The sequence below is a fragment of the Streptomyces brasiliensis genome, from assembly GCF_014647875.1.
Lineage (GTDB): Bacteria > Actinomycetota > Actinomycetes > Streptomycetales > Streptomycetaceae > Streptomyces > Streptomyces brasiliensis.
Genome location: NZ_BMQA01000005.1, coordinates 114627 through 172087, shown reverse-complemented (window position 1 = coordinate 172087; position 57461 = coordinate 114627). Strand labels below are relative to the sequence as shown.

The 57461-nt window shown below is 70.1% G+C and carries 50 protein-coding genes and 2 pseudogenes (2 of these 52 cut by a window edge); 18 read left to right on the top strand and 34 right to left on the bottom strand.

Annotated features, from left to right (window positions below):
• Positions 1–75: the 3' end of a 2-cyclohexenylcarbonyl CoA isomerase gene (gene chcB, locus IEZ19_RS10190; protein ID WP_189310794.1), read on the top strand. The gene continues 729 nt to the left of window position 1, outside the view; only the last 75 of its 804 coding nucleotides appear in the window; its start codon lies off the left edge, out of view; its stop codon occupies positions 73–75.
• Positions 76–142: 67 nt separating this feature from the next.
• Here the strand turns inward: chcB and IEZ19_RS10185 are convergent, their stop codons facing one another.
• Both IEZ19_RS10185 and IEZ19_RS10180 read right to left on the bottom strand, forming a co-directional pair.
• The gene (locus IEZ19_RS10185; protein WP_189310793.1) at positions 143–739 is read right to left on the bottom strand and encodes a DNA-3-methyladenine glycosylase I; all 597 of its coding nucleotides are present in this window, start codon (positions 737–739) and stop codon (positions 143–145) included.
• Positions 736–1113, bottom strand: coding sequence for a DivIVA domain-containing protein (locus IEZ19_RS10180; protein WP_189310792.1), 378 nt, complete (start codon positions 1111–1113; stop codon positions 736–738). Before IEZ19_RS10180 ends, IEZ19_RS10185 begins: the two co-directional genes overlap by 4 nt.
• A gap of 176 nt (positions 1114–1289) precedes the next feature.
• Here IEZ19_RS10180 and folP point away from each other — a divergent pair, with 176 nt between their 5' ends.
• Positions 1290–2150, top strand: coding sequence for a dihydropteroate synthase (gene folP, locus IEZ19_RS10175; RefSeq protein WP_189310791.1), 861 nt, complete (start codon positions 1290–1292; stop codon positions 2148–2150).
• A gap of 193 nt (positions 2151–2343) precedes the next feature.
• Here folP and IEZ19_RS10170 read toward each other — a convergent pair whose 3' ends face one another.
• Complete coding sequence (locus tag IEZ19_RS10170; RefSeq protein ID WP_189310790.1) at positions 2344–3102, bottom strand: LOG family protein; 759 nt, start codon at positions 3100–3102, stop codon at positions 2344–2346.
• Positions 3103–3233: 131 nt separating this feature from the next.
• Positions 3234–4313 carry a succinyl-diaminopimelate desuccinylase gene (gene dapE / locus IEZ19_RS10165; RefSeq protein ID WP_189310789.1) on the bottom strand — a complete coding sequence of 360 codons (1080 nt, stop codon included), beginning with the start codon at positions 4311–4313 and terminating at the stop codon, positions 3234–3236.
• A 94-nt stretch (positions 4314–4407) separates the two neighbouring features.
• On the opposite strand from dapE, the gene IEZ19_RS10160 reads away from it, so the two are divergent.
• Both IEZ19_RS10160 and IEZ19_RS10155 read left to right on the top strand, forming a co-directional pair.
• Positions 4408–5424, top strand: coding sequence for a VldE C-terminal domain-containing protein (locus IEZ19_RS10160; RefSeq protein ID WP_189310788.1), 1017 nt, complete (start codon positions 4408–4410; stop codon positions 5422–5424).
• Between the two features lie 335 nt (positions 5425–5759).
• On the top strand, positions 5760–6137 hold the full coding sequence (locus tag IEZ19_RS10155; protein WP_189310787.1) for an ATP-binding protein: 378 nt from the start codon (positions 5760–5762) through the stop codon (positions 6135–6137).
• Between the two features lie 217 nt (positions 6138–6354).
• Here IEZ19_RS10155 and IEZ19_RS10150 read toward each other — a convergent pair whose 3' ends face one another.
• Positions 6355–7494, bottom strand: a complete 1140-nt coding sequence (locus tag IEZ19_RS10150; protein WP_189310786.1) for a bifunctional succinyldiaminopimelate transaminase/glutamate-prephenate aminotransferase — start codon at positions 7492–7494, stop codon at positions 6355–6357.
• Positions 7495–7610: 116 nt separating this feature from the next.
• A complete protein-coding gene (fdxA, locus tag IEZ19_RS10145; RefSeq protein ID WP_189310785.1) occupies positions 7611–7931 on the bottom strand; it encodes a ferredoxin in 321 nt (106 codons plus the stop codon).
• 140 nt (positions 7932–8071) lie between these two features.
• Between fdxA and IEZ19_RS10140 the strand changes: the two are divergent.
• A pseudogene (locus tag IEZ19_RS10140) lies at positions 8072–9073 on the top strand (GNAT family N-acetyltransferase); the annotation flags it as partial.
• 197 nt (positions 9074–9270) lie between these two features.
• Entirely contained in the window at positions 9271–10122 is an 852-nt protein-coding gene (locus IEZ19_RS10135) for a transglutaminase family protein (RefSeq protein ID WP_189310784.1), read from the top strand.
• A gap of 86 nt (positions 10123–10208) precedes the next feature.
• On the opposite strand, the gene IEZ19_RS10130 is transcribed toward IEZ19_RS10135, so the two are convergent.
• The 8 genes from IEZ19_RS10130 to IEZ19_RS10095 form a co-directional block, all read right to left on the bottom strand.
• Positions 10209–10823, bottom strand: a complete 615-nt coding sequence (locus IEZ19_RS10130; protein WP_189310783.1) for a response regulator transcription factor — start codon at positions 10821–10823, stop codon at positions 10209–10211.
• A complete protein-coding gene (locus IEZ19_RS10125) occupies positions 10820–12013 on the bottom strand; it encodes a sensor histidine kinase (RefSeq protein WP_189310951.1) in 1194 nt (397 codons plus the stop codon). The genes IEZ19_RS10130 and IEZ19_RS10125 overlap by 4 nt, the downstream gene beginning before the upstream one ends.
• A 5-nt stretch (positions 12014–12018) precedes the next feature.
• A complete protein-coding gene (locus tag IEZ19_RS10120; RefSeq protein ID WP_189310782.1) occupies positions 12019–12759 on the bottom strand; it encodes an ABC transporter permease in 741 nt (246 codons plus the stop codon).
• Entirely contained in the window at positions 12756–13691 is a 936-nt protein-coding gene (locus IEZ19_RS10115) for an ABC transporter ATP-binding protein (RefSeq protein ID WP_189310781.1), read from the bottom strand. Before IEZ19_RS10115 ends, IEZ19_RS10120 begins: the two co-directional genes overlap by 4 nt.
• Positions 13692–13840: 149 nt before the next feature.
• Positions 13841–16054: a hypothetical protein gene (locus IEZ19_RS10110; protein ID WP_189310780.1), complete on the bottom strand. Its 2214-nt coding sequence runs from the start codon at positions 16052–16054 to the stop codon at positions 13841–13843.
• A gap of 156 nt (positions 16055–16210) precedes the next feature.
• On the bottom strand, positions 16211–16627 hold the full coding sequence (locus tag IEZ19_RS10105; protein WP_189310779.1) for a DUF6113 family protein: 417 nt from the start codon (positions 16625–16627) through the stop codon (positions 16211–16213).
• Positions 16624–17487 carry an N-acetyl-1-D-myo-inositol-2-amino-2-deoxy-alpha-D-glucopyranoside deacetylase gene (gene mshB / locus IEZ19_RS10100; RefSeq protein WP_189310778.1) on the bottom strand — a complete coding sequence of 288 codons (864 nt, stop codon included), beginning with the start codon at positions 17485–17487 and terminating at the stop codon, positions 16624–16626. The genes IEZ19_RS10105 and mshB overlap by 4 nt, the downstream gene beginning before the upstream one ends.
• Before the next feature lie 228 nt (positions 17488–17715).
• Positions 17716–17910 (bottom strand): hypothetical protein, encoded by a 195-nt coding sequence (locus IEZ19_RS10095; protein WP_189310777.1) that lies wholly within the window; start codon positions 17908–17910, stop codon positions 17716–17718.
• A gap of 190 nt (positions 17911–18100) precedes the next feature.
• Here IEZ19_RS10095 and IEZ19_RS10090 point away from each other — a divergent pair, with 190 nt between their 5' ends.
• The gene (locus IEZ19_RS10090) at positions 18101–20230 is read left to right on the top strand and encodes a S9 family peptidase (protein WP_189310776.1); all 2130 of its coding nucleotides are present in this window, start codon (positions 18101–18103) and stop codon (positions 20228–20230) included.
• A 110-nt stretch (positions 20231–20340) separates the two neighbouring features.
• Here IEZ19_RS10090 and IEZ19_RS10085 read toward each other — a convergent pair whose 3' ends face one another.
• From IEZ19_RS10085 to IEZ19_RS10065, 5 genes are read right to left on the bottom strand one after another with little or no spacing between them, the layout of a single operon-like run.
• Positions 20341–21399 (bottom strand): ABC transporter ATP-binding protein, encoded by a 1059-nt coding sequence (locus IEZ19_RS10085; RefSeq protein ID WP_189310775.1) that lies wholly within the window; start codon positions 21397–21399, stop codon positions 20341–20343.
• Positions 21383–22366, bottom strand: coding sequence for an ABC transporter ATP-binding protein (locus IEZ19_RS10080; protein ID WP_189310774.1), 984 nt, complete (start codon positions 22364–22366; stop codon positions 21383–21385). The genes IEZ19_RS10085 and IEZ19_RS10080 overlap by 17 nt, the downstream gene beginning before the upstream one ends.
• A gap of 9 nt (positions 22367–22375) precedes the next feature.
• Entirely contained in the window at positions 22376–23347 is a 972-nt protein-coding gene (locus IEZ19_RS10075) for an ABC transporter permease (protein WP_189310773.1), read from the bottom strand.
• The gene (locus IEZ19_RS10070; RefSeq protein WP_189310772.1) at positions 23340–24263 is read right to left on the bottom strand and encodes an ABC transporter permease; all 924 of its coding nucleotides are present in this window, start codon (positions 24261–24263) and stop codon (positions 23340–23342) included. Before IEZ19_RS10070 ends, IEZ19_RS10075 begins: the two co-directional genes overlap by 8 nt.
• A gap of 6 nt (positions 24264–24269) precedes the next feature.
• Positions 24270–25895 (bottom strand): peptide ABC transporter substrate-binding protein, encoded by a 1626-nt coding sequence (locus IEZ19_RS10065; protein WP_189310771.1) that lies wholly within the window; start codon positions 25893–25895, stop codon positions 24270–24272.
• Between the two features lie 498 nt (positions 25896–26393).
• Here IEZ19_RS10065 and IEZ19_RS10060 point away from each other — a divergent pair, with 498 nt between their 5' ends.
• The 5 genes from IEZ19_RS10060 (at position 26394) to IEZ19_RS10040 (ending at position 32504) form a co-directional block, all read left to right on the top strand.
• The gene (locus IEZ19_RS10060; protein WP_189310770.1) at positions 26394–27422 is read left to right on the top strand and encodes an ABC transporter permease; all 1029 of its coding nucleotides are present in this window, start codon (positions 26394–26396) and stop codon (positions 27420–27422) included.
• Positions 27423–27506: 84 nt separating this feature from the next.
• A complete protein-coding gene (locus tag IEZ19_RS10055) occupies positions 27507–29267 on the top strand; it encodes an ABC transporter substrate-binding protein (RefSeq protein ID WP_189310769.1) in 1761 nt (586 codons plus the stop codon).
• 96 nt (positions 29268–29363) lie between these two features.
• Positions 29364–30344 carry an ABC transporter permease gene (locus IEZ19_RS10050; protein WP_189310768.1) on the top strand — a complete coding sequence of 327 codons (981 nt, stop codon included), beginning with the start codon at positions 29364–29366 and terminating at the stop codon, positions 30342–30344.
• Between the two features lie 46 nt (positions 30345–30390).
• Complete coding sequence (locus tag IEZ19_RS10045; protein ID WP_189310767.1) at positions 30391–31428, top strand: ABC transporter ATP-binding protein; 1038 nt, start codon at positions 30391–30393, stop codon at positions 31426–31428.
• Positions 31429–31454: 26 nt separating this feature from the next.
• The gene (locus IEZ19_RS10040) at positions 31455–32504 is read left to right on the top strand and encodes an ABC transporter ATP-binding protein (protein WP_189310766.1); all 1050 of its coding nucleotides are present in this window, start codon (positions 31455–31457) and stop codon (positions 32502–32504) included.
• Positions 32505–32644: 140 nt separating this feature from the next.
• Here the strand turns inward: IEZ19_RS10040 and IEZ19_RS10035 are convergent, their stop codons facing one another.
• A complete protein-coding gene (locus IEZ19_RS10035) occupies positions 32645–33046 on the bottom strand; it encodes a VOC family protein (RefSeq protein ID WP_189310765.1) in 402 nt (133 codons plus the stop codon).
• Positions 33047–33134: 88 nt separating this feature from the next.
• Between IEZ19_RS10035 and IEZ19_RS10030 the strand changes: the two genes are divergently transcribed.
• Entirely contained in the window at positions 33135–33887 is a 753-nt protein-coding gene (locus IEZ19_RS10030; protein WP_189310764.1) for a class I SAM-dependent methyltransferase, read from the top strand.
• An 82-nt stretch (positions 33888–33969) separates the two neighbouring features.
• Here the strand turns inward: IEZ19_RS10030 and IEZ19_RS10025 are convergent, their stop codons facing one another.
• The 7 genes from IEZ19_RS10025 to IEZ19_RS09995 form a co-directional block, all read right to left on the bottom strand.
• Positions 33970–35088: an ABC transporter ATP-binding protein gene (locus IEZ19_RS10025; RefSeq protein WP_189310763.1), complete on the bottom strand. Its 1119-nt coding sequence runs from the start codon at positions 35086–35088 to the stop codon at positions 33970–33972.
• An 11-nt stretch (positions 35089–35099) separates the two neighbouring features.
• The gene (locus IEZ19_RS10020) at positions 35100–36164 is read right to left on the bottom strand and encodes an ABC transporter ATP-binding protein (protein ID WP_189310762.1); all 1065 of its coding nucleotides are present in this window, start codon (positions 36162–36164) and stop codon (positions 35100–35102) included.
• Positions 36165–36172: 8 nt separating this feature from the next.
• Positions 36173–37153, bottom strand: coding sequence for an ABC transporter permease (locus IEZ19_RS10015; protein ID WP_189310761.1), 981 nt, complete (start codon positions 37151–37153; stop codon positions 36173–36175).
• 90 nt (positions 37154–37243) lie between these two features.
• Positions 37244–39052 (bottom strand): ABC transporter substrate-binding protein, encoded by a 1809-nt coding sequence (locus IEZ19_RS10010; RefSeq protein ID WP_189310760.1) that lies wholly within the window; start codon positions 39050–39052, stop codon positions 37244–37246.
• 98 nt (positions 39053–39150) lie between these two features.
• A complete protein-coding gene (locus IEZ19_RS10005; protein ID WP_189310759.1) occupies positions 39151–40185 on the bottom strand; it encodes an ABC transporter permease in 1035 nt (344 codons plus the stop codon).
• Between the two features lie 607 nt (positions 40186–40792).
• The gene (gene typA / locus IEZ19_RS10000; RefSeq protein WP_189310758.1) at positions 40793–42709 is read right to left on the bottom strand and encodes a translational GTPase TypA; all 1917 of its coding nucleotides are present in this window, start codon (positions 42707–42709) and stop codon (positions 40793–40795) included.
• A 141-nt stretch (positions 42710–42850) separates the two neighbouring features.
• A complete protein-coding gene (locus IEZ19_RS09995; protein WP_189310757.1) occupies positions 42851–45049 on the bottom strand; it encodes an ABC transporter family substrate-binding protein in 2199 nt (732 codons plus the stop codon).
• 329 nt (positions 45050–45378) lie between these two features.
• On the opposite strand from IEZ19_RS09995, the gene IEZ19_RS09990 reads away from it, so the two are divergent.
• From IEZ19_RS09990 to IEZ19_RS09975, 4 genes are read left to right on the top strand one after another with little or no spacing between them, the layout of a single operon-like run.
• Complete coding sequence (locus IEZ19_RS09990) at positions 45379–45669, top strand: Rv0250c family protein (protein ID WP_189310756.1); 291 nt, start codon at positions 45379–45381, stop codon at positions 45667–45669.
• A gap of 18 nt (positions 45670–45687) precedes the next feature.
• Positions 45688–46509, top strand: a complete 822-nt coding sequence (gene sdhC, locus IEZ19_RS09985; protein WP_189310755.1) for a succinate dehydrogenase subunit SdhC — start codon at positions 45688–45690, stop codon at positions 46507–46509.
• A gap of 17 nt (positions 46510–46526) precedes the next feature.
• Complete coding sequence (locus IEZ19_RS09980; protein ID WP_189310754.1) at positions 46527–48497, top strand: fumarate reductase/succinate dehydrogenase flavoprotein subunit; 1971 nt, start codon at positions 46527–46529, stop codon at positions 48495–48497.
• On the top strand, positions 48494–49261 hold the full coding sequence (locus IEZ19_RS09975) for a succinate dehydrogenase/fumarate reductase iron-sulfur subunit (protein ID WP_189310753.1): 768 nt from the start codon (positions 48494–48496) through the stop codon (positions 49259–49261). The genes IEZ19_RS09980 and IEZ19_RS09975 overlap by 4 nt, the downstream gene beginning before the upstream one ends.
• A gap of 46 nt (positions 49262–49307) precedes the next feature.
• On the opposite strand, the pseudogene IEZ19_RS09970 reads toward IEZ19_RS09975, so the two are convergent.
• A pseudogene (locus IEZ19_RS09970) lies at positions 49308–50393 on the bottom strand (glycoside hydrolase family 18 protein).
• Between the two features lie 91 nt (positions 50394–50484).
• Here IEZ19_RS09970 and IEZ19_RS09965 point away from each other — a divergent pair.
• Positions 50485–52062 carry a hypothetical protein gene (locus IEZ19_RS09965; RefSeq protein WP_229840150.1) on the top strand — a complete coding sequence of 526 codons (1578 nt, stop codon included), beginning with the start codon at positions 50485–50487 and terminating at the stop codon, positions 52060–52062.
• Positions 52063–52075: 13 nt separating this feature from the next.
• On the opposite strand, the gene IEZ19_RS09960 is transcribed toward IEZ19_RS09965, so the two are convergent.
• The 6 genes from IEZ19_RS09960 to IEZ19_RS09935 all read right to left on the bottom strand — a co-directional run.
• A complete protein-coding gene (locus tag IEZ19_RS09960; protein WP_189310752.1) occupies positions 52076–54664 on the bottom strand; it encodes a SpoIIE family protein phosphatase in 2589 nt (862 codons plus the stop codon).
• Between the two features lie 343 nt (positions 54665–55007).
• Complete coding sequence (locus IEZ19_RS09955; RefSeq protein ID WP_189310751.1) at positions 55008–55436, bottom strand: ATP-binding protein; 429 nt, start codon at positions 55434–55436, stop codon at positions 55008–55010.
• 140 nt (positions 55437–55576) lie between these two features.
• Positions 55577–55990, bottom strand: coding sequence for a (deoxy)nucleoside triphosphate pyrophosphohydrolase (locus IEZ19_RS09950; protein ID WP_189310750.1), 414 nt, complete (start codon positions 55988–55990; stop codon positions 55577–55579).
• Positions 55991–56020: 30 nt separating this feature from the next.
• On the bottom strand, positions 56021–56212 hold the full coding sequence (locus IEZ19_RS09945; RefSeq protein ID WP_189310749.1) for an SPOR domain-containing protein: 192 nt from the start codon (positions 56210–56212) through the stop codon (positions 56021–56023).
• Positions 56213–56502: 290 nt separating this feature from the next.
• Positions 56503–57255, bottom strand: coding sequence for a GntR family transcriptional regulator (locus IEZ19_RS09940; RefSeq protein ID WP_189310748.1), 753 nt, complete (start codon positions 57253–57255; stop codon positions 56503–56505).
• Between the two features lie 147 nt (positions 57256–57402).
• On the bottom strand, positions 57403–57461 hold the final stretch of the coding sequence (locus tag IEZ19_RS09935) for a DUF4190 domain-containing protein (protein ID WP_189310747.1). 1180 nt of this gene lie beyond the right edge of the window; only the last 59 of its 1239 coding nucleotides appear in the window; its start codon lies off the right edge, out of view; its stop codon occupies positions 57403–57405.

Sequence of the window (57461 nt, the reverse complement as noted above, 5' to 3'; positions counted from 1 at the left end):
GGACGGTCCGAGGACCACACGATCGCGGTCCAGGCGTTCGTGAACAAGGAGAAGCCGAAGTACCTGGGCCGCTAGTGCTGTGACCGGAAAGGTTCACCGGCTCGCGACCCCCGGCAAACCTTCCCGGCCACAGCACTAGGCGTCAGCTCGCGGTTTTTCTGTTCCGGCTCGCGCAGTCGGCCAGGTGGTCGTCGACCAGACCGCACGCCTGCATCAGCGCGTACGCCGTCGTCGGGCCGACGAAGCGCAGGCCTCGCTTCTTCAGGGCCTTCGACAGGGCCGTCGACTCCGGGGTGACCGCGGGGACGTCGGAGGTGGACTCGGGGGCCGGACGTGTCGCAGGGGCCGGGGCGTGGGACCAGATCAGCTCGTCCAGCTCGCCGGCGGCCCAGCCGGCGAGCACGCGCGCGTTGGCGAGCGTGGCGTCGATCTTCGCGCGGTTGCGGATGATGCCGGGATCGGCGAGGAGGCGGTCGCGGTCGTCGTCGGTGAAGGCCGCCACCTTCTCGATCCGGAAGTCCGCGAAGGCCGTACGGAAGCCCGGGCGGCGGCGCAGGATCGTGATCCACGACAGGCCCGACTGGAACGCCTCCAGGCTGAGCCGCTCGAAGAGGGCGTCGTCGCCGTGGACGGGGCGTCCCCACTCCTCGTCGTGGTACGTCACGTAGTCCTCGGTCGACAGCGCCCACGGGCAGCGCAGCACGCCGTCCGGCCCGGCGATCGCGGCGCCGTCGCTCACTGGTGGTCCTCGGGGTGCGCGGGCTTGTCGAAGCGGTGGCGGGGCGCGGAATGCGGGGTGTGCGCGGCGGCGGCCCGGGCTCCGGCCAGGGCCGACTCCAGGTCGGCGATACGGGCGTCCCGCTCGGCGAGTTCCGCGCCCAGGCGGCCGAGGACGTCGTCCACGTCCGCCATGCGGTAGCCGCGGGCGGCGAGCGGGAAACGCAGGCTCTCCACGTCCGCCTGGCCGAGCGGGCGGTCCGGGGGCAGCTGGTCCCACAGGCGCTCCGGTGCCGCCTCCGGGAGGGGCGCGCTCTCGCCCCCGCCCACCACGGCGAGGGTCACCGCGGCGACCACGACGGCCAGCGCGAGGACCAGGAACAAGAACATGACCATCGCTGGGTGCCCCCTTGTCGGCATTCTTTTCCGGCTCTCGCCTGCAGCGCCTGTGGGGCACCTCGAGCCGGTGTGCTCGCTGTCGAATGTGTATGGGTCCGATCGTGCCATGCGACGCTGACAGTTAGGGTCGCAGGCGGTCGTAAGCCGGAACGCACGAGAAGAGGTCACAGGGGATGCTCAGGCTGGGCAGGCGGGAATTCGGGCCGCACGAGCCGGTGATCATGGCGATCGTGAACCGGACCCCCGACTCCTTCTACGACCAGGGAGCCACGTTCCGTGACGAGCCGGCGCTCGCGCGCGTGGAGCAGGCGGTGGCCGAGGGGGCCGCGATCATCGACATCGGCGGGGTCAAGGCCGGGCCGGGGGACGAGGTCAGCGCGGAGGAGGAGGTGCGGCGGACGGTCGGGTTCGTGGCCGAGGTACGGCGGCGGTTTCCCGACGTGGTGATCAGCGTGGACACGTGGCGAGCCTCGGTCGGCGAGGCCGTGTGCGAGGCCGGGGCGGACCTGCTGAACGACGCGTGGGGCGGGGTGGACCCCGGGCTCGCGGAGGTCGCGGCGCGGTACGGGGTGGGGCTGGTGTGTACGCACGCGGGCGGGGCTCAGCCGCGGACTCGGCCGCATCGGGTGACGTACGACGACGTCATGGCCGACATTCTCCGGGTGACCGTGGGGCTGGCCGAGCGTGCGGTGGCCCTCGGGGTGCCGCGGGAGTCGGTGCTGATCGATCCCGGGCACGACTTCGGGAAGAACACGCGGCACAGTCTGGAGGCGACGCGACGGCTGGACGAGATGGTGGCTACGGGGTGGCCCGTGCTGGTGTCCCTGTCCAACAAGGACTTCGTCGGGGAGACGCTGGACCGGCCGGTGAAGGAGCGTGTGGTGGGGACGCTGGCCACGACCGCGGTGTCGGCGTGGTTGGGGGCGCGGGTGTACCGGGTGCACGAGGTTGCGGAGACCCGGCAGGTGCTGGAGATGGTGGGGGCGATCGCGGGGTGGCGTGAGCCCAGGGTCGCGCGGCGGGGCTTGGCATAGGCCCGGCCCCTGCCCTCGCCCGGCCGACTCGGTGGGCTGGAAGGGTTCCCCGGAGAATCCAGCCCGTCCGGCGCTCGAGGACGAGGCCGTTCAGGCCGACGCGGAGGCTGGGGGCGGCAGCCCCCGGGCGGTGACAACAGTGCCGGGGGCGTCGAAAAGAGGGGCCACAGGGAACCTCGGCCGAAGTCCCGCGCTAGCGGCCCGCCTCCTTGGAGACCAGGGCCACCGCCTCCTCCACGTCGTCCGACACGTGGAAGAGCAGGAGGTCCTTCTCCGCTGCCTTGCCCTGGGCCACCAGGGTGTTCTTGAGCCAGGACACCAGGCCGCCCCAGTACTCGCTGCCGAAGAGGACGATCGGGAAGCGGGTGACCTTCTGGGTCTGGACCAGGGTCAGGGCCTCGAAGAGCTCGTCGAGGGTGCCCAGCCCGCCGGGGAGGACCACGAAGCCCTGGGCGTACTTCACGAACATCATCTTGCGGACGAAGAAGTAGCGGAAGTTCAGGCCGATGTCGACGTAGGGGTTGAGGCCCTGCTCGAAGGGGAGCTCGATGCCCAGGCCGACCGAGACGCCGCCCGCCTCGAGGGCGCCCTTGTTCGCCGCCTCCATGGCGCCGGGGCCACCGCCTGTGATGACCGCCCAGCCGGCCTCGACCAGCCCGCGGCCCAGGCGCACGCCGGCGTCGTACTCCGACGAGTCCACGGGTGTGCGCGCCGAGCCGAACACGCTGATCGCGGGCGGGAGTTCGGCGAGCGTGCCGAAGCCCTCGATGAACTCCGACTGGATGCGCAGCACGCGCCAGGGGTCCGTGTGGACCCAGTCCGACGGGCCGCCCGCGTCCAGCAGCCGCTGGTCCGTCGTGCTCGCCGTCACCTGGCCGCGCCTGCGGAGGACAGGGCCCAGCCGCTGCTCCTCCGGAGGCTGCTTCTTGCCCTCGGGGTTGCCAGTAGGCATGTGCGCTCCCTCCACTTGCAGGACCTTCCGGGTCAGGGTAGATCGACGCCGGTTACGGGCGGGGGACCTGGACATGTCCGCCGTGAAGCGCCCTGTCCCGGCCCCTCGGTCCCGTCAGTTCGTCCAGTCGGTCAGTTCGTCAGCCAAGCGACCAGGCGTTCCTCCGCCGCCAGGATCTTTCGCGTGTCCACCCGCTCGTCCCGCTTGTGCGCCAAGTGCGGGTTTCCGGGGCCGTAGTTGACCGCCGGGATGCCCAGGGACGAGAAGCGGGAGACGTCCGTCCAGCCGTACTTCGGCTGCGGGGTGCCCTCTACCGCCTCGATGAAGGCCGCGGCGGCCGGGTGGGACAGGCCGGGCAGTGCGCCGCCACTGTGGTCGTCGACCACGAAGTCCGTCACACCGCAGTCCGCGAAGACCTCCCTGACGTGGGCGATCGCCTCCTCCTCGGTGCGGTCGGGCGCGTAGCGGAAGTTGACCGTGACCACGCACTCGTCGGGGATGACGTTGCCCGCGACCCCGCCCGAGATGCCGACCGCGTTCAGGCCCTCGCGGTACTCCAGGCCGTCGATCACCGGGTAGCGCGGCTCGTACGCGGCGAGGCGGGCCAGGACGGGGGACGCCGCGTGGATGGCGTTGGAACCCATCCAGCTGCGTGCCGAGTGGGCCCGTTCGCCCTCCGTCTTCAGCAGGACGCGCAGGGTGCCCTGACAGCCGCCCTCGACCTCACCGTCCGAGGGCTCGAGGAGCACCGCGAAGTCGCCCTCCAGCCACTCCGGGTGGGCCTCGGCCACGTGCTTGAGGCCGTTCAGCTCGGCGGCGACCTCCTCGTTGTCGTAGAAGACGAAGGTCAGGTCGCGGGCCGGGGCGGGGACCGTTGCCGCGACGCGCAGTTGGACCGCGACGCCCGACTTCATGTCGCACGTGCCACAGCCCCACAGGACACCGTCGTCGTCCAGGCGCGAGGGGACGTTGTCGGCGATGGGGACGGTGTCGATGTGGCCGGCCAGGATCACCCGCTCCGCACGGCCCAGGTTCGTCCGGGCGATCACGTTGTTGCCGTACCGGTCGACCGTGAGGTGCGGCAGGGCGCGCAGGGCCGTCTCGATGGCGTCCGCGAGCGGCTTCTCGGTGCCGCTCTCCGAGGGGAAGTCGACGAGCTGCGCGGTGAGCGCCGCGGCATCCTGCGTGAGGTCAAGTGTGGTGTCGGCCATGGTCCCGACCCTAACGCGCCACCCGCCCGCACAGGGCCGCAAAAGGCGCCACACCCGCCACTGACGCCCCGGGGGTCTCCAGTACCTTGTACGCGTGCCAGAGCCGTCCCTCACCTCTCCCAAGCGTCGTCGAGGCCGCCTCTTGCGTTTCGGCGCGGCCCTCATGGTCCTGTTCGCCCTCGCGGGCTATCTCGTGGTGCAGTACGTCACCGGAGGTACGGGTGCTCCGGGCTGCAAGGTGGTCTCGGGCAGAGCCGACGGCAAGGCGTACGAGTTCACGCCCGAGCAGGCGGTGAACGCGGCCACGATCGCCGCCGTCGGCACCGGGCGCGGCATGCCGCAGCGGGCCGTGGCCATCGCGCTGGCGACAGCGCTGCAGGAGTCCGGGCTGCGCAACATCGAGCACGGCGACCGGGACTCACTGGGCCTGTTCCAGCAGCGGCCCTCGCAGGGCTGGGGCACCGAGAAGCAGATCATGGACCCGTCGTACGCGGCCGGCATGTTCTACGAGCACCTGGCCAAGGTGCCCGACTACCAGGACCTTCCGCTGACCGTGGCCGCGCAGCGCGTGCAGCGCAGCGGCTACCCGGAGGCGTACGCCAAGCACGAGCCGGACGCCGCCCTGCTGGCCGCCGCGCTGACCGGGCGGACGGCCGCCTCGCTGACCTGCGAGGGGCGTCAGAGGACCGGCACCGGTACGAGCGCCGAGGCCGCGGCCACGGCCACGGGGCCGGACGCCGTACGGGCCGCGCTGGTACGGGACTTCGGCCGCGACGCGCTCCAGGAGGCCGGGGCGGAGGTGGGCTCCGCACGAAGCACGCCGACGCCCACGCCGAGCGTGGCCGCGGAGGCCCAGGGCCGGACGGTGACCGTCCCGGTGCCGGACGGCGCGCAGACGGACGCGGCCGGACGCAGCGAGCGGGAGCGCGGCTGGCAGCTGGCCCACTGGGCGGTGGCCAACTCCACGGCGCTGCACATCCGTCAGGTGGTGTACGCCGGTCGCGAGTGGACCGCCGGGAGCACGGACAGCCGGTGGCGCGGCAGCCGGACGGGAGGCGCGGCCGGTGCGGAGAGGTCGGTCGGGTCCGTCCAGATCGTGACCGGGCAGTAGTACGAGGGATCACTCCGACGGGTTGCGGCGGGTACGCCGGGGTGTCGTGCGTGCAGGTTTTCGCGACGTCACTCCCGTGATCGTGAAAGCCCTTGGAAACACGGGGACGTAAGGGTCCTGCAACTCCTCGGTGCGGCGCTCTTTGTCCGTTTTTATCCACACCCGATAATGCGACGCGTTATCAATTCTTTGCCTTTGGGCTCCGCAACCTTCGGCGGCTTCGAGCGGTAGTCACTGCGTCCGAGCCCGGACGATCAGCGCGTGGGGATCAACCACCGGGCGCGTCAGGACAGTTCAGCAGGACCGTTCATCGTTCTCCCGTCGAATGGAGCATCATGTCCCTCCCCCTGACCCGCCGGATCGCCCGTACCGCGCTGCTCGTCGCAGCGGGAGCGGCTGCCGGGGTCGGCGCGGCCGGCTCCGCCGGCGCGGCGCCGAGCCTCCCGGCCACCCCGAACCTCGGCGGGCTGACCGCCCTGGACACGGCGAGCGTCGGCAACACCGTCGACGGTGCGGCGCAGCACGTCACCGGGGTCGCCGGTACCACCGGTGGCCAGGCGGTCCAGAAGGCGGTGCCGGCGGTCGGCAAGGCCGTGAAGAAGGCGGCGCCCACTGCGCGGCAGGCGGCCGGGTCCGCGGGGGACATCCTCGGGGCCACGGCCGGTTCGGTGACGAAGGGTGGGCTGCCGACGTCGTCCCTGCCGCTCGGCTAGCGCCTGGCTTCGGCCGGTCGCTGCGGGGTCCGGGGGTTTCCTGGACCCCGTCTGCTTGTGTGCTCGCCGTCGGCAGGGCGCCGGGGGCGTTGTCCGGCGCCCGGTGCCGCAGGCCGTGCCCACCCTCCCTGGCGCCCTGCAGAACGACTCGGCACGGCGGGGCGGCCAGGAGGGCAGGAAGCCAGGTAGGTGCTGCTGGTGCTGTGACCGGAAAGGTTCACCGGCTCGCGACGCCCGGCAAACCTTCCCGGCCACAGCACTGGCTCGCCAGGCGCTTGACCGCCGATGCCACCCTCTCGTCCGTTGCCGTCAGCGCCACCCGGACGAAGTTTTCGCCGGCCTTGCCGTAGAAGTCGCCCGGGGCCACCAGGATGCCGTGATCGGCCAGGTGGGCGACCGTCGTCCAGCAGGACTCGTCGCGGGTCGCCCAGAGGTAGAGGCCGGCCTCGCTGTGTTCGATGCGGAAGCCGTGGGCGAGCAGGGCGTCACGCAGGGCCGTGCGGCGGCCCGCGTAGCGCTCGCGCTGTTCGCGCACGTGGGTGTCGTCGGACAGCGCCGCGACGACCGCCGCCTGCGTGGGCGCCGGCGTCATCATGCCGCCGTGCTTGCGGATCTCCAGGAGGGGACCCAGGACCACCGGGTCGCCGGCGAGGAAGGCCGCGCGGTAGCCCGCGAGGTTGGAGCGCTTGGAGAGCGAGTGGACCGCGACGATGCCGTCGTACGAGCCGCCGTTCACGTCCGGGTGGAGGACCGAGACCGGGTCGGCCTCCCAGCCCAGTTCGAGGTAGCACTCGTCGGAGAAGAGCAGGACGTCGTGTTCGCGGGCCCACGCGACCGTCCGCTTCAGCTTCTCCTTGCTCAGCACCTCGCCCGTCGGGTTCGACGGGGAGTTGAGCCAGAGCAGCTTCAGGTTCGTCGGGTCGAGGTCCGTGGGTTCGTCGTAGACCTCGTGGTCCGCGCGGGCCAGGCGGGCGCCGACCTCGTACGTCGGGTAGGCCAGACGCGGGTAGGCGACCCTGTCGCCGGGGCCGAGGCCGAGCTGGGTGGGGAGCCAGGCGACGAGTTCCTTGGAGCCGACGATCGGCAGGACGTGGCGGTGGGTGACCCCGCGGGCGCCGAGGCGGCGCTCGACCCAGCCGGTGATCGCGTCGCGCAGCGCAGGCGTGCCCCAGACCGTCGGATAGCCTGGCGAGTCGGCCGCGTCGATCAGGGCCTTCTGGATCAGGTCGGGGACCGGGTCCACCGGCGTGCCGACGGAGAGGTCGACCATGCCGTCCGGGTGCGCCTGGGCGGTCTCCTTGTACGGTTCCAGTTTGTCCCAGGGAAAGGCGGGCAGGCGGTCGGTGACTGCGGACACGGGAATCTGGCTCACTTTCGTCGGTAACGGCGAACGCCTCGGTCCCGTACGGCGGTGATCGGGGCGATCAGGCCGTACGGGACCGAGGCGGCACGAGTGCGGGTCGCCGGTAGGGGTTACTCGGCCTGCGGCGGCAGCGCGGAGATGACCGGGTGGTCACGCTCGATCAGCCCGAGCTTGCTCGCGCCACCGGGAGAGCCGAGTTCGTCGAAGAACTCGACGTTCGCCTTGTAGTAGTCCTTCCACTCCTCCGGCACGTCGTCCTCGTAGAAGATCGCCTCGACCGGGCAGACCGGCTCACAGGCACCACAGTCGACGCATTCGTCCGGGTGGATGTACAAGGACCGCTGGCCCTCGTAGATGCAGTCGACCGGGCACTCCTCGATGCACGCCTTGTCCTTGACGTCGACACAAGGCTGCGCGATGACGTAGGTCACGCTGTCGTTCCTCCTCGATAGGGCGCTGGCGGGCCTCCGCAGGCTCCGCCGCCTGGCGCGCGGGAGCGCGGCGTCGTCGATGCCCGCCCCTAGTATCTCCGTTCTTGGGCATGATCCGAACAGGAGGGGTGAACAGACCCGTGGAAATCTCTGCGACCGGGCGACTCGAGGTCCGTATCACCGCTGCTGACGTGGGTAAACGAGTCTCTGTACGGTGCTTGAGCCAACCGGGAGCGTCGGTCGAAAAGTTCACCGACACGGTGGGTGTTCTCACATCCTGGGACGACGGTGTGCTGCTGATCACACGGAAGGACGGGAAGACCGTCCGGATTGCGGAGTCCTCGCTGGTGGCGGGCAAGGTTGTACCGGCTGCTCCGGCCCGTCGGCGCGGTCCAGCGGCGACGTACGAGGAACTGGCGCGCGTCACCTCTCGGGGGTGGCGGCCGGTGGAGAGCGAGTGGCTCGGCGAGTGGGAGCTGCGGGCCGCCGACGGGTTCACGCGGCGGGCCAACAGCGTGCTGCCGCTCGGCGACCCGGGGCTTCCGCTCGACGCGGCCCTGGAGGCCGTACGACGCTGGTACGGCGGGCGCGGACTGCCCGCGTACATCCAGACCGCGACCGGCGCGGAGGGCACGCAGGAGCTGCTCTGCGCGGAGCTGGAGCGGCGCGGCTGGGTGCGCGAGGTGACCGCCGAGCTGTGGACGGGCGCCCTGGCGCCGGTCGCGGACCGGGCCGAGGGCAGCGGGGTGGTCCTGTCCCGCACGGCGGACGAGGCATGGTTGGCCAGGTATCAGCGCAAGGGGGTGAGCGAGGTGGCCCTGCGGGTGCTGGGGAGCGGGCCTTCGGTGTGGTTCGCGAGCGTGCCCGGCGCGGACGGGGATGCCCCCGCCGCGATCGGGCGGTGTGTCGTGGACGGACGGTGGGCCGGGTTCGGCGCCGTCGAGGTGGACCCGGCCGTGCGGCGCCGGGGCCTGGCCACGGAGGTGATGGCGGCGCTGGCCCGACGGGCACTGGAGGAGGGCGCCTCGGCGGCGTGGCTCCAGGTCGAGACGGACAACGCGGGGGCGCGGGCGCTGTACGACAGGCTGGGCTTCGCTGCGCATCACGCGTACCACCACTACCGGGAGCCGGATGCCGTCGGGCACCTCGGCGGGGCGGATGCCGCCGGGCACCACCGCAAGCCGCGCACCGTCGGTCACGACGAGCCGGATGCGGCCGGCCACGCCGAGCGCCACCCCATGGGCGACGACAAGCCCGGCGTCCCCGGCCCGTCTCCCGAGCCGGCCCCCCTCGGCGCGACCCGGCCGCACGGAACGTCGTGAAAGGGCACCGGTCCGCCATGCCTCCGCCCTATCCCCCGCCCCCGGACCGTTCCGCCGAACTGCGGCTGCGGTTCGGTGACGAGGCGCGGGCCGAGCGACCCGATCTCGCGACGCTCTGTCTGCTGATCGGCGCCGAGGCGGACGGGGCGCTCGACGAGGCCGGGATGGATGCCGCTCAGCTGGAGCTGGACCGGCTGGCGGGACAGTTGCCGTACCGGCCCGGTGGGCCCCTCGCCTGGGCCGACGCCACGCATCAGCTGCTCGGGGTGCGCTGCGAGTTCGGTGGGGTGCCGGCGGACTACCAGCGGCTGGAGTCGTCCCTGCTGCACGAGGTGCTGCGGCGGCGGCGTGGGCTGCCGATCCTGCTGTCGGTCGTGTGGATGGAGGTGGCCAGGCGGGCCGGGGCCCCGGTGTACGGGGTGGCGCTGCCGGGGCACTTCGTGGTCGGGTTCGGGCCGGCGCAGGAGCAGGTCCTGGCCGATCCGTTCGCCGGGGGGCGGGTGCTCACCGGTACCGATGCCGAGCTGCTGGTCGCAGGGGCCACCGGCGCGCCGCTGCACGCGTCGATGCTCGTGCCCGCGACGCCCGTGGACGTCGTACGGCGCATCCTGAACAACATCCGGGCCTGGGCCGCCGCGCGGCCGGAGCGCTCCGATGTCGCCCTGTGGGCCGTGGAGTTGTCCCTGCTGCTGCCCTCGCATCCGGCCCGGCTGCGCTACGAGCGGGCCCAACTGCTCGTCGAGCGCGGTGAGTTCATTACCGGAGCCGCCGAACTCGATGCCTATGCGGAGCTGGTGTCAGCGGTCGACGAACCTACCGCGCAGCGAGTGCGCCGGCAGGCGAACGCGGCCCGCGCCAAGCTCAACTGAGCCGAGCGGAACCGGACCCGAGCCCGGACCCGGATGCGAACCTGGACCCGGATGCGAACCTGGACCCGAGCCCGGATCGGAACCCGCTACAGCCAGCCCTTCTCCCGTGCCGTCCTGACCGCCTCCGCGCGGTTGCGCACCGCCAGTTTCTGGATGGCCGTGGAGAGGTAGTTGCGGACCGTGCCCTGGGAGAGGTGCAGGGTCCGGGCGAGTTCCGCGTTGGTCGAGCCGTCGGCCGCCGTGCGCAGCACCTCGCGCTCGCGGTCGGTGAGGGGGTTCGCGCCCTCGGCCAGGGCCGCCGCCGCGAGGGTGGGGTCGATGACCCGCTCGCCGGCAAGCACCTTGCGAACCGCTTCGGCGAGTTGGGCGGCGGGGGCGTCCTTGACCAGGAAGGCGTCGGCGCCCGCCTCCATGGCGCTGCGCAGATAGCCGGGGCGCCCGAACGTGGTGAGCACGACCAGTTTGACCGCGGGAAGTTCCCGGTGGACCTCGGCCGCGGCCTCGATGCCGGTGCAGCCCGGCATCTCGATGTCGAGCAACGCGACATCGACACCGTGCTCCCGCGCGGCGGCCAGCACCTCGTCGCCGCGGGCGACCTGGGCGACGACCTCGATGTCGTCCTCGAGGCCGAGCAGGGCGGCCAGGGCCTCCCGGACCATCGACTGGTCCTCGGCGAGGAGGACCTTGATCGTGCTGCTCATGCCCGGGATCCTACGTCCACGGACGGGGCCGCGGGCACGCGGGCGACGAGCCGGAAGCCGTGCCTGATCCGGCCCGCCTCCAGGCTGCCGCCCGCCTTCTCCAGGCGCTCGGTCAGACCGGTCAGGCCGTTGCCGGGCCCCTTGCCCGAGCCGCCCGAGCCGTCGTCCTCGACGGAGAGCTCGAGGACGGGGCCGTCCAGGGTCTGGCGGCGCAGCACCTCCACCGTGCAGCGCCGGGCACCGCTGTGCCGTACGACGTTGGTGACGGCCTCGCGCAGCGCCCAGGCGAGCGCGGACTCGGCCTCCTCGGGGACGCCGGTGAGGTCGGGGTCGGCCGGGGCCTCGACGACGACTCCCGCGGCGGTCAGGGCGACCTGGGCCCCGGCAAGTTCGGCGACCAGGCGCGGGCGCCGGTAGCCGGTGACCGCCTCGCGCACGTCGACCAGGGCCTGGCGGCTGACCTGCTCGATGTCGGCGACCTGCTGGGCGGCCTTCGCGGGGTGGTCGGGCAGCATCCGGCCCGCCAGCTCGCTCTTCAGCGTGATCAGGGAGAGCGAGTGGCCGAGCAGGTCGTGCAGGTCGCGGGCGAGGCGCAGGCGCTCCTCGTTGGCGGCGAGCTGGGCGACGGTGGCACGGGCCCTGCGCAACTCGATGGTCGTACGCACGAGTTGGCCGACGCCGGACATGGCGAAGCCGATCAGCAGCACCAGCAGGACCAGCTCGCGGGCCACGTCCGGACCGACGTGGCCGCCCACGGCCAGCATCAGGCCGGCCGTCGCCGGGACGGCGCCGTAGGCCACCCTCAGCGGCAGGGTCGCTCCGCAGGCCACCGAGACGTAGCAGTAGAGGCCGAGCCAGGAGCCGCCGAGGGTGAGCGACAACGCGGTCGCGAGCATGGCGAGGACGACGAGCAGGCCGACGACGAGCGGCATGGTGAACGGCGTCCCCATGTTCCGGAAGACCAGCGTCAGATAGACGCCGACGAACACCGCGAGGCCCAGCCAGCCCACGACGGTGCCGCCGGTGCTGTGGTTCCCGGCGACGAGGTCGCGGACCGGCGAGCCGAGGAAGACGAGCCAGACGCCGATCCACAGCAGCTTGCGCAGCACCGTCTCACGCTGGTTGCGGGGCGACTGTCCGATGGGCACCAGGGGCCCGCGCTTCGCCTCCACCGACACGGGGTCCGTCATGATGCTCACGCCTTCAGCGTGTCCTTCCGGTACAGCCAGGCCGCGCCGCCCGCGAACAGGACGAAGAAGACGGCGAGGATGGCGATGTCCTGGGCCGCCGGGGCCCGGCTCTGTTCGATGGCCCGGCCCAGGGCAGCGTACGCGTGCGTGGGCAGCCACTTCGCGATGTCCTGCAGCCACCGCGGGAAGGTCGTGGTCGGCATCCACAGGCCGCCCAGGATCGACAGCACGAAGTAGGTGATCATCGTGATCGGACGGACCGCGTCCCCGCCGGCCAGATACCCGATGGCGACGCCGAGCGCCGCGAAAACCAGGCTCCCGGCCCAGATCGCGGCGGTCAGGGCGATCCACGGCCAGGCGTCGAGGCGTACGTCCTTCACGGCCGCGGCGACGACGAAAACCACGACGATGGACGGCAGGCTCACCACGGCCGCGCTGGCGGTCTTCGCGAGGACGTAGCCGTGTCCCGGCAGGGTGGTCAGCCTGAGCTGGCGCACCCAGCCGTTCTCGCGCTCCTTGGCGATGCGCTCGCTGTTGCCCATCAGGACGGCCGTGAGCGCGCCGAAGGAGGCCATGGAGACCATCATGTACGTCGGCAGGGTCAGGCCGGTGCCGTCGATCTTCTCGGTGCTGTCCGCGTTGCCCGCGATGATCAGGAACAGCACCGACGGATACATCACCGAAAAGAACAGGAACTTGCGGTTGCGCAGGGCGCGGACGAGTTCGAGCTTGATCAGACCGTTCATGACGGCGTGGCCTCCTTGGCCTCCTCGGCCTCCGTGATGGCGACGAAGGCCTGCTCGAGCCCGAGTCCGGCGACTTCGAGGTTGCGGGGGTAGACGCCGAGGCCGTACAGGGCGTGCACGGTGGCGTCGGCGTCGCTGGACTGGATGCGGACGGTCTGGCCGGAGACACCGATCGAGGTGAGGAACGGCAGCGCGCGCAGGGCCTGTTCGTCGATGGTCCCGGTCAGGTCGAAGGAGACCCGGCGCGCCCCGGCCTTGGCCTTGATCTCGGCGGCGGTGCCGTCGGCGAGGAGCCGCCCGCGGTGCAGGACGAGCACGCGGTCGGCGATGGCGTCGGCCTCTTCGAGGTAGTGGGTGGCGAAGAGGACCGTACGGCCCTGCTCGGCCTGTTCGCGCATGGTGGACCAGAAGGCCTGGCGGGCGGAGACGTCCATGCCGGTGGTCGGCTCGTCCAGGACGATCAGGTCGCTGTCGCCCGCGGTGGCGAGGGCGAAGCGGACACGCTGGGCCTGGCCGCCGGAGAGCTTGTTGACCTTGCGGTCGGCGATCTGCGTGATACCGGCGCGGGCCAGCACGTCGGAGACCTGGTACGGCCTCGGGTGCAGGGCGCAGCCGAGCTTGACCAGTTCGGCGACGGTGACCTCGTCCATCAGCCCACCGCTCTGCAGCATGGCGCCCACCCGCCCGGCGACGATGGCCTCGCGCGGGCTGGTCCCGAAGACGCTCACGGTGCCGTTGTCGGCGGGCTTGAGCCCGAGCAAGAGATCGAGGGTGGTGGACTTGCCGGCCCCGTTGGGCCCGAGCAGAGCCACGGTCTCCCCCGGATGCAGGGCGAGCGTCAGCCCGTCGACGGCCCGCACGCTCCCGTAGACCTTGCTCACTTGATCGAACGCGACCACCGGGGTACCGGTGGCCACCGCTGTCGTTGTCATGGGGACCATGCTGGCGGCGAGGGCCGGAACCCCGGCAGTGTCGGGGGTCCTGACTGCCGGATGACAGATGTCATACGGCGCCGGTGACGTGGTCCACGACATGCGAGAGGGGCGCCCGGCCACCGCCGGGCGCCCCTTCGCGGGCCGGGTCAGTTGGGGTCGGTCTGGATCACGCCGACGCGATTCGTCCCGCTCGTCAGCGCCGTGCGCAGGGCTACGTACACGTCCTGCGGCGTGACGGCCGTCTTCTCGCCGTTGGCACGGGTGATCTTCACACCGTCGAAGGTCTGGCCGTAGAGCCCCTTCAGGGCGTCGAGGTCGGGCTTGTCGACCAGCTTGCCGTTGACCGCCGTCACCTTGAGGAACTTCCACAGGGAGTTCTGCGGGCTGAACTGGATCGAGTGCGCGGGGTCGGTCTGGACCGTGACGATGCCGGACATCGCCGGCTGCGCGAACTCCTTCATCTCGCGGTCGACCTCGGCGTTCGAGACCGTCGGCTGCTGGGTCGTCGTGGGGACCGTCACCGGGGCGGCCGTGCCGGTTTCCACCAGGGTGTGGTACGCCTGCTGGACCGCTGGGGTCGCCTGGGCGGCGGCGATGCCCTTGCCCGCCTTGCCGTAGACGGAGACCGCCTTGCCGGACTCGAACCTGATCGTGCCCTCCGTGACCGAACCGGAGCCGCCACCCGCGGCCTGCAGGGCCGCCTGGAGCTTCTCCTCGTCGACCGGCATGGCCGGTTCGATCTCCCGCTGCTGTCCGAAGAGCGAGCCGACCACGGTGACCGGGTTGTAGTCGCTCGTCGCGGCCTTGGCGACCGTGCTCTGGACGTCGAACTGGAGCCCCGCCTTGTCCGGCGTCAGCTCGACCGTCTTGCCGCCGACGGCCAGCTTCAGCGGCTTGTTGACCCGGCTGCCGAAGGTGTCGTCGAGCTTGTTGACCGCGTCGTCACGCGTGCCGCCGCCGATGTCGACGCCGAACACGGTGGTGCCCTTGGGCACGTCGGTGTGGTTCATCAGCAGCCCGGCGCCATAGGCACCGCCGAGGACCACCACCACGCCGACGCCGAGCAGGACCAGCTTGCTGCGGCCCTTCTTCTTCGGCTTGGGGGCCGCGGGCACGTTCTGCGCGACCGGCTCGGGCAGCTTCGGAGGCGTGTGCGGCACCGGGCCCTCGGGGTGGGCGCCCGGGCTGAACGGTGAGCCGCCCGCGGGCGGGACGACCGGGATGCCGCTCGTGACGGTGTGCCCGGAGACGTTGTCCGCCGGGTTGCCGTAGCCGGGCGTGCCCGGTTCCGGGGCCGGCTTCTGCGGAGTGAGGATCGCGGTGTCGTCGCTCAGGCCGCCACCGGGGCCGAGGTTCGCGCCGGGGCCGGGGCGCCTGCCGGGGCCGCCGGGACCGGCAGGGCCGCCGAAGGCCTCGCCGGGCTCCATGCCGGGGCCGCCGCCGACGGGCGGCACCATCGGGCCGTCGCCGGTGACCGGGCCGCTGGTCGGGCCGGCCGGACCGGTCGGGCCGTTGAAGCCTCCGCGACCGCCGGGGGCACCCGGGCCGCCCTGGCCGTTCGTACCGTCGGCGCCGCCCTGACCGCTGCCGTTCTCCGAGAAGAACGGCAGGTCGTCGCGACGCGGCTCACCGGCGCCGGGCCGCGAGCTACCGCCCAGCGGGCCCGCGGCGAGCGCCTCGGTGACGTCGAAGGAGCCCGTGCCGCCTCCGTGGCCGGGGGCGACGGGTCCACCGGTGGCACCGGGCAGCCCGGCGCCCTTCGCGGCACCCGTACGGCCGCCCGGCGCGCCCATGGAGCCGACGACCCCGCCCGGCCGGCCGCCCGGACGCGCGGCGCCCGGAGCACCGGCACCTCCCGGACGGGCAGCGCCAGGGGCACCCGGAGCCGCGCCCGCGGCGGCACCGGCCGCCGAACCGGCAGCCGTACCGGCGCCCTTTGTGCTCGTGCCGCCCTGACCGCCCTTGCCCGCACCGGACTTGCGCGGCGCGAACCAGTCGCTGGTCTTCTCCTCGGCGGCCGGCGCGGCGGGCTCGGCGGGAGCCTCCGCGGCGCTCGGCGCGGCCGGAGCGGGGGACGGCTGCGGGTGCTCCGCGGGCTTGTCGTCGGCGGAGCCCTCGGCGTCCGCGACGGGCGTACGCACGACGACCGGCGGAATGGGCCGCGACCCGGGGATGTTGATCCGGATCCGGGTCGTCAGCGTGGTCTCGGTCTTGCGCTCCTCCGGCTGCGCGGCCGCACGGCCCGCGTCCGTGCCGTCGTCGGAAACCATGGGGGTCCCGTACGGCGGCGTGCCCGAGGGGTATGCGGCTCCGCCGCGCCCGTTGGGCCCGGAGGACGGAGTGTCAGTATCACGACTCAAGGCAGGTTCTCCCGGTTGGCTCCGCCGCCCGTCACGACCTTGCTCGGGCGGCTCGGCGGCGCGCACCACCATACTGGCCACTTCTGGCCCGTATCCCACGACTGCCGGGGAAACCCACACGGCACTTGCACGCGCGGCTCACGGCGAAGTGGTACGTCACTTGGCAAGTCGGACGCCGTCGCCGCCCGGTTGCCTCCCCAGCCCGATGGTGGCGCAGATCACAGCCACCGCCATACCGCCGAGGAGGAAGAGATAGGAGCCGCCTCCCGCGCCGAAGAGGAAGTCTCCTTCCGGACGGCTCGCGGTGAGCAGGATGACGGCGAGCATCCAGCCGGCCGCGGGCGCGACCGCTCCGGCACGGCTGCCGGCGGCACGTGCTCCGCCGAGGAACAGCCCCGCGGAACCGGCCAGCGCGAGCAGCAGCCCGCCGGGGAACCAACCCGCTTGCACCAGCGAACCGGCGAGCCCCACGACGGCACCGAGCACGAACAGACCGGCGTACGCGGCGATCCGCCCGGCGGAGGGGCGCCGCAGCGGCTGCGCGAGCACCGGCCCGCGTCCCGCCGTACTCATGACGCCTCCCCGGCGGCGGGGCCGATCCCGGCGAACAGGTCGGTCTCGCCGGTCGCCTCCCCGTTCACCAGCTCGTAGTACTCGGTGGTGAGGATCGGCTGCGCCAGTTCGTTGGAGAGCGCGAAGTACGGTCCGGACACCTCGATCTGGGTGGCGTGCGCGCGCATCGCGGCGGCCTTGGCGGCGGTGTGGGCGGTGCCGTCGACGGCGGTGGTGATCCGGTCGGCGTCCACCACGCCCGGTACGTCGTCGACGGCGGCGCTCTTGGCGAAGGGCAGGCCGGGCAGGTCCGCTGCGAGGCGGGCGAAGGCGGCCTCGGCGACGGGGCGCGGGACGCGGTTCCAGTAGACCTTGGCGATACGGTGGCCGGCATCGGCGGCCAGCTCGACGGCGCGCATGGCGACGCGGTGGGCCTGGATGTGGTCGGGGTGGCCGTATCCGCCGTTGTCGTCGTAGGCGACGAGGACCTGGGGGCGGACCTCCAGGATCACCTCGGTGAGGAGTCCCGCGGCCTCGTCGACGTCGGCCTGCCAGAAGCTGTGCGGGTCGTCGTTGTCGGGCAGGCCCATCATCCCGGAGTCGCCGTACCGCCCGGCGCCGCCGAGCAGGCGGAAGTCCTCGACGCCCAGCTCGCGCATCGCTGCGGTCAGCTCGCGCAGCCGGTGCTCGCCAAGGGCCGCGCCGGTCAGATGCCGCAGCTCGGCGGGGATGACCTCGCCGCGCTCGCCCAGGGTGCAGGTGACCAGCGTGACGCGCGCTCCCTCGGCCGCGTACCTGGCCATGGTGGCGCCGTTGTTGATCGACTCGTCGTCCGGGTGCGCGTGCACCAGGAGCAGACGCCGGTCGGGCAGTTCCGTCATGCACCCCACCCTACGAGGCGGCACGGACAGCCCGGCCCCCTCCCCGCCCGGCCGTCACCCTTCCTCGTCGAGCACATGGGCGATGGCCGGCGCGAGGCGCTCGATCCAGTCGTGGCGGGCAGGTTCGTCAGGCTTGCGGAGGAAGGCAGGGGGGAAGCGGCAGAACAGGACGGCACGGAGATCGTCTCCGGCCGCCCGCGTGCACCGAAGACGCCTTCGCGGCAGCCGCTAGAACTTGATGCTGCCGATCATGCTGGCGAGGTTCGTCGTGAGGTCGCTGATGGTGGGGGCGACCGTCGAGGAGGCGAGATAGAAGCCGAGCAGCATGCAGACGACCGCGTGTCCGCCCTTCAGCCCTGACTTCTTGATCAGCAAGAAGACGATGATCGCCAGCAGCACCACCGCCGAAATCGAGAGTGCCACGGCGGCTCACCTCCAAGTGTCCCGGGGGATCGGGGAGTTCGGACTATGGGGGTTGCGAATCGGTACAGCAAGTCCGTACGGACGCCAGCGGGTTGATACCCACGCAGCGATAGTGATCATAACTATCCGTGCTCGCGCATCGCTCGGCGCACAGCCGCACAAGGGGGCGCATGGCCAATATGGTCGGGGCATGACGACCGAGCCTGACTCCTTCCCCCGACGGCACGCGCGCACCCAGCGGTTCACGCTCGGCGCGCCGCGCGCGTTCACCGTGGCTCCCGACGGTTCGCGTGTCGCGTTCCTGCGCTCGCACTCCGGCACGGACCGGGCCAACTCCCTGTGGGTTCTCGACATCGCGGACGGCGGGGAGCGCGTCGCCGCCGACCCGCGCGCCCTGCTGGGCGGCGCCGCGGAAGACCTCTCGCCCGAGGAGCGGGCACGCCGCGAGCGCAGCCGCGAGGGCGGCGCCGGCATCGTCGGCTATGCCACCGACACGGCCCTGGAACTGGCGTCTTTCGCCTTGTCAGGGCGGCTGTTCACGGCGGAGCTGCGAGCCGGCACGGCACGTGAACTCACCGTCCCCGGACCGGTGATCGACCCCCGTCCCTCCCCCGACGGACGGCACGTCGCGTACGTCGCCGAGGGCGCCCTGCGGGTGGTGGGCGCCGAGGGCGAGGGCGACCGAGCGCTGGCCGAGCCGGAGAGGGCCGATGTCGCCTACGGGCTCGCCGAGTTCATCGCAGCCGAGGAGATGGGGCGTGCGCGGGGCTTCTGGTGGGCTCCGGAGTCGGACCGGCTGCTCGTGGCGCGCGTGGACGACACGCCGGTGCGACGGTGGTGGATCGCCGACCCCGCCCATCCCGAGCGTGAGCCACACCACGTCGGCTATCCGGCGGCGGGCACCGCGAACGCGGAGGTACGGCTGTTCGTGGTGGGCCTGGACGGCGCGCGCACGGAGGTTCTCTGGGACCGGGCGCGCTATCCGTATCTGGCGCGAGTGCACTGGTCAGAGGCGGGTGCGCCGCTGCTTCTGGTGCAGGCGCGGGACCAGCGCAGCCAGCTGTTCCTGGCCGTGGACCCGGACGCCGGAACGACCCGGATGGTGCACGCCGACGAAGATCCAACTTGGCTTGAACTATTCCCCGGGGTGCCTTGCTGGAGCCCCTCGGGACAGCTCGTGCGGATCGCCGACGAGGGGGGCGCTCGGGTACTCGCGGTGGGTGAACGTCCGCTGACAAGTGCGCAGCTCCACCTCCGTGCGGTGCTCGACGTCGGCGCCGACGACGTGCTGGTCTCGGCGTCCGCCGGCGAGGAGGCTCAGTCGGCCGAAACGGGTGAGGTGCACGTCTACCGGGTGAACGAGCTGGGCGTGGAGCGCGTGTCGCAGGAGCCCGGGGTGCACTCGGCGGTGCGGGCCGGCGGGGCGACCGTGCTGATCTCCGCGACGCTCGGCCGGCCGGGTTCCCGGGCCCAGGTGCTGCATGACGGAAAACCGACGGCGACTGTCACGTCGTACGCCGAAGACCCCGGTTTGTCCCCGCGGGTGACCCTCACCGAGGGGGGCGCACGCCGAATTCCGTGCGCCGTGCTTATGCCACAGGACTACCACGGGGACACTCCCCTGCCGGTTTTGCTGGACCCCTACGGGGGTCCGCACGGCCCGCGCGTGGTCGCCGCACACAACGCGCATCTGACCTCGCAGTGGTTCGCCGACCAGGGCTTCGCGGTGGTCGTCGCCGACGGCCGGGGCACTCCCGGCCGCTCCCCGGCCTGGGAGAAGGCGGTGCACGGCGACTTCACGGTCTCCCTGGACGACCAGGTCGAGGCGCTCCAGGACCTCGCGACGCGCTTCCCGCTCGACCTGTCCCGGGTGGGCATCCGCGGCTGGTCGTACGGCGGCTGGCTGGCGGGCCTGGCCGTGCTGCGCCGCCCGGACGTCTTCCACGCGGGCATCGCGGGCGCCCCGGTCACCGACTGGCGCCTGTACGACACGCACTACACGGAGCGGTACCTGGGCGACCCGGCCCAGGACCCGGGGGCGTACGTGCGCAGCTCCCTCGTCACCGACGAGGGGCTGTCCGCCCCGGCCGAGCCGCACCGCCCGCTGATGATCGTGCACGGCCTGGCGGACGACAACGTGGTGGTCGCCCACACCCTGCGGCTGTCCTCGGCCCTGCTCGCCGCGGGCCGCCCGCACGAAGTGCTGCCCCTGTCAGGCGTCACGCACATGACGCCCCAGGAGCAGGTCGCCGAGAACCTGCTGCTGCTCCAGGTGGACTTCCTCAAGCGCTCCCTGGCACAACGTGATAAATCAGTATGAACTGCGTTAACACGCAGGCAACTTCACGGAAGCGGTACCGATATACGGACGCGCGACGCTGAACGGCGTACGGCCGTGCGGGTGCCGTGAACGGGCCGGGGTGCGCCATGTCACCCCGGCCCGTTGCCGTGCTCCTCCGCCGGTACGACCTGCTTCTCTTCCGCAAAGTGGCACGCCGAGTCGTGTGCCGCCGGACCGGCCGTGGACCGGAACCGGGAGGGCACCGCGAGCGCCGGCACCTCCCGGGCGCAGCGTTCCTGGGCCTTCCAGCAGCGGGTGCGGAAACGGCAGCCGGAGGGGATGTTCGTCGGGGACGGGACATCACCCGTGAGAATGATCCGCTCGCGGTGTTCCCGGGCGTCCGGGTCGGGGACGGGGACCGCGGACAGCAGGGCCTGGGTGTAGGGGTGCGTGGGGTGGTCGTAGATCTCCGCGTCCCTGCCGATCTCCACGATCCGCCCCAGGTACATCACCCCGACCCGGTCCGAGATGTGCCGGACGATCGACAGGTCGTGCGCGATGACGAGGTACGACAGCTCGAACTCGGCCTGCAGCCGGTCGAGGAGGTTGATGACCTGCGCCTGCACCGAGACGTCCAGCGCGGACACCGGCTCGTCGGCGACGATCACCTCGGGGCGCAGCGCCAGCCCCCGCGCGATGCCGATACGTTGGCGCTGGCCGCCGGAGAACTGGTGCGGATAGCGGTTGACGTACTCGGGGTTGAGGCCGACGACGTCCAGCAGCTCCTGGACCCGGCGGCGCCGGTCGCCCTTGGGGGCGGCCTCGGGGTGGATCTCGTACGGCTCCCCGATGATGTCGCCCACGGTCATCCGGGGGTTGAGGGAGGTGTACGGGTCCTGGAACACCATCTGGATGTTGCGGCGGACCGCCTTGAGGGCCTTGCCCGACAGCCTGGTGATGTCCTCGCCCTTGAAGCGGATCGAACCGGCCGTCGGCTTCTCCAGGTTGCACAGCATCTTGGCGAGGGTCGACTTGCCGCAGCCGGACTCGCCCACGATGCCGAGGGTCTCGCCGCGGCCGAGCGTGAAGTCGACGCCGTCGACCGCTTTCACGGTTCCGACCTGCTTCTTGAACAGGATGCCCCGGGTGAGCGGATAGTGCTTGACGAGTCCGCTGACCTCCAGGATCGGCTCAGTGGTCGAGGTCATGCAGGCACTCCCTCCAGAAGTGGCAGGCGCTGGCCCGCTCCTCGGAGACCTCGTACAGCGGCGGCTCGTCGGTCCGGCAGACGTCCCGGGCCATCGGGCAGCGGGGGTTGAAGGCGCAGCCGGGCGGGATGTCCATGAGGTTCGGCGGCAGGCCCTTGATGGCGTAGAGCTCCTGGCCCTTGTGGTCCAGGCGCGGGATGGAGTCCAGCAGGCCTCTGGTGTAGGGGTGGGCGGGTGCCTTGTAGAGGTCGTGGACGGGGGCCTGCTCGACGATCCGGCCCGCGTACATGACAGCGATCTGGTCGGCCACGTCCGCGACCACCCCCAGATCATGGGTGATCAGGATCAGGCCCATGGCGTACTCGCGCTGCAGCTCCGCGAGCAGGTCCATGATCTGGGCCTGGACGGTGACGTCGAGGGCGGTGGTGGGCTCGTCGGCGATGACGAGGGCCGGTTCCAGGGCCAGCGCCATGGCGATCATGATGCGCTGGCGCATGCCGCCGGAGAACTGGTGGGGATAGTCGCGCACCCGCTCGGCGGCGGCCGGGATGCGCACCCGCTCCATCAGCTCGACCGCCCTCGCCCGCGCGTCCTTCTTCGACATCCCGCGGTGCACGACGAACATCTCGCCGAGCTGGTCGCCCACGGAGAGCACCGGGTTCAGGGCCGACAGCGCGTCCTGGAAGATCATCGCCATCCCGGCGCCGCGGACCTTCCGCCGCTCCTCCTCCTTCAGCTTCAGCAGGTCCTGGCCGCGGAAGAGGATCTCACCGCCCGTGATCCGCCCGGGCGGCATGTCGAGGATCCCCATCACGGCCTGCGCCGTCACGGACTTGCCCGAGCCGGACTCGCCGAGCACGGCGAGGGTCTGCCCCGCGTCCACGCCGTACGAGACGCCGTTGACGGCGCGGGCGATGCCGTCCCGCGTCCTGAACTCCACGTGCAGGTCCCGCACTTCGAGCAGCATGACGGCGCGTCACCTCAGCTTCGGGTCGAGGGCGTCGCGCACCGCGTCGCCGAGCATGATGAAGGCCAGGACCGTGATCGCCAGCGCGCCCGAGGGCCACAGCAGGGCGTGCGGGGCGTTGCGGATGTAGGGGGAGGCGGCGGAGATGTCGATGCCCCAGGAGACGCTGGGCGGTTTGAGCCCGACGCCGAGGTACGACAGGGTCGCCTCCAGCGAGATGTAGGTGCCGAGCGCGATGGTCGCCACGACGATCACCGGTGCCACGGCATTCGGGGCGATGTGGCGCAGCAGGATGCGGGAGTCGGAGGCGCCCAGGGCACGCGCGGCCTGCACATAGTCGTTCTGCTTGGACGTGATGACCGAGCCGCGGGCGATGCGGGAGATCTGCGGCCAGCCCAGCAGCACCATGAACCCGATGACGGGCCAGACCGTGTTGCTGGTCACCACGGACAGCAGGACCAGACCGCCGAGGACGACCGGGATCGCGAAGAACACGTCGGTGATCCGCGACAGCACCGAGTCCCACACCCCGCCGTAGTACCCGGCGAGCCCGCCGAGCACCGACCCGAGGATCGTCACCCCGAGCGTGGCGCAGACACCGACCGTGACGGACGTTCGGGCGCCGTACACGGTCCGTGTGTAGACGTTGCAGCCCTGACCGTCGTACCCGAACGGGGCACCCGGCTGCGAGCCCTGCTGCGACTTGGCCAGCTCGCACTGGAGGGGACTGCCGGAGGTGATCAGCGAGGGCCACAGGGAGATGACGACGAGGAAGAGGATCACGAGCGAGGAGACGAGGAAGACGGGGTTGCGACGCAGGTCGTGCCATGCGTCGGACCACAGGGAACGGGGTTTGCCGGCCGGGCCCGTGCCGAGCGGCCCCCCGGGCACCTTCTCCAGCGTCTCGGCCTCGCTCGCCGCGAGGTCCATCCCCCCGCCCATACCGGTGCCCGCGATCACACCGTCCGACTGCTCAGGCATAGCGGATCCTCGGGTCGAGTACGGCGTAGAGGAGGTCGACGAGCAGGTTGGCCACCAGGAAGACGAGGACGAGGACGGTCACGAAGCCGACGACGGTCTGGGTGTTCTGCCGCAGGATGCCCTGGTAGAGCTGGTAGCCGACGCCATGGATGTTGAAGATGCGCTCGGTGACGATGGCTCCTCCCATCAGCGCGCCGATGTCGGTGCCGATGAACGTGACGACGGGGATGAGGGAGTTGCGCAGCAGGTGCCGGGTGATGACCCGGTGCCGGGGCAGGCCCTTGGCGATCGCCGTACGGACGTAGTCGGACCGCTTGTTCTCCGCGATGGAGGTGCGGGTCAGCCGGGTCACATAGGCGAGGGACACGGACGCGAGGACCAGGCCCGGCACGATCAGCTCGCCGAACGGCGCGTCCGGGGAGACGGACGGCTGGATCCACTGCCACTCGACGCCGAGCAGGATTTGGAGCACGAGGCCGGTGACGAAGACGGGCACCGAGATGACGACCAGGGTGCCCACCAGGACCGTCGTGTCGATCGGCCGGCCGCGCCGCAGGCCGGTGACCACGCCCAGAGTGATGCCGACGACGATCTCGAAGAGGATCGCCACGATCGTCAGCCGGATCGTCACGGGGAACGCCGTCGCCATCAGCTCGGTGACCGGCTGCCCGTTGAACGCCGTACCGAAGTCACCGGTGAAGACGTCCCCCATGTAGGTCAGGTATTGCTGCCACAACGGCTTGTCGAGGCCGAACTCCCTCTTCAGCTGCGCGGCCGTCGCCGGGTCGCACGCCCGCTCTCCGCACAGTCCGGCGATGGGGTCGCCCATCACGTTCACCATCAGGAAGATCAGCAGCGTGGCCCCGACGAAGACCGGGATCATCTGCAGCAGCCGCCGGACGACATAGCGTCCCATGGCGGCTCAGCCGACCTTGATCTCGTTGTAGACGGGGACGCTGAACGGGTTCAGCGCCACGTTCGACAGCCGCTGCGAGTAGCCCGCGCTGCCGTTCTGGTACCAGAGCGGGATGGCGGCCATGTTGTCGCGTACGACCTTCTCGGCCTCCTGGAAGGTCTGGACGGCCTTGGCCGTGTCGGTCTCGGCGTTGGCCCGGTCGACGAGTCTGTCGAAGTCCTTGTTGGACCACTTGCCGTCGTTGGAGGACGCTCCCGTGTAGTAGAGCGGCTGGAGGAAGTTCTGGATCAGCGGATAGTCCATCTGCCAGCCGGCCCGGAACGGCCCGGTCAGCTTGTGCTGCCCGATCTGGTTGCGGAAGTCCGCGAAGGTGCCGACCGGGTTGCCGACGCACGCCTTGTCGTTGCCGAGCGCGTTGTTGATGGAGTTGCACACGGCGTCGATCCACTCGCGGTGCGAGCCGGTGTCGGCGTTGTAGGTGATCCTGACCTGGCCGCCGGGGATCCCGCCGCCCTCCTGGACCAGCTTCTTCGCCTCGGCCGGTTTGTACTCGCAGCCGTCGCCGCACAGCCCTTCCTTGAAGCCGCCCGCAACTCCGAGGACGGGTGAGGTCCAGTCGCTGGCGGGGGTGCGGGTCTTCTGGAAGATGGTGTCGGTGATCTGCGCGCGGTTGATGGCCATGGACAGTCCCTTGCGGACCTTCTCCGAGCCGCTCTTGTTCCAGGCCGGGTCGTAGAACGGGAACGCGAGCGTCTGGATGATGCCGGCCGGGGTGTTGATGTAGCGGTCGCCGAGGTCGTTCTTCACGTTCTTGAGCTGGGCGGCGGGGATGTCGTCGACGAGGTCGAGGTTGCCGGCCATCAGATCGGTGTAGGCGGTGTTGCCGTCCGTGTAGACCTTGAGGGTCACGCCGTCGTTCCGCGCCTTGTCGTCACCCGGGTAGGCGTCCCACTTCCGCAACTCCATCTGCGAGCCCTTGGTGTACGACTCGATGGCGTACGGCCCGTTGCCGACCGGTTTGGCGAGCCAGCCGGCGTGATCGGTGAAGAACGACTGCGGCAGCGGGGCGAAGGCCGCGTAGCCGAGGGTGTCGGGGAAGCCGGAGAACTTCTGGTTGAGCCGGACGGTGAAGGTCCTGTCGCCCGTGACCTTGAGACCGTCGAGCTTCTCGGCGGTCTGCGAGCCGCCCCCCGGGTGGACCTTGTCGTAGCCCTCGATGTAGCCGAAGAAGTACGCGTTCTTCTGGTTGTTCCTGAGGCTCGCGCCGTAGTTCCAGGCGTCGACGAAGGACTTGGCGGTCACCTTCTCGCCGTTGCTGAAGGTCCAGCCGTCCTTGACCGTGATGGTGAAGTTCTGCGAGTCCGAGGTGTCGATCTTCTCGGCGAGCATGTTCTCGGCCGCGCCGGTCTTCGGGTTGTAGCGCTTCAGCCCGCGGAAGATCATGTCGAGGACCTTGCCGCCCTGCACCTCGTTGGTGTTCGACGGCTCCAGCGGGTTCTGCGGGTCACCCCAGGAGGAGCTGAGCACCCCGTCGGCCGAGCCGCCGCTCCCGCCACCGCCACCGCAGGCCGTCGCGGCCAGCGCCATCGCCGCCGCGCCCGCGGCCCATCGGGCGTGCCTGGCTCCCCGCATGGCGTGCCTCCTTGGTGAATAACGGTCCATTACCGGTCAATATCCGTCTAAGCGGCTCATATTGCATGGAAGCGCCACCCGACCGAGGACCTTCAGGAGACCGGATCATCCGGATGCACGCAGGGCGCTCGGGAGGGGGTGGACGATCTCCACGAGAGGGTCCCGACGATCTTCGGACAGGACGCAATGGATCTTCGCGATCCGATGCCGAACCGTTGGATCACGACCCTCGGATGTACGAATTTCGACACTTCGGCGTCCGCATATCGAACTTGTTGCCTGAATAGTCCAGTTAGCCCGAATTAAAACACGGATCGATCACGGGAGTCTACCCGCGTAGCTACGAAAAGGTCATGTCGAGGCAAAGAAGGTAAAGAGAAACCCAACTTGACCGAGAATTTATTGACCTTGAATGAATTGCGTTGAAAAAGTCCGGCGTAGCCCGTAGGGGAGCGTGCCCTGCGGAGTCATCAGACCCTCCCTTGGGCCAGGAGCACCATGACCCCCCCAACTCCATCCGCGGCTGCCCCGCTCGAGGTGACCGACGAGAGCGTCGAGAAGCCGATCGCATCGGGCAGTCCGAAGGGCGGCGAGAGCCGCTCTCCGGGACGCTTGGCCTGGAAGCGGTTCAAGCGTGACCGGACGGGCGTTATATCCGCCTACGTCGTGATCTTCTTCTTCGTGGTCGCGATAGCGGCGCCGCTGATAGCCAAGCTCTACGGCAAGGACCCGTACACCACGTACGCGAGCCAGGACCCGAGCCTGCTCGACGCCTTCTCGTATCCCGCGGGCCCCAACGGCGGCATGAGTTCGCAGTTCTGGTTCGGCGTCGAGCCGCAGCTCGGCCGGGACGTCTTCACGTTCCTGCTCTACGGCATCCGCACCTCGCTGGGCATCGCCGTGGCCGCCACGATCCTCACCGTGGTCGCCGGCGTCGTGGTCGGCGTCACGGCCGGCTATCTGGGCGGCAAGACCGACTACCTCGTCGGCCGGGTCATCGACATCCTGCTCTCGTTCCCGTCCACGCTGTTCTTCATCGCGTTCATGCCGGTCGTCTACGGCATCTTCGTCGCCCCCGACGACAACATCCCGACCTGGCTGCGCGCCACCGCCCTGATCGTGGTCCTCTCCACGTTCGGCTGGGCCTCCATCGCGCGTCTGCTGCGGGGTCAGGTGCTGGGCCTGCGCGAGCGTGAGTTCGTCGAGGCGGCCAAGGTCACGGGTGCGCCCCCGATGCGCATCGTGTTCAAGGAGCTGCTGCCGAACCTGTGGACGCCGATCATCATCCAGTCCACGCTGCTGCTCCCGGCCCTCGTGACCACCGAGGCGGGTCTGTCCTTCCTCAGCGTCGGCATCATCGACCCGACCCCGGACTGGGGCGTCATGATCGCCCGAGGCGCCCAGTTCTACTCCCAGGACATCACCTTCATGCTCTTCCCGGGCATCTCGATGGTGCTCTTCGTCGTCGCCTTCAACCTGCTCGGCGACTCCGTGCGCGACGCCCTCGACCCGAAGTCGAAGCGGTAGCACCCCCCTCTTCACCCGGCCCGGTTCGATGACGTCCGGCTGGTTCCGACCGCCCGAATTGACCCCCCCCTAGGCAGGCTCAGCATGTCCTTTTCCCGTAGAAACTTCCTGATCGCCACCGGCGTGGCCGCGGCCTCCACGACCGTGCTGAGCGCCTGCGGCAGCAGCGACAAGGGCTCCTCCGCCGACAAGAACATCCCGTCGGTGAGCAAGGCCAAGACCATGAACATCCCGGTCGGCACCAAGGCCGACTCGACGGGTCCGGCCCCGGAGGTCGCGGGCGCGGTCAAGGGCGGGACGGTCTACGGCCTCGACCAGTTCGACATGGACCACCTGGACCCGGCCCAGATCTACGTGGCCACCGAGGGCGCCATCACCCGGCCGATCCTGCGCGGTCTGACCGGTTACAAGATCGACGACAAGGGCGGCTGCACGCTCGTCGGCGACGTCGCCACCGATGCCGGCACCATGAAGAACGGCGGCAAGACCTGGTCGTTCACGATCAAGGACGGCATCAAGTGGGAGGACGGCTCCGACCTCTCCATGGACGACGTCCGCCACACCTTCGAGCGCCTCTTCGCCTCCTTCGTCACCGAGGGTCCGCGCTACGTCCAGCAGTGGCTGGCCGGCGGCGACAAGTACAAGGGCCCCTACGACGGCAAGAAGCTCGCCTCGATCGAGGTCTCCGGGAAGACCATCACCTTCCACCTCACCGAGGCCCGCACCGACTTCAACTTCACGCTGGCCATGGCGGGCTACAGCCTCGTGAACAAGAAGAAGGACACCAAGGAGAAGTACGACAAGCGCCCGTACGCCCTCGGTCCCTACAAGATCGGGGACCGTCAGATCGGCAAGTCGCTGACGTACGTCCGCAACGAGCACTGGGACCCGCAGACGGACGCGATCCGCAACGCCTACCCGGACCAGTACGCCTTCCAGTTCGGCTTCGAGCTGGTCGCCTCCACCGACCGCTTCATCGCGGACAACGGCAACGACCAGTACGCGATGTCGATCTACAACGAGGTCGCCCCCGAGCGCATCGCCCAGGTGCTCACCAACGCCACGCTGAAGAAGCGCGTCCTCACCCAGGTCGACACGGTCACCTACTACTGGCCGATCAACATGACCCGGATCAAGGACGTCAAGGTCCGCCAGGCCATCAACTGTGCCTGGCCGCACCTGCAGCTGCAGACGATCCGCGGCGGCAAGGCCACCAGCGAGCTGGCGACCACCATCCTCAGCCCGGTGACCCCCGGCTACAGCAAGTTCGACCTGTACGGCACGGACAAGAAGCCGGGCGGCGACCCGGTCAAGGCCAAGGCCCTCCTGAAGGAGGCAGGCAAGGTCGGCCAGAAGCTGGTCATCGCCTACCAGCAGTCGGACAACTCCGTGAAGCAGGCCGTCGCCATCAAGAACGCGCTGGAGGCCGCCGGCTTCCAGGTCGTCAACAAGCAGATCGACAAGTCGACCTTCTACACCCAGATCGGCAAGATCGACAACGGCTTCGACCTGATGGCGGCGGGTTGGAGCCCGGACTGGCCGAACGGCTACTCGGTCTTCTACCCCTGCTGGAGCGGCGAGAACATCGGTGACGGCCGCAGCAACTACGCCCAGCTGAACGACCCGAGCGTGAACAAGGCGATCAATGCGGCCGCCAAGATCACGGACGTCGATGAGGCCAACAAGGCCTGGGGTACCGTCGACCGGCAGATCATGGAGCTGGCGGCGGTCGTCCCGGACTACCACAAGATCCGCAACTGGATGCACGGCTCCAAGGTCGGCAACCTCGTCTACGACGCCGGCAACACGTGCGTCGCTCTCACCAAGCTGTACGTCAAGAAGTAAGCGCGCTAGCCCTCGGAGGGGCGGTCACCACCCGGCCGCCCCTCCGGCTCACCCCCTAACCCCGGCGACGGCGCCCCGTCCGGAAAGTCACGCCCCATGTTCCGCTTCCTTGTCCGCCGAGTCCTCGGCGCGCTGGTCATCCTGTTGATCATCAGCGCCGTCACCTTCTGGCTCTTCTACGCCATCCCGCGTGACCCCGCCATGATGTCGTGCGGCAAGAACTGCACGCCCGACATGCTCAAGCAGGTCCGGCACAACCTGGGCATCGACCACCCAGTCCCGGTCCAGTACTGGTACTGGCTGAAGGGCATCTTCGTCGGGCGCAGCTACGGCGACTTCGGCAACTGCAGCGCGCCCTGCCTGGGCTACTCGTTCGCCAACCGCGAGCCCGTCCTCGGCACGATCCTGGACCGGCTCCCGCTGACCCTCTCGCTCGCCTTCGGCTCGGCCGTCGTCTTCCTGATCTTCGGTGTCGGCGCCGGCATGATCGCCGCGGTCAAGCAGGGCAAGTGGCAGGACAAGCTGGCCAGCTCGGGCTCGCTGATCGCCTCCTCGCTGCAGATCTACTTCGTCGGCTACATCGCGATGTACTTCCTCGTGTCGAAGCTCGGCATCCTCGACAACCCGTCGTACACGCCCCTCACCCACAACCCCGTCAAGTGGGCCTCCGGGCTGCTGCTGCCCTGGCTCGTGCTGGCCCTGATCTGGACCGCCAACTACACCCGTATGACGCGCTCCCAGATGGTCGAGACGCTCAGCGAGGACTACGTCCGCACGGCCCGCGCCAAGGGCATGTCCTCGCGCACCGTGTTCTTCCGCTTCGCGTGGCGCGGCGCGATGGGTCCGATCGTCACCATCTTCGGCATCGACCTGGCCACGCTCATCGGCGGCGCGATCATCACCGAGTCCGTCTTCAGCCTCCAGGGCGTCGGCCGGCTCGCGCTGGACGCCGTGAACAAGAGCGACCTGCCCATGGTGCTGGGTGTGACCCTGCTGTCCGCCGGCGCGATCGTGTTCTTCAACATCATCGTGGACGCCGTCTACGCCTCCATCGACCCGCGGATCCGGCTCGCCTGACCTCCGCCCACCCCCTACCCCCCGCATCACCCCCAGGAGCGTCACCGTGACGAGCACCGATCAGCAGCCGTTCCTCTCCGTCAAGGATCTGAAGGTCCACTTCTCCACCGAGGACGGCGTCGTCAAGGCCGTCGACGGGCTCAGCTTCGACCTGGTCAAGGGTCAGACGCTCGGCATCGTCGGCGAGTCCGGCTCCGGCAAGTCCGTGACCAACCTGACGATCCTGGGCCTGCACGACCCGGCCCGGACCACGATCGAGGGCGAGATCCTGCTCGACGGCAAGGAACTGCTCAGCGCCTCCGAGCGGGAGCTGGAGCGACTGCGCGGCAACAAGATGTCCATGATCTTCCAGGACGCGCTGGCCTCGCTGTCGCCGTACCACACGGTCGGCACACAGATCGCCGAGACGTACCGCAAGCACACCGGTGCCTCCAAGCGGGAGGCCCGGGCGCGGGCGATCGAGATGCTGCGGCGGGTCGGGATCCCGCAGCCGGATGTCCGGGTGGACGACTACCCGCACCAGTTCTCCGGCGGTATGCGCCAGCGCGCGATGATCGCGATGGCGCTGGTGTGCGACCCGGAGCTGCTGATCGCGGACGAACCAACGACGGCCCTCGACGTGACGGTCCAGGCGCAGATCATGGACCTGCTCAAGGATCTCCAGCAGGAGTTCGGCACTGCGATCATCTTCATCACCCACGACCTCGGTGTCATCGCCGACGTCGCGGACGACGTGCTGGTGATGTACGGCGGCCGGTGCGTGGAGCGCGGTACGAAGCGTGAGGTACTGGGCGCGCCGCAGCACCCCTACACCCTGGGTCTGCTCGGCTCGATGCCGAGCCTGGACGGGCCGGTCGACGTGCCGCTGTCGCCGATCCCGGGTGCGCCGCCGTCGCTGCTCAACCCGCCCACCGGCTGCCGCTTCCACCCGCGGTGCGGCTTCGCCGAGAAGGTCGCGGGCGGGCTGTGCTCCACCGAGCGGCCCGCGCTCGACGTGGTGGACGGGCGCGGCTCGGCCTGCCATCTCACGCTGGAGCAGCGTGCGGAATTCTTCGCCGACTTCGCCGGATCCCGGCACCACTGACGGACACGAGACGGGACTTCACGATCATGAGCAACACGAACCCCCTCCTGGACGTCTCCGGGCTGACCAAGCACTTCCCGATCAAGGGCGGCTTCCCGATCCGGCGGACCGTCGGCGCGGTGCAGGCCGTGGACGGGCTGGACTTCCAGGTCAACGAGGGCGAGAGCCTGGGTCTGGTCGGTGAGTCGGGCTGCGGCAAGTCGACGACGGGCCGGCTGATCACGCGCCTGCTGGAGCCGACGGCCGGAACGGTTCGCTACCGCGGTCAGGACATCACGCACGCGAGCCGCCGGGAGCTGGCGCCGGTGCGGTCCGAGATCCAGATGATCTTCCAGGACCCGTACGCCTCGCTGAACCCGCGGCAGACGGTCGGCAAGATCATCTCGGGTCCGATGGAGATCAACGACATCAACCCGGCCGGCGGCCGCGAGAAGCGGGTGCGCGAGCTGCTGGAGATCGTCGGTCTCAACCCCGAGCACTACAACCGCTTCCCGCACGAGTTCTCCGGCGGCCAGCGCCAGCGCATCGGGGTCGCCCGTGCCCTGGCGCTGGAGCCGAAGCTGATCGTGGCGGACGAGCCGGTCTCCGCGCTGGACGTCTCGATCCAGGCGCAGGTCGTGAACCTGCTCCAGAAGGTGCAGCAGGAACTCGGCATCGCGTTCGTGTTCATCGCCCACGACCTGGCGATCGTGCGGCACTTCTCGCAGCGTGTCGCGGTGATGTACCTCGGCAGGATCGTCGAGATCGCCGACCGCGAGGACCTGTACGGCAACCCGCGCCACCCCTACACCCGGGCGCTGCTGTCCGCGGTGCCGGAGGCCACGGTCGACGAGGACGCGCCGGCCCGCGAGCGCATCCGCCTGGTCGGCGACGTGCCCTCCCCCATCAACCCGCCCACCGGCTGCCGCTTCCGCACGCGCTGCTGGAAGGCCACGGAGAAGTGCGCGACCGAGGCCCCGCCGCTGGTGCAGGCCGAGGGCAACAAGCCCGGCCACCTGACGGCGTGCCACTACCCCGAGACGGCGGACCCGATCCCGGCTCCCCGCCTCGCGAAGAACACCGAGGCGGCGGCCTGACACACCCCTTTCCGTCAGCCACCCCTCGCGGAACGGACTCTCACCGGCCCATTGACCCGAGCCCCCGAAAGTCCCGTTCCAAGGAACGAAGGCCCGCACCATCCCCGGTGCGGGCCTTTGGCCTCCGTGGGAGCGATCGGTCATCGGCCCGGGAAGACCCCCTCGGCGGCCACCAGTTCCGCCTCGAAGCCGTCCCCGTTCTCCAGGTAGGCCGCGTAGTGGTCCGGGCCACCCGCGTGGGGATACCGGTCCGGGAACAGCGGACTCCAGCCGTGTGCCGGTGCCGCGGCGACGAGAGCGTCGGCTTCGGCCCGGGTCGGCACATGGAAGGCCAGGTGGTTCAGGCCCGGGCGCAACCGGTCGTGGCCGTCGCCCTTCAGTGCGGGCGACTCCTCGACCACCAGGTACGTCTCCCCCAGCCGCCAGCTCCGGCCCGCCGGCCACTCCTGGTACGGCGTCCAGCCAAGGCGTTCCAGCAGCCATCCCCACGACATGACCGCCCGCCGCAGATCCGGTACCCACAACTCGACGTGGTGCAGCAACTTCCTTTTCCTTTCCCGGGGTTCCTTCGGTGTCCACGGAACTGCCGATCCCGTCGTCCCGTACACATCCGTGTGGCACACTGCCGCGGTGGTCGATCATTCGTTCGCCGATCTTTCGCTCGCCGCGCTGTACGACAGGCTCAATCCCTGGGGGCCGGGAGACGACTTCTACCTGGATCTGGTGATGGCCGCGGGAGCGGTACTGGACGTCGGGTGCGGTACCGGACGGCTGCTGCGGCGGGCCTACGACGACGGGCACCGGGGGCGGTTGATGGGGCTCGACCCGGCCGCCGCGATGCTCGTGCAGGCGCGGTGCGCGGCGCCCGGTGTCGAGTGGGTGCTCGGCGATCTGCGGACGCGGCTGTGGAGCGGGGAGTTCGAGCTGGTCGTGATGACCGGGCACGCCTTTCAAGTGCTGCTGCATGACGATGAGTTGAGAGGCTGTCTACGCGCCGTGCGGGACGCGCTCCGGGACGGCGGGCGATTCGTGTTCGAGACCCGGAATCCCGCCGCGCGAGCCTGGGAGACCTGGACCCCGGACCGCGTGCACGAGGTGACCGGCGCCGACGGCACCGCCGTACGCGTGTGGCACGAGGTGCTGGGCGGCGGGCCCGTCGGGGATCGGGTGACCTTCACCGAGACCTTCGACGGTGCCGGATGGAACCGGCCCCGCGTCAGCCGGGCCACTCTGCGCTTTCTCGACCCGGACTCCCTGTCCGGCTTTCTCACCGAGGCCGGGTTCGAGGTCCTGGAGCAGTACGGGGATTGGCGGCGCGGGCCCGTGACGGACCGCGGCCCGGAGATCATCACCGTCGCCGGCAAGGGGAGTTCGCGTGTGTAGGGAGTAAGCCCGGTTCCCACGTACCCGAACGGCCGGTGTGCCGGGGTCAACCGCCCCCGGCACACCGGCCGTTCGTCGTGTCTCAGTCCTCCGACTCCTCCAGCGCCGCCAGCGCCGGGTCCAGGACGATGTCCTCGTCCCTGGCCTCGATCGTCGGCTCCTCCGGGAAGTGGCACGCCGTCAGATGGCCGGCGCGGTTGCCGGAGATCTGGATCAGCGGCGGCTCCTCCGTGGCGCACTTGTCCTGCGCCTTCCAGCACCGCGTACGGAAGCGGCAGCCGGAGGGAGGGGAGATCGGCGACGGCACGTCACCGGCGAGACGGATCCGCTCACGCCCGCCCGTGTCTTCGTCCGAGAGGTTCACCTCGGGCACGGCCGACAGCAGGGCGTGGGTGTAGGGGTGCCGGGGGCGGGTGTAGATGGAGTCCCGGTCGCCCACTTCGATGATCTTGCCGAGGTACATCACCGCGACGCGCTGCGAGAAGTGCCGTACCACCGCGAGGTCGTGGGCGATGAAGAGGAACGCGATGCCGAGTTCCTTCTGCACCTTCTGGAGCAGGTTCACGACCTGCGCCTGGATCGAGACGTCCAGCGCCGAGACCGGCTCGTCCGCCACGATCAGCTTCGGCTCCAGGGCCAGGGCACGGGCGACCCCGATGCGCTGGCGCTGGCCGCCGGAGAACTCGTGCGGGAAGCGGTTGAAGTGCTCCGGGTTCAGGCCGACGATCTCCAGCAGCTCGCGCACCCGCTTCTCGCGGCCGCCCTCGGGCTCGATCCCGTTGATCTCCATCGGGTTCGAGATGATCTTGCCGACCGTCTGCCGCGGGTTCAGCGACGAGTACGGGTCCTGGAAGATCATCTGGATCTCGGAGCGGATCGGCGCCAGCTCCTTGCGCGAGGCACGGCTGATGTCCTGGCCGCGGTACGAGATCGTCCCGCTCGTCGGCTCGAGCAGGCGCGTGATCAGCCGGCCGGTCGTCGACTTGCCGCAGCCCGACTCCCCCACCAGGCCGAAGCTCTCGCCCACGTGCACGGTCAGGTCGACGCCGTCCACGGCCTGGACGTGACCCACCGTCCGCCGGATCGGGAAACCGCCCTTGACCGGGAAGTGCTTGGTCAGCCCGGAGACGTCCAGGAGCGGTTCGCGCGCCGCCCCTTCGGCCGTCTCACGCGGGCTGGGGAGGACCAGGTCCTCTTTCATGACGTGTCCTCCTAGCCCAGACGGGGCTTGATCTCTTCGATGAAGATGGTCCGCTTCTGCTCCGCCGTGAGGTGGCACGCCGAGCCCCGGTCGGGACCGAGCAGCGGCCGTACGTCGACACAGCGGTCCCGGAACTCCACGCGGTCCTGGAAGGTGCACCGCGGGTGGAAGGGGCAGCCGGACGGAGGCGTGAGGAGCGACGGCGGGGCGCCGGGGATCGGCTCCAGCGGGGCGTCCAGGTCGGCGTCGAGCCGCGGCATCGAGTTCAACAGGCCCCAGGTGTACGGGTGCTGGGGCGAGCGCAGCACCTCGTCGACCGTGCCCCGCTCCACCGCGCCGCCCGCGTACATCACCATGATGTCGTCGGCCATGTCGGCGATCACGCCGAGGTCGTGCGTGATGAAGATGATGCCGGTCCCGAACTCCTGCTGCAGGTCCTTCAGGAGGTCGAGGATCTGGGCCTGCACGGTCACGTCGAGGGCCGTGGTCGGCTCGTCCGCGATCAGCAGGTCCGGGTCGCACACCAGCGCCATCGCGATCATCGCGCGCTGGCGCATACCGCCGGAGAACTGGTGCGGGTAGTCCTTGGCACGCTCCTTGGGGTTGGGGATGCCGACCTTGCCGAGCATCTCCACCGCACGGTCCCAGGCGGCCCGCTTGGAGGCGCCGTTGTGCTTCATGTACGGCTCGGCGATCTGCCGGCCCACCGTGTAGTACGGCGACAGCGCGGTCAGCGGGTCCTGGAAGATCATGGCGACCTTGTTGCCGCGCAGCTTCTCCAGTTCCGACTCCCGGGCGGTCGTGAGCTCCTGCCCTTCGAGCAGGATCTCGCCCTCGACGGTGGTGAACTGGGGGTTGTGCAGGCCTAGGACGGTCAGGTTGGTGACCGACTTGCCGGATCCCGACTCGCCCACGATGCCGAGGGTCCTGCCCCGCTGGAGATCGAAGGAGAGCCCGTTGACGGCTTTGACGATGCCGTCCTCGGTCTTGAAGCTGACGTGCAGGTCCCGCACCGAGAGCAGGGTGCCCGCACCGGCCGGGGAAGGAGTACCGGCTTCCTTGGTCAGAGTGGTCACAGGTGCTCCTAGGCCAGCCGTACGCGCGGGTCGATGAAGGCGTAGCACGCGTCGACGATGATGTTGAACAGCAGGATCATGGTCGCGGAGAACAGCATCACGCCGAGCAGCAGCGGCAGGTCGCTGAAGAAGACGGACTGGACCGCCAGGTTGCCGAGCCCCGGCAGGCCGAAGGTGTACTCGGTGATGATGGCGCCGCCGAGCAGGGACCCGAGGTCGATGCCGAAGATGGTGACGATGGGGATCAGCGAGCCGCGCCAGGCGTAGCGGAAGAAGACGTACCGCCGGGACATGCCCTTGGCGCGCGCGGTCCGGACGTGCTCCTCCTGGAGCTGTTCGATCATCGCCGAGCGGGACATACGGGTGTACTGCGCGGCGAAGATGGTGGAGAGGACGACCCACGGGATGATCAGGCCCGCGAACCAGGAGGCCGGGTTGGCGGTGAACTCGTTGTAGGCCGGTTTCTCGAACCAGTGGGTCTGGTAGACGAGGATCGCCAGTGCCAGCGGGCCGAGGAAGTAGATCTGCATCGAACTGAGCACCATCGCCCCGGCGGTGGCCGTCTTGTCGATCAGCGTGCCGCGCCGCCAGGCGGCGAGCAGCCCGGTGCCGAGGCCGACGATCAGGAAGCAGACCGCACCGCCGATGGTGAGCGAGACGGTGGTGGGCAGACGGTCGATCAGAGTGCCCCAGACCTGCTCGTTCGAGTGGTACGAGTACCCGAAGCAGGGGGCGGGGCAGGGACCCTGGGCGAAGCCGTCGCTGCCCAGGACGAGGTTGTGCAGGAAGATCCAGTACTGCTCGGGGATCGACTTGTCGAGTCCGAGCACATGGTGAATGTTCGCGATGCTGTCCGGGTTGCAGGTCTTCCCGCACATCAGCAGCGCCGGGTCGCGGGGCACCCCGAAGAACAGCACGAAGGTGACGATGCTCAGCAGGAAGAGAATGACGACGGCACCGAGGAACCGGCGGACGAGGAAGCGCAGCATGACAGGGGCAGCTCTCTGGCGTCGGCTAGCCGCACCGTACCCGGTGCGGCGCCTCGCAGGACGCACGCACCGGGTACCGGCTGGGGACGGTTACTTGATGAACAGACGACGCGGGTCGATGCCGCCGATCACGTCGTCGTAGACGAGGCCGCCGACCTTGGATCCGGCGATCTGGCTCTGCTTGTAGTACGCGGTCGGGACGACGTTGACGAGGTCCTTCACGATGTACTGGTCGAGCTTCTCCCACTCGGCCGCGGACTTGACCGGGTCGGTGATCTGGTTGACGCGGTCGATCTCGCTGTTGAGCTTCGAGTCGTTGATCTGCGAGTAGTTCTGCGCGCCGTCGGCGATCACGCGGCCGTCGTACAGCGGCGGGATCACGGTCGAGGCGGACGGCCAGTCGGCACCCCACGCGGTGTGGAAGATGTCGTAGTTGTTGTCGAGCTTGCTGACCTGGTCGTAGTAGGTCTCGGCCGGGATCTCCTGGCGCTGGACGTCGAAGCCGGCCTTCTTCAGGCCTGCCGCCATCGCGGTGGAGTACTGCTGGCCCTCGGGGGTGTTGATGTAGCCGAAGGTCAGCTTCATGTTGAGCTTGCCGGCCTCCTTGAGGAGGGCCTTGGCCTTCTCCGGGTCACCGGCCGGCTTCTTCTTCTTGCCGAACGGGTCGAAGGAGGCGTCGTAGCCGGAGACGGTCGGGGAGATCAGACCGCCGGCGACCTCCATCGCGTCGGTGCCGCCGTAGGCACGGACGAACGGCGTGATGGGAAGGGCGTAGGCGATGGCCTCGCGCACCTTCTTGTCCTGCATCGCCGGGTGCTTCATGTTGATGTTCATCTGGCCGACGTACGACTGGTAGCCGGAGACGACACGGGACTTGAGCTTCGGGTCCTTGAGGACGTTGGACAGGTTGCCCGCGTCCACCTGGTTGTTGAAGCTGACGCCGGCCTGGTCCGCGCCACTGTCCGCGAGCAGGGCCTTGGTGGACGTCTCGAACTGCTGGTTGAACGTGAAGTTCATCTGGTCCACGTACTGGTGGCGGATCGGGTCCGTCTTCGCGTCCCAGTTCGGGTTCTTGACGAGCACCATCGACTTGCCCGACTTGAACGACTGGACCTTGTACGGGCCGGACGTCACGGGCGCCTTGTCGTAGCGCTCCTTGGTGTCGCCCTTCTCGGACACCACCGCGTAACCCGCCATGGCGAGCGCGTACGGCAGGTCGGGGTGGGCCGTCTTGAAGTGGAAGACGATCGTCTTGTCGTCCGGCGTCTCGAGGACCGAGTCGGGCAGGTGCTTGCCCTTGTAGGGGCCGTCCTTGAGGAGCTTGCGGTAGTCCGCGCCCGGGGTGTCGGCCAGCCACTGCTGGATGTACGCCGGTCCCTGGTTGATGAAGGGAGCGAACATCCGCTCGAAGGTGTGCCGGACGTCCTTGGCCGTGATCGGCGTCCCGTCGGCGAACTTGATGCCGTCCTTCAGGGTGTACTTCCAGGTCTTGCCGCCGTCCGTGGTGGTACCGGAGTCGGTGGCGAGGTCGCCGACGACCTCGTGCTGGGAGCCGTCGTTGCTGGTCGCCTTGTAGCCCGTCAGGCCTCTGTGGATCAGGTTCGCGAGCGAGCCCTCGTCGGAGACATAGATCTGGGCCGGGTCGAGGTGCGCGTAGCTGTCGCGCTGCAGCACCTCGAGGGTGCCGCCGCTCTTGGCGCCCGGGACCTCCGCGGCCGGGCCCGTGGAGTCCGCGGCGTTGCCGAACTTGATCGACGACTGCTGGCGCTTGGCGTTCTCCTGGTCCTTCTTGTCGTTGGTGCCGCTGTCGCTGCCGCCCTTGCTGCAACCGGTGAGCACAAGAGCTCCGGCCGCGAGCACGGAGAGTGCGCCGTATACGTGGCGTCCGCCCCTACTCATCACTGAAGTTTCCTACCCATCTATGTGTCACCAGTGCGGAAGTTACTGCTGTGAAAGAAGTTCCGTGCATGCTGAAGCCGAACGGAACAACCAGCCGGTCAGCGCGCGGCCTTGGGGTCGAAAGCGTCCCTGACCGAGTCCCCGAGCAGGTTGAACGCCACGATGAAGATGATCATCGAGATGCCCGGGAAGAACATGTAGGTGATGTCGTTGCGCAGTACGAGTTCGGTCGACGCCTTGGCGAACATCTGCCCCCAGTCGGGCGTCGGTTCGACGATGCCCACACCCAGGTAGGACAGACCGGCCTCGGCGGTCACGAAGGCGGGCAGCATGTACGTCGCCTGCACCAGCAGCGGCGTGACGACGTTGGGCAGGATCTCCTTGCGGATGATCCGCCAGGACGAGGCACCGCTCACCTTCGCGGCCTCGATGAACTCCCGTTCCCGCAGGGCCAGCGAAGTGCCGCGCAGGATGCGGGCGAGGCTCATCCAGCCGAGGAACCACTGCACCAGGATCAGCGCCACCACGCGGACGTAAGTCGGCGTCTCGTCACGGGGACTGACGAACAGTGAGACCACGACGGGCATGCTCGCGATGAAGAACAGCTGGGCGGGGAACGCGAGCAGGAAGTCGATGACACGGCCGATGAAGAAGTCGGTCCTGCCGCCCAGGTAGCCGGCCGCGACACCGAGCAGGATGCCGGTCACGACGACCGCGATCGTGACCGCGATGGAGATCATCAGCGAGGTGCGGATGCCGTAGATCAGCTTGGTGAAGACGTCGTAGCCGTTGCCGGGCTCGAGTCCGAACCAGAAGTCGCCGCTGATGCCGCCGTTGGGCTGGACGGGCACGCCCGCGCTGTCGAACAGTTCGGGGCGCTCGTCGGCGAACACCGTGTACGGGTCCTTGCCGTAGAGCTTGGAGATCAGTGGGGCGCACAGGCCGATCAGGAAGAAGAAGCCCACGACGTAGGCCGAGATCACGCCCGTACGGTCCCGCTTGAAGCGGATCCACATCAGCTGGCCGGGGGACCGGCCCTCGAGCTTGACGTCCTCGGTCTTCGTCTTCGGCCCCGGTTCGCCGTCGACGACCACCGAAGTCCCGCCGTCCTCAATGTCGATAGGACTTGTCACAGTTCGTCCGTTTCACAGGTATGGGTGAAGGAGACCCTGGGTACTCCGAGAATCGCGAATCCGCAGTCGGACGCGCGTAGTTGAACGGCCACACTGAACGGCCGGTCTATGTCTCAGAGCTGACCGCAGGACGAACGGGCGGGGTCCGGACGGCCGGACGGCGCGGTCGCGACCCATTTGGTGTTCGTGACACCGCACATGGGTGTTCCTCCTCATGACTTCACGTCTTCACCAACAGGAGGGGGTTACCGTCCGCGACCTCCGACACCCCTGACGGAGGGTCAGACACCCCCTGGTGCTCGTGAGTCGAGCGCTGTCCCCACAGCGCGTGACCCATTGACCCGAGCGCTACGCGGCTAACTATCTGCCATGAGCCAACACCCGACCACAGTTCTTAAATCTCAATTCAGTCACGGCTGCCGCCTAGACCTTCCAAAATCTGGACAAACTGTTCGAGTCGAGAAGGCCACGAAACGGACGTGTTACATGGCTATCGGGCAGCGATCTCCGCGTTTCGGACATCGGGCCGGCGAAAAGGAGTTGCAAAAAGCCCGGGAGCCCCCACGATGGGGGGCACCCGGGCTCAGTTTTTGCGCCGGCTTTGGCGTCAGCCGTGCTTGGCCCGGCTGGCGGCGCGGGCACGCTCGCGGGCGTCCAGGTTCACCTTGCGGATGCGGACCGCCTCCGGGGTCACCTCGACGCACTCGTCGTCGCGGCAGAACTCCAGGGACTGCTCGAGCGACAGCTTGCGCGGCGGCACGATCGACTCGGCCACGTCGGCCGTCGAGGACCGCATGTTGGTGAGCTTCTTCTCCTTGGTGATGTTCACGTCCATGTCGTCGGCGCGCGAGTTCTCGCCGACGATCATGCCCTCGTACACCTCGGTGCCCGGCTCCACGAACAGCACGCCGCGCTCCTGGAGGTTGGTCATCGCGAACGCGGTGACGCCGCCGGAGCGGTCGGCGACCAGCGAACCGTTGTTGCGGGTCTGGAGCGTGCCGAACCAGGGCTCGTGGCCCTCGTGGATGGAGTGGCCGATGCCCGTGCCGCGGGTCTGCGTCAGGAACTCCGTACGGAAGCCGATGAGACCGCGGGACGGCACCACGAACTCCATGCGCACCCAGCCCGAGCCGTGGTTGGACATGTTGTCCATCCGGCCCTTGCGGACGCCCATGAGCTGCGTGACGGCGCCCATGTGCTCCTCGGGCACGTCGACCGTCATGCGCTCGACGGGCTCGTGGACCTTGCCGTCGACCTCCTTGGTGACGACCTGGGGCTTGCCGACCGTCAGCTCGTAGCCCTCCCGGCGCATCGTCTCGACCAGGATGGCGAGCGCCAGCTCACCGCGGCCCTGGACCTCCCAGGCGTCGGGACGCTCGGTCTCCAGGACGCGGAGCGAGACGTTACCGATCAGCTCGCGGTCGAGCCGGTCCTTGACCTGCCGGGCGGTGACCTTGCGGTCCTTGACGGCCGCCTTCGCGTCGGCGCCCTTGCCGGTACCGCCACGGCCGACCAGCGGGGAGGTGTTGGTGCCGATGACCATGGAGATCGCGGGCTCGTCGACCGTGATCAGCGGGAGCGCGACCGGGTTCTCCGGGTCGGCCAGCGTCTCGCCGATCATGATGTCCGGGATACCGGCGACGGCGCAGATGTCACCCGGGCCGGCCTTCTCGGCGGGCTTGCGGGTGAGCGCCTCGGTCATCATCAGCTCGCTGATGCGCACGTTGCTGATGGAACCGTCGCGCTTGATCCAGGCCACGGTCTGGCCCTTGCGCAGTTCGCCCTGCTCGACACGCAGGAGCGCGATACGGCCGAGGAAGTTGTCCGCGTCGAGGTTGGTGACGTGGGCCTGCAGCGGCGCGTCCTCCTCGTACGTCGGGGCCGGGATGTGCTCGAGGATCGTGGAGAAGAACGGCTCGAGGCTGTCGCTGTCGGCGGGGACCGTGCCGTTGTCGGGCTTGGTCAGCGAGGCGATGCCGTCGCGGCCGCAGGCGTACACGATCGGGAACTCGATCTGCTCCTCGTCCGCGTCCAGGTCGAGGAAGAGGTCGTACGTCTCGTTGACGACCTCGTCGATACGGGCGTCCGGGCGGTCCGTCTTGTTGATGCAGAGGATGACGGGCAGGCGGGCCTGGAGCGCCTTGCGCAGCACGAAGCGGGTCTGCGGCAGCGGGCCCTCGGAGGCGTCGACGAGCAGCACGACGCCGTCGACCATCGACAGACCGCGCTCGACCTCGCCGCCGAAGTCGGCGTGGCCGGGGGTGTCGATGATGTTGATGGTGATCGGGTCCCCGCCGTCCTTCGGGTGGTACTTGACCGCCGTGTTCTTGGCGAGGATCGTGATGCCCTTCTCACGCTCCAGGTCGTTCGAGTCCATCATGCGGTCGTCGACCGAGTCGAGCTGGTGGGCGGCGAAGGCACCGGCCTGCTTCAGCATGCCGTCGACGATGGTCGTCTTGCCGTGGTCGACGTGGGCGACGATGGCGACGTTGCGGATGTCGTGACGTGTCGTGGACACAGCCATATTGCGACGTACTCCCGGGGTGTGAGGAAGGCCCTCTGCGTACGTCCGTGTGACGCGGGCCCTGCCGGGCTTGACATGCCACGGCCTCACCCCATGTTACGTGGCCCCGAGGGGGTCGGCCTCCTCAGGGCCACGGGGGCCTCAGCTGCCGGAGGGGCCGGGCGAGAGCTTCGCGCCCTTCTTCAGGAAGCCCATGTCCTCGTAGACAGGCGTCTGGAAGCCGAAGGCTCCGGCGTTGACCAGGTCCTTCCGTGCGCCGATGAGCTGGGGGCGCTGATAGAGCGGGATGGATCCGGCCGCCACCCAGATGCGGGCGTCGGCCTTGCGGATCAGGGAGCGCGCCTCGTCCTCGTCGAGGGTGGCGGAGGCCTGGTCGAAGAGCTGGTCGACCTGGTCGGTGCCGACGCGGGTGTAGTTCTGCTCGACGTTCAGGGAGCCGTCGGCGGCCGCGGCCGGCTTGGCGTAGATCGGGCGGGCGTCGGTGGCGGGGAACGGCGTCGACGGCCAGGAGTAAAGGGCGAGGTCGTACTGTCCGGCGGCGATGTGGTCCTTGAAGTAGCTCTCGTCCGGGACCTTGGTGATCTCGGTGACGATGCCGACCTTGTCGAGCATCTGCGAGATCCGGTCCGCGACCGACCGCAGGCTCTGCGAGCCGGGCCCCGAGGGGAGCACGAAGCGCAGGGTGAGCGCCTTGCCGTCCTTGGCCAGCGGACCGGCCGCGGCGCCCGCGGGGGCGGCGGTGCCCTTGGGGGCGTACGCGCCGGGCGCCCCGCCCTGCGGCGGGTGCTTGTCCGTGGGCTGCTTGCCGTCCCGCGCGAGCCGGGTGCCGCTCTCCGCGTCGTGCCCGGTGTGGTCGCGGGTGGCGGTCTTGGGTTCGTCGGCGGTCTCGCGCGGCGCCTTGTCGTCCTCGCCGACGATGTACGTGCCGTCGCCGTCCTGGGACTCGCCGTCCTTCGTCGCCTGCGGGCCGGCCGCCTTCCCGGCCTTCTTCTCCTGCTTGACCGGACCGCCGGGCACCCATCCGGCGTCGGCGAGCAGCGCCTGTGCCTCCGCGGTGTCCTGGCCGCCGAGGGCACCGCTGTTGTCGGCGTAGTCGGCCTGGCCGGACAGCGCCAGGTGGCTGCCGACCGGTACGGCGGGCAGGCCGAGCGGGGTCAGGACGACCTTGGCCAGCTGTTTGCGATCCAGGGCGCGGGCCACGGCCCGGCGGACCCGCTCGTCGGCGAGGGGTCCGGCGGAGCCGTTCATGGCGAGCTGGGTGTAGGCGGGCTCCAGGGACTTGCGGACCTCGAAGGCGCGCAGCACCTCCTGCTCGCGCAGATACTTCGAGATGGTGCGGGCCAGCTTCTTCTCGCCGGTGGGGATCTTGTCGGAGTCGAAGCCGTGGGCGAGTGCCCAGGTGCGCAGCTTCTTGGCGGAGGTGCGTCCGGCGCCCTGGAACGGGGTGCCACCACTGTTCGCTCGGGCGGCCACGGTGATGCGCTCGGCCTCGGCGGGGTCGACGTCGGCGAGGTCCACGGTGCCGGCGGCGAGCGCGGCGGCCCGCTGCTCGCGGGGCACGGCCTGCAGCACGATCTCGGACAGCTTGGCGGGGTGCCCCCACCAGCGTGGGTTGCGGGTGAGGACGACTTCCTTGGCCTGGGTGTCGACCTTCTGGATGCGGAAGGGCCCGGCGGAGACGTTGAGCTTGCGGCGCGCCCCGTCGTTGAAGGCGTCCGGGGTGCCCATGACGTCCTTCGGGTAGAGGGGGGAGAACAGCGACTTCCAGTCGGCGTAGGGGCGGCTGAAGGTGACCCGGACCTCGAGGTCGTTGGCACCGCGCTCGATCTTCTCGATGCGGTCGTAGCCGGCGTTGCGGGCGGTCCAGTAGGCGCTGTCCTTGCCGGACAGGGCGCGCCACTGGGCGGCGAAGTCGGCGGCGCCGATCTCCCGGCCGTCGCTCCAGACGGCCTGCTGGTCGAGCTTGTACAGGACGACCTGGCGGGGCTCGGTCTCGATGACCCGGGCGGATTCGAGGAAGTCGGGGTTGCGGACCGGGCGGCCGTTCTGGTCGAGGCGGAACATCGACGGCAGGACGGCCTGCGCGACCTCGGTGGTGCCGGCGTCCGCGTCGGCCTGGAAGGTGTTCAGGGTCTCCGGCACCGCGTCCACGGCCCAGTGCAGGGTGCCGCCGTCGGCTACCACGTCGCGGGCGGCGGAGGCGATGTCCTGTCCGGCCAGCGGGCGGCTGACCTCTTCGTCGGAACCGCAGCCGGCGAGGACGGGCACCGCGAGCGCGCCCGCGGTGAGGAAGGCGACCGAGCGCATGACCGCGCGTAGTCCGACGCCGTCGTGGGACATCTCTGCTACCTCCGGGGAGCCCGGTGACTTGGGTGGGGTCTGTGCACTTTTGGCGGTATTTTGGAAGCTGATCAGATCAGATCTATGGACCCACTGAAGGGGAACGGGTCCGACTGCCGGGAGCGACACGGCGACGGCGGCCCTCAAGGCCACCCGTGCGGCGGAACGTGCCCCGGCGCACACACAGCGCGCGTGCGAGCGTGCGCGAGGGAACGCGATACGCCAATCGCTGCACATCCCTTCACATCCACAGGTGTGACGCGCAACACTCGCAGGCGCATGAACGTTGCCGCCTTGGACCGCGAGGTCCGTGGAAGTGAGGTCACGTCATGTCCATGCACGACGACCTGACGTCAGTCCAGCGCTGTATAGAAGACCTGGTCCGGTCCGTCGGCCGGCTCGAGCAGCACCTCGGGAGCGGCGGACTCGAGATGCGCCGCGTCCGTACCGACACCGACCATCTGCGCGAGAGCGTGGCACTGCTGCGCGAGGCAGCTCCCGGGCTGTCCCAGCCGCGCCGCCCCGACCTCGTCACCATCTCCGACACCCCGTACGACATCAGTCTGTGGACGGACACGGACGACGAGGGTCTCGGCGCCCGCGACCGGCACGCCCCCTGACCCGACCGGAGTCATAAGTTGGCCACTGGTACGGAACCCCATCGAAGCAGCGGCGGCGTACGCATCCGTACGCGCGCCGCGATCACCGCACCGCATCTGCGGACCGACCGCTGGTGGCTGGCGCCCGCCGTCACCGCGGCCGGTCTGTTCGCCTTCGTCGTCTACTCGACCTGGCGGGCCTTCGCGAACGCGGACTACTACGCGGCGCCGTACGTCTCGCCCTTCTACTCGCCCTGTCTGGCGCGGAACTGCGAGACGATGCACGCCGGCCCGAACGCCGACCTCTTCGGCAGCTGGTGGGCCATCTCCCCGGCGATCATCATCCTGATCTTCCCGCTGGGCTTCCGGCTCACCTGCTACTACTACCGCAAGGCCTACTACCGCAGCTTCTGGGCGTCCCCGCCGGCCTGCGCGGTGGCCGAGCCGCACGCGAAGTACACCGGCGAGACCCGCTTCCCGCTGATCCTGCAGAACGTCCACCGGTACTTCTTCTACGCCGCCCTGCTGGTCGCCGGAGTCCTCACCTACGACACCGTGCTGTCCTTCCGCGACGAGCACTACGCGTGGGGTCACATGGGCCTCGGCACGCTCGTGTTCCTGGCGAACATCGTGCTGATCTGGGCCTACACCCTGTCCTGCCACTCCTGCCGGCACATCGTAGGCGGCAAGCTCAAACACTTCTCCAGACACCCCTTGCGATACCGGGCGTGGCAGTTCGTCGGGAGGCTGAACGCCCGTCATATGCAGCTGGCCTGGGCGTCACTGGTGAGCGTGGCGCTCGCCGACTTCTACGTGTACCTGCTCGCGTCCGGTGTCTTCGACGATCCGCGCTTCTTCTAGATGGGGTGGGACTTCTGATGTCCGTGGTCGACCGACAGGAGTGGGACGTCGTCGTGGTCGGTGCCGGCGGTGCCGGGCTGCGTGCCGCGATCGAGGCGCGGGAGCGGGGCGCCCGTACGGCGGTGATCTGCAAGTCACTGTTCGGCAAGGCGCACACGGTGATGGCCGAGGGCGGCATCGCGGCGGCGATGGCCAACGTCAACGAGCACGACACCTGGCAGGTCCACTTCCGCGACACCATGCGCGGCGGCAAGTTCCTCAACCAGTGGCGGATGGCCGAACTGCACGCGCAGGAGGCCCCGGACCGGGTCTGGGAGCTGGAGACCTGGGGCGCGCTGTTCGACCGTACGAAGGACGGGAAGATCTCGCAGCGCAACTTCGGCGGCCACGAGTACCCGCGTCTCGCGCACGTCGGGGACCGTACGGGCCTGGAACTGATCCGCACGCTCCAGCAGAAGATCGTGGCACTGCAGCAGGAGGACCACCGGGAGACCGGGGACTACGAGTCCCGGCTGAAGGTGTTCCAGGAGTGCACGGTCACCCGGATCCTGAAGACTGTGCCCGACAGCGGCTCCGCCGCGGGCTCACGCGTGAACGGCGTCTTCGCCTACGAGCGCGAGACCGGCCGTTTCTTCGTGCTCGAGGCGCCTGCCGTCGTCATCGCGACCGGTGGCATCGGCAAGTCCTTCAAGGTGACGTCGAACTCGTGGGAGTACACCGGCGACGGGCACGCGCTCGCGCTGCTCGCGGGCGCGCCGCTGCTGAACATGGAGTTCGTGCAGTTCCACCCCACCGGCATGGTCTGGCCGCCCTCGGTGAAGGGCATCCTCGTCACCGAGTCGGTGCGCGGCGACGGCGGGGTGCTCAGGAACTCCGACGGCAAGCGGTTCATGTTCGACTACATCCCCGACGTCTTCAAGGAGAAGTACGCCGAGTCGGAGGAGGAGGGCGACCGCTGGTACGACGACCCGGACAACAACCGGCGTCCGCCCGAACTGCTCCCCCGCGACGAGGTGGCCCGCGCGATCAACTCCGAGGTGAAGGCGGGCCGGGGCTCCCCGCACGGCGGGGTCTTCCTGGACGTGTCCACCCGGATGCCCGCCGAGGTCATCCGGCGCCGGCTGCCGTCCATGTACCACCAGTTCAAGGAGCTGGCCGACGTCGACATCACGGCGGAGCCGATGGAGGTCGGGCCGACCTGCCACTACGTGATGGGCGGCATCGCGGTCGACTCCGACAGCGCGGCGGCGCGCGGGGTGCCCGGGCTGTTCGCGGCTGGTGAGGTCGCGGGCGGTATGCACGGCTCCAACCGGCTGGGCGGCAACTCGCTCTCCGACCTGCTGGTCTTCGGGCGCCGGGCGGGCTGGCACGCGGCGGAGTACGCGGCCGGGGCGGGCGGGCGTCAGGCGGTCGACGATACCCAGATCGACACGGCGGCCGCGGAGGCACTGCGGCCGTTCTCGGCCGAGGTGGAGGCCGCCGATGCCGGTGAGCCCGTCGGAGGGCCGCCCGAGAACCCCTACACCCTGCACCAGGAACTCCAGCAGGCGATGAACGACCTGGTCGGCATCATCCGCCGGGAGGGCGAGATGGAGCAGGCCCTGCGGAAGCTGGCCGAGCTGCGCGTGCGAGCGCGGCGTGCCGGGGTCGAGGGCCACCGCCAGTTCAACCCGGGCTGGCATCTCGCCCTCGACCTGCGGAACATGCTGCTGGTCAGCGAATGCGTGGCCCGGGCGGCCCTGGAGCGCACGGAGTCGCGCGGCGGGCACACCCGCGAGGACCACCCGACGATGGACCGCAGGTGGCGCAACATCAATCTGCTGTGCGCGGCCGCCGACCCCACCGGCGGCCTGGCGGCGACCGACCCCGTGCGCGGCCAGATCACCCTCACCCGTGAGACCACCGAACCCATCCGCTCCGACCTGCTCGCCCTCTTCGAGAAGGAGGAGCTGGTCAAGTACCTCACCGAAGAGGAGCTCTACGAGTGAGCAGCTACGAGGCCCGCTTCAAGGTGTGGCGCGGGGACGTCGAGGGCGGCGGCCTGAAGGACTTCGCGGTCGAGGTCAACGACGGCGAAGTGGTCCTGGACATCATCCATCGCCTCCAGGCCACCCAGGCGCCCGATCTCGCCGTGCGCTGGAACTGCAAGGCGGGCAAGTGCGGTTCGTGCAGCGCGGAGATCAACGGGCGTCCGCGTCTGATGTGCATGACGCGCATGTCGGTCTTCACCCGCGACGAGACGATCACCGTGACGCCCCTGCGCGCGTTCCCGGTGATCCGCGACCTGGTGACGGACGTCGGCTTCAACTACGAGAAGGCGCGCGAGGTCCCGTCGTTCGTGCCGCCCGAGGGAGTGGGTCCCGGCGAGTACCGGATGATGCAGGAGGACGTGGACCGCTCGCAGGAGTTCCGCAAGTGCATCGAGTGCTTCCTCTGCCAGGACACCTGCCATGTCGTCCGCGACCACGAGGAGAACAAGGCGGCCTTCGCCGGCCCGCGCTTCCTCATGCGGGTCGCGGAACTGGACATGCACCCGCTGGACGCGGCGGACGAGACCGGCCTGGACCGTAAGCGCACGGCCCAGGACGAACACGGCCTCGGTTACTGCAACATCACCAAGTGCTGCACGGAGGTCTGCCCCGAGGGGATCAAAATCACGGACAACGCGCTGATCCCGTTGAAGGAACGGGCGGTCGACCGCAAGTACGACCCGCTGGTGTGGCTGGGTTCGAAGATCCGCAGGCGGGCCTGACCTCGGTCGAGCACGACCACACGTCTGGACGATGTCCGTGTGAACGTCACCGGACCCAGTCCTTCTCGTACGCCGTCCAGTCGGCCTCCGTCGCCGCGAAGTCCACATAGAGGGCCACGCCGAAGCGGGCGCGGTCCGCGTCCGTGCGGGACAGACCCAGGCGGACACCGCGCACGGCGGCGGGGACCGTCTCGGCGTGCGCCCAGTGGCCGAAGCGGTTCTCGTGGTAGAAGGGCAGGCCCATCAGGAGGTCGGTGCCCTGCGGGGTGACCTCCAGGGCCAGTGCGGTCTGCTGGGCGACATAGCCGCCGTACAGGCTCTGGAGCGGCTGCATGGTGTCGTACGACATGACGGCGATCTGGTCCACCCGGCGCGCGACCTGCCCGAAGAACGACTGCGACCACCACTTGGGGTGACCGGTGGTCGCGCCCCAGAAGGAGTGGAAGGCGGGAACCGGGTCGATCTGATGGGCGGCGACCGACAGCAGGGCGTCGTGGTCGCGGGTGACGCGGCGCAGGTCGTCGAGGAGGGAGAGGTAGTTCCGGTCGCCGGAGTGGAGTGGCTCCAGGTCGAAGTGGGCGCCCTCGAAGCCGGTGGCAAGGATCTCGCGGGTGGAGCGGACCACCGCGGCGCGGGTGGCGGCGTTCTCGAGACGCAGACCGTCGGGGCTCTCGGTGGCCAGCTTGTCGCCCAGCCAGGCCTGGACGCGTACGCCGGGGAGGTCGCGGTGTACGGCAGCGATGAGCCACCGGGCCTTCGGGTAAGCCGACTTGGGGAGCGTGCCGTCGTGCTCCAGGGGGCCCGAGTGGACGTACAGGTCGCGGATGCCGGTGTCCCGGAGCCGTCGGGCGAGGTTCTTCACGTCGGTGTCGTCCTTGCGGCCGTCGACCTAGGCGTGGCCGAGCCAGATCGCGTCCTTGTCCCGGGTGTACGTGCCGTCCGCCGGGTCGCCGGTGTAGTTCACACGGAGGGCGGTCTCGGCCCCCAGGAGAGGGACGAGGAGCACGAGCACGAGGGTGAGGACGACGCGCCTCGTCCACTTCACCCAGGGCCGCCGACGTGCCGGGGTCTCCTCGGGTCCGGCCTCCTCCTGCCCGGACGCCTCCGCCGCCGGTTCCGTTTCCTGCGCCATGCCGTACCCCCCTGCCCTCGTCGTTCTCGGCGTCCCCCACGCGTATCCACCCCGGTCGCGGACCCGCTCACCTGCCCATACGCTCCGGAATGTGACGTCATCCTTGATCCGCTGCCGACCGCGGCGCGCCAGATCGCACATATCCGTGCGCGCGGCGCACACCGTGCTGGGCAGTGTGATCGGCGTCGTGTGGCTGATGTTTCCGTGGATGACGATCAGTGGCCAAGATCCGGTTCCCGCGGCGCGTGCCGGACCCGTGGCCGAGGCGGCCGCGCCCCCGGAGCGGGACGAGACGTCGCCCGTGGACCTGATCCTGCCGCTGGCCGTCGCCGCGGCGGCTGGGGTCCTGGCGACGTACGCATATGTACGGCGCACCCGGCGCGCCCGGACGCGTACGACACCCGGCGTGGTGTCCGCCCATCCGCCCGTGCCGACGCCGGCCGGACTCGAGCGGCAGGCGCGGACCGCCCTGGTCGTGGCGGACGACAGCGTGCGCACCAGCGAGGAGGAACTCGCCTTCGCCCAGGCCCGGTTCGGGGCCGAGGAGGTCGAGCCGTTCACACATGCCCTGGCCGCGGCACGCACCGAGCTGTCGGCCGCGTTCGCGATCCGCCGGCGGTACGAGCAGGGCGTGCCGGCGGACGACGCCGCCCGGCGGCAGGCACTCGTCGGGATCGTGGGGCGGTGCGCGGAAGCCGGGCGGCGGCTGGACGCGGAGGCGGAGGCGTTCGATCAACTCCGGGCACCGGAGCGGGGTGTGGGCGCGGCGCTGGAGATCGCGGAGGGGCGGTTCCGGGAGCTGGCGGGGCGGACGGGGGCGGCGGAGGCCACGCTGGCCGGGCTGAGGGCGCGATATGCGTCCTCAGCCACCGCGCCTGTCCTCGGACACAGCGAACAGGCCAAGGACCGCCTGGTGTTCGCCACGGCGGAACTGAACCGGGCCCGCCGGACGGCCGATTCGGGAGCGGTCGCCCAGGCGGCCCGCCCCCTGCGCGCCGCCGAGGGTGCCATCGCGCAGGCCGGGGTCTTCGTCAGGGGGGTGGAGAGGCTGTCGGCGGAGCTGGCGGAGGCGGCGAAGCTGGTACCGGCGGCACTGACCGGAGCGGAGGCGGAGCTGGCGACCGCTCGGGGGTGGGGCGCACCCGACGCATCCGTCCCCGTCGGGGAGTTGCACGCCCGGATCCGGCACGCGGACGTGGTGCTGGCCGCCGTACGCCACGAACTGACCGGTGCGCCGTACGACCCGCTGGACGCCCTGCGCCGGATCGCGCGGGCCGTCGAGCCGTTGGGAGTGGGGCGCGCCGGGGTCGTACCGGTGGCGGCGCGGCTCGTCGCTCGCAGTGCCGTGGGCGGCGCGGCGGACTTCGTGAGCACACATCGGGGAGCGGTGGGCGCCGAGGCCCGCACTCTGCTCGCCGAGGCCGAACGGCTCCTCGCCGCCCGGAACGAATTCGCGGCCGCCGACGGACTTGCCCGGCAGGCTCGGGAGTCGGCCGAGCAGGACGTACGGGTGCACGGGAACCCGTACGACGCGACGGGCGAGCAGGCCGGCGGCGCGGCCGGTGCCCTCCTCGGCGGCATCCTGCTCGGCGAGGAAGCGGACGGCGGGCCCCCGGCTTCCTTCGGCGGGCCGGGGACCCGCGGGCGCCGCAGGCTTCCGCGGGGCTGACCGTGAGCGTTGCTCAGAACAGGCTGAGCAGTGCTTCCGCCGGGTCCGCCAGGCCCGTCTCGCCGTCGGGGAGCGGGAGTTCGAACCAGACCGTCTTGCCCCGGTGCGTACGGCGTGAGCCCCAGGCCGCGCTGAGAAGCCCGACCAGCTGGAGGCCCCGGCCTCCCTCGTCGGTGTCCCGGGCGCGGCGACGGCGCGGCTGGACCAGACCGGCGTCCCAGACCTCGCAGACCAGGGTGCGGTCCAGGAGCAGCCGGAGTCTGATCTCGCCCTCGCCGTAGCGCAGTGCGTTCGTCACCAGCTCGCTGACCAGGAGTTCCGCGGTGTCGACGAGCGGCTCGAGGTCCCAGGCGACGAGCCTGCCGCGCGCGTACTCGCGGGCCCGGCCCACGCTGCGCGGCTCGCGTGGCAGCGTCCAGTCGCCCACGGACTCCGCGGGCAGGCCCTGGACGCGGGCCATCAGCAGGGCGATGTCGTCCTCGCCGTGGTGGGTGTCGAGGGTGTTGAGGACGTGGTCGCAGACGTCCTCCAGGGGGCGGGCCGGATCCGTGAGTGCGCCGACGAACGCCTGGAGCCCCTCGTCCAGCGGGTGGTCGCGGGACTCGACCAGGCCGTCGGTGTAGAGGGCGAGGAGCGCGCCCTCGGGGAGTTCGACCTCGACCTCCTCGAAGGGTTCGCCGCCCACGCCGAGCGGCATCCCGGGCGGCACGTCCAGCATCAGCGCGGGCTCGCCGGGTTCGACGAGGACCGGCGGCAGATGGCCGGCGTTCGCGAAGGTGCACCGTCGGGTCACCGAGTCGTACACCGCGTACACGCAGGTGGCGAGGTAGACCTCGGACAGGTCCGCGTCGCGGGCCTGTCGGGCGGTGCGGGTGGCCTGCTGGACGCCGCCGGGCGTGCCGAGGCCGCGGGCGATCTCGTCCAACGCCGAGAGGACTTCGGCGGGTTCGAGGTCGAGGAGGGCCAGGGTGCGGACGGCGGTGCGGAGTTCGCCCATCGCGACAGCGGCGCGCAGCCCGCGGCCCATCACGTCGCCGACGACCAACGCCGTACGGTGGCCGGGCAGTTCGATCACGTCGAACCAGTCGCCGCCGACCTCCGTCGCCGCATTGCCGGGGAGGTAGCGGCAGGCGATGTCCAGACCGGAGGCCTCGGGGTCGCCGGGCGGGAGCAGGGACCGCTGCAGTATCAGCGCGCGCTCGTGCTCGCGGCGGTACAGACGGGCGTTGTCGATACAGACGGCGGCACGCGCGGCGAGTTCCACCGCGAGGTCCCGGTCACGGTCGCCGAACGGCTCGCTGCCCTTGGTGCGGGAGAACTGGGCGAGTCCCACGACCGTGTCGTGGGCGACCATCGGGACGGCCAGCGTGGACTGGACGAGGCCGCCCCCGTCGGCCGGGACCCGCTGGGGACGTGCCGTGCGCAGGGCGTCCGCGCAGGGCGAGTTGAAGGCGAAGTGATGGACCGAGCCGACCGGGACGGTGGCACCGCCGTCGACGAAGGGAGCGTCGGCGACCGCGCTGGCGTAGGCGACCCGGCGCAGTTCGGCGCTGCCGTCGGCGAGGCCGGGCGGGGTCTCGTCGCCGGCCAGGAGACCCTGGTAGAGGTCGACGGTGGCCAGGTCGCAGAAGCCGGGGACGACCACGTCGAGGAGTTCGCGCGCAGTGGTCTCCAGGTCGAGGGAGTTGCCTATCCGGGCGCCGGCCTCGTTGAGGAGGGCGAGGTTGCGCCGTGCGGCGGCGGCCTCGCGGGCGGCGGCGCGCCGGGCCGTGATGTCGATGCCGAGCCAGGCGATGCCGATGGGCCGGCCGCTGCCGCTGTGCACGCGGTAGAGATTGACGGACCAGTGCCGGCGTTCCTCCGAGCCCGGCACGAACCCCGTGATGTGCATGTCCGTCACGGAGTCGCCGCTCTTGAGGACCCGGCGCAGGACGGCGGCGACCCGTTCGGCCTCGGGGCGCGGCAGATAGTCGTGGACGCCCTTGCCGCGGTGGTCGTCGGGCGTGCCGCCGAAGATGGACGCGAAGCGCTGGTTGGCCCGGCGGACCCGCAGGTCGGGGTCGATCAGCAGGAATCCGAACGGAGATTGACCGAATATCGCCTGCGAGGCGGCGAGATCCGTCTCGATGCTGCGCAGGGTACGGACGTCGACGACGATACAGACGGCGGCCTTGTCGCCCTCGGCGGTCCGCGTCGGCATGACGTACACCTCGGCGAGCCCCTCCTCGCCGCGCTCGCCCTCCGCGCTGTCCGGCATCCGGAAGGGGACCACGCCGGTCCACTCGCGTCCGTCGAGGATCTCGGCCATCTTCCGCTGACCGCTGTCGCGCAGGTCGGGGTCGACGAAGGCCTCGATGGGGTCCATGCCGACCGCGTGCTCGGCGGGGATGCCGAAGAGCTGCTCGGCGCGCACGGACCACTGGTCGATGAGTCCGCCGGGGCCGATGGAGAAGGACGCGACCCTGATGTAGTCGTAGATGGAGCCGGGCGGACTGCTCTGCCACATGGCGTAGCCGGGCACGGCGGTGCCGTCCTCGGCCCCCGCCCTCGCGCCGTCCGACGGGTCCTCCGACTCCGTGGCCTTCGCTGGTATCTCGCTCACGCGAACCGTCCCCTCCAGCTCACCGCGTCCGGTACCGGTCACCGGAGGCGGCTGCCCGCAGTATCCAGCACTACGGCGCCGCACGACACGGTGTTCACGATCACAGCATGGCCCAGCCGGTTTTCGGACCGGACCGCGACCGCACTGCGCAACACTCCCAGTCTTCTAACCAGGGAACACGGCCTCGAATCACCAACTCCGGCTCCGGTCCGCTACGCGCGTCCGTGCCCTGGACGGCAGGACAGGGTGTGTACACCGATTCATCCCGGAATCAGGTCGCGTCGAGAAACCGACGAGTCCGGAAGCGGAACCCTTCGGGGCCGGGCTCGTCCCGCCGTCCGGTTCAGCCGGGGAGGCCCAGTTCGAACCAGACAGTCTTGCCGGTGCCGCCGGGACGGGTGCCCCAGCGGCGCGAGGAGCTGGCGACCAACTGGAGGCCGCGGCCGCTCTCGTCGTCGGGGCTGGTGGTGCGCTCACGTGGCGGGTCCGGGAGCGGATCGGAGACCTCGACGCGCAGGGTGTCCCGCATGTCGGCCGAGCGCACCAGGCGAACGCCGATCGGACCCGTGGCGTGCCGCAGGGAGTTGGTCACCAGCTCACTGACCAGCAGCGCCGCGATGTCGGCGAGGCCGTCCAGGCCCCAGCTCCGCAACTGGTCGCGGACCGCCCGACGGGCCGTGCGCACGGCGCCCGGATCCGCGGGAAAGGTCCACTCGGCGCATTCGCCTTCGGTGTCGATCACACCGATCACTTCCCAGGCCAGCGAGCCCACCCATGTCCGATTTAATGGGACTAATGGGCACATACCCGGTATTCATGGGGCAGTACCGCACGGAGCGGCGCCCTGTGGCACGAACGGCTTACGAGCCGCTCGGCGCGCCCATCGAGCGGAATCGGGACACCGCCTCGCCGTCAGCACGCCTCCGTCGATCGCAGCCGGGCCACCACCTCGCGCACCGCGGCGACGTCCTGGTCGAGCCAGTCGACGTCCCAGATCTCGTCCGGGGCGAGGCGGCGCAGCGCGTCATGGTCCTCGAGGGGTGCGGGTTCGGCGGAGCCGGGGCGCAGACGGACGGTCCAGACATGCAGGATGTAAGGGGCTTTCAGTGGCCACTCCCCCGGGACGCGCTCGACGACCTCGGCGTCCACGCCGAGCTCCTCGCGCAGTTCGCGCTCCAGCGCCTGCTCGGGCGTCTCGCCCGGTTCGACCTTGCCGCCCGGCAGTTCCCAGCGGCCGGCCAACTCGGGGGGTGCGCTGCGGCGCGCGGCGAGCAGCCGGCCGCCGTCGAGCAGGGCGGCTCCGACCACCACGATCCGTTCCGTCATGCGCCGGAGCCTACGGGAGTGCGGTGGGGGTCAGCGGCGTGCGCCGTCTCCGTTCTGGCCGATGCGCTCGACCCAGTAGAGCTGCTTGTGCCCGCGGTCGTCGAGGCTGTCCGCGATCTTCTGGGCCTCGGCGCGGGTCGCGTACCTGCCCACGCGATAGCGATTGCCGTTGTCGTCCTGCCGTATGACGAGCCAGGGGAGGGAGACCGTGCCGTCGCTCATCGCGCCCCTCCGCTGTTCATGGCCTCGCCCTCTAAGGAAACCGCAATCCGCATATGCCCGAGCGTACGCCCAACCTTCACGCAGCGAATACGCCTTTTCACAAAGAGGTACGCAACCAGCCAGAACGGAGGGGGCGCACGATGCCGAACGCGCCGCCCGCGCGCCCCCGTACGACCGGTCTTCGACGCGCGAGGGCAGCCGGGATCACCTGCGAGAACGGCCGGATTCCAACGGCCGGTGGGCGGAGGCGGATCGGAGCCGACGGGGAGTCAACTGCGCCGGGGTGTGCGCTACTTCACTGGCAGGTGGTACGACACTCGGTAGCGGTCCGCGGGGATCACCACATCGGCGGTCTCGACCGGGCGGCCCGAGGCGTAGTACGTGCGCTGGACGACCAGGACCACATGCCCCGGTACGCCGCCCAGGGCGAGGAGTTCCTCGGCGAGGCCGGGGCGGGCGCCGACCTCCTCGGTGACGTTGTCGACGATCACGTCGATGGCGCGCATGCGCTCGACGACACCCATGCCGCCCAGCGGCCCCTCCTCGGGCAGCATCACGGGCGTGCGGCCCGTGACGGCGAGGGGCTCCCAGGAGGTGGAGAGCATCATCGGCTCACCGGCGTCCCGGAACAGGTACTTGGTGCACATCACACGGTCGCCGGGCCGGATGCCGAGCCGCTCGGCGATGCCCCGGCTCGCCTCGGTCTGCGCACTGCTGGACTCCCACGTGCCGCGAGCGGTGGCGTCGGCCTGCTCCTGGCGGAACGGGGTGGCCCCGCCGGCGGGCCGGAACCCGGAGCGGGCCACGCGCCGGGGCATCGGCCGCTCGCGCACATAGGTCCCGGAACCGGAGCGGCCCTCGACCAGCCCCTCGGCCATCAGCACCTTGCGCGCCTCCAGGGCGACCGTGTCCGAGACGCCGTACTCCTCGCGGATCCGGGCCTGTGACGGGAGCCGCGTATGGGGCGGAAGTGAACCGTCGACGATCTTCTTGCGGAGATCACCCGCGACACGCAGGTACGCCGGCTGCTCACCGAAAGTCACTGGCCGCTCCCATCAGGTTGTACAGACAGCAACAGCGTGGCAACCCTGGGTTGAGCCGTGCAAGCAAAGGCCAGGGAATCACTCGATGTGATGACAGATGATTGAGGAGGGCCGTGCCCTGGCACTTTCTCCCCACTCGGGCCGCCGTCACACCTCCATTCCGGAGCCGTCTCTGCCGTCGCCCGAGTCGCCGCTGTCCGTGCCGG

Bases quoted from the DNA above. Each gene is read 5' to 3' on its own strand.
- IEZ19_RS10120 (WP_189310782.1), bottom strand. From the start codon at position 12,759: ATGAACGGTCTGATCAAGCTCGAACTCGTCCGCGCCCTGCGCAACCGC.
- typA (WP_189310758.1), bottom strand. From the start codon at position 42,709: ATGGCTGTGTCCACGACACGTCACGACATCCGCAACGTCGCCATCGTC.
- IEZ19_RS10125 (WP_189310951.1), bottom strand. From the start codon at position 12,013: ATGACGGACCCCGTGTCGGTGGAGGCGAAGCGCGGGCCCCTGGTGCCC.
- IEZ19_RS10135 (WP_189310784.1), top strand. From the start codon at position 9,271: ATGCCTCCGCCCTATCCCCCGCCCCCGGACCGTTCCGCCGAACTGCGG.
- IEZ19_RS09990 (WP_189310756.1), top strand. From the start codon at position 45,379: ATGTCCATGCACGACGACCTGACGTCAGTCCAGCGCTGTATAGAAGAC.
- IEZ19_RS10075 (WP_189310773.1), bottom strand. From the start codon at position 23,347: ATGCCTGAGCAGTCGGACGGTGTGATCGCGGGCACCGGTATGGGCGGG.
- IEZ19_RS09945 (WP_189310749.1), bottom strand. From the start codon at position 56,212: ATGAGCGACGGCACGGTCTCCCTCCCCTGGCTCGTCATACGGCAGGAC.
- IEZ19_RS10130 (WP_189310783.1), bottom strand. From the start codon at position 10,823: ATGAGCAGCACGATCAAGGTCCTCCTCGCCGAGGACCAGTCGATGGTC.
- mshB (WP_189310778.1), bottom strand. From the start codon at position 17,487: ATGACGGAACTGCCCGACCGGCGTCTGCTCCTGGTGCACGCGCACCCG.
- IEZ19_RS10170 (WP_189310790.1), bottom strand. From the start codon at position 3,102: ATGCCTACTGGCAACCCCGAGGGCAAGAAGCAGCCTCCGGAGGAGCAG.
- IEZ19_RS10090 (WP_189310776.1), top strand. From the start codon at position 18,101: ATGACGACCGAGCCTGACTCCTTCCCCCGACGGCACGCGCGCACCCAG.
- IEZ19_RS10085 (WP_189310775.1), bottom strand. From the start codon at position 21,399: ATGACCTCGACCACTGAGCCGATCCTGGAGGTCAGCGGACTCGTCAAG.
- IEZ19_RS09950 (WP_189310750.1), bottom strand. From the start codon at position 55,990: ATGACGGAACGGATCGTGGTGGTCGGAGCCGCCCTGCTCGACGGCGGC.
- IEZ19_RS10105 (WP_189310779.1), bottom strand. From the start codon at position 16,627: ATGAGTACGGCGGGACGCGGGCCGGTGCTCGCGCAGCCGCTGCGGCGC.
- IEZ19_RS10155 (WP_189310787.1), top strand. From the start codon at position 5,760: ATGTCCCTCCCCCTGACCCGCCGGATCGCCCGTACCGCGCTGCTCGTC.
- IEZ19_RS10060 (WP_189310770.1), top strand. From the start codon at position 26,394: ATGACCCCCCCAACTCCATCCGCGGCTGCCCCGCTCGAGGTGACCGAC.
- dapE (WP_189310789.1), bottom strand. From the start codon at position 4,313: ATGGCCGACACCACACTTGACCTCACGCAGGATGCCGCGGCGCTCACC.
- IEZ19_RS10115 (WP_189310781.1), bottom strand. From the start codon at position 13,691: ATGACAACGACAGCGGTGGCCACCGGTACCCCGGTGGTCGCGTTCGAT.
- IEZ19_RS09995 (WP_189310757.1), bottom strand. From the start codon at position 45,049: ATGTCCCACGACGGCGTCGGACTACGCGCGGTCATGCGCTCGGTCGCC.
- IEZ19_RS10015 (WP_189310761.1), bottom strand. From the start codon at position 37,153: ATGCTGCGCTTCCTCGTCCGCCGGTTCCTCGGTGCCGTCGTCATTCTC.
- IEZ19_RS10025 (WP_189310763.1), bottom strand. From the start codon at position 35,088: ATGAAAGAGGACCTGGTCCTCCCCAGCCCGCGTGAGACGGCCGAAGGG.
- IEZ19_RS10070 (WP_189310772.1), bottom strand. From the start codon at position 24,263: ATGGGACGCTATGTCGTCCGGCGGCTGCTGCAGATGATCCCGGTCTTC.
- IEZ19_RS09980 (WP_189310754.1), top strand. From the start codon at position 46,527: ATGTCCGTGGTCGACCGACAGGAGTGGGACGTCGTCGTGGTCGGTGCC.
- IEZ19_RS10080 (WP_189310774.1), bottom strand. From the start codon at position 22,366: ATGCTGCTCGAAGTGCGGGACCTGCACGTGGAGTTCAGGACGCGGGAC.
- IEZ19_RS10010 (WP_189310760.1), bottom strand. From the start codon at position 39,052: ATGAGTAGGGGCGGACGCCACGTATACGGCGCACTCTCCGTGCTCGCG.
- IEZ19_RS10055 (WP_189310769.1), top strand. From the start codon at position 27,507: ATGTCCTTTTCCCGTAGAAACTTCCTGATCGCCACCGGCGTGGCCGCG.
- IEZ19_RS10050 (WP_189310768.1), top strand. From the start codon at position 29,364: ATGTTCCGCTTCCTTGTCCGCCGAGTCCTCGGCGCGCTGGTCATCCTG.
- IEZ19_RS10180 (WP_189310792.1), bottom strand. From the start codon at position 1,113: ATGGTCATGTTCTTGTTCCTGGTCCTCGCGCTGGCCGTCGTGGTCGCC.
- IEZ19_RS10065 (WP_189310771.1), bottom strand. From the start codon at position 25,895: ATGCGGGGAGCCAGGCACGCCCGATGGGCCGCGGGCGCGGCGGCGATG.
- folP (WP_189310791.1), top strand. From the start codon at position 1,290: ATGCTCAGGCTGGGCAGGCGGGAATTCGGGCCGCACGAGCCGGTGATC.
- IEZ19_RS10040 (WP_189310766.1), top strand. From the start codon at position 31,455: ATGAGCAACACGAACCCCCTCCTGGACGTCTCCGGGCTGACCAAGCAC.